Source organism: Pseudovibrio sp. JE062 (genome assembly GCF_000156235.1).
GTDB lineage: Bacteria > Pseudomonadota > Alphaproteobacteria > Rhizobiales > Stappiaceae > Pseudovibrio.
Genome location: NZ_DS996805.1, coordinates 497844 through 555514, shown reverse-complemented (window position 1 = coordinate 555514; position 57671 = coordinate 497844). Strand labels below are relative to the sequence as shown.

The 57671-nt window shown below is 52.5% G+C and carries 49 protein-coding genes, 1 tRNA gene and 1 pseudogene (1 of these 51 only partly in view); 15 read left to right on the top strand and 36 right to left on the bottom strand.

What is annotated here, in order from left to right:
- The first annotated feature begins 29 nt into the window (after window positions 1–29).
- On the top strand, window positions 30–473 hold the full coding sequence (gene aroQ / locus PJE062_RS02355) for a type II 3-dehydroquinate dehydratase (protein ID WP_008546956.1): 444 nt from the start codon (window positions 30–32) through the stop codon (window positions 471–473).
- 73 nt (window positions 474–546) lie between these two features.
- On the opposite strand, the gene PJE062_RS02350 is transcribed toward aroQ, so the two are convergent.
- Window positions 547–1401 (bottom strand): class I SAM-dependent methyltransferase, encoded by an 855-nt coding sequence (locus PJE062_RS02350; RefSeq protein ID WP_008547189.1) that lies wholly within the window; start codon window positions 1399–1401, stop codon window positions 547–549.
- A 134-nt stretch (window positions 1402–1535) separates the two neighbouring features.
- Window positions 1536–1970, bottom strand: coding sequence for an alternative ribosome rescue aminoacyl-tRNA hydrolase ArfB (gene arfB / locus PJE062_RS02345; protein ID WP_008546626.1), 435 nt, complete (start codon window positions 1968–1970; stop codon window positions 1536–1538).
- Between the two features lie 312 nt (window positions 1971–2282).
- Here arfB and PJE062_RS02340 point away from each other — a divergent pair, with 312 nt between their 5' ends.
- A complete protein-coding gene (locus PJE062_RS02340; RefSeq protein ID WP_008546338.1) occupies window positions 2283–3644 on the top strand; it encodes an aspartate aminotransferase family protein in 1362 nt (453 codons plus the stop codon).
- Window positions 3645–3774: 130 nt separating this feature from the next.
- Here the strand turns inward: PJE062_RS02340 and PJE062_RS02335 are convergent, their stop codons facing one another.
- The gene (locus PJE062_RS02335) at window positions 3775–4170 is read right to left on the bottom strand and encodes a hypothetical protein (RefSeq protein WP_008546987.1); all 396 of its coding nucleotides are present in this window, start codon (window positions 4168–4170) and stop codon (window positions 3775–3777) included.
- Between the two features lie 279 nt (window positions 4171–4449).
- On the opposite strand from PJE062_RS02335, the gene mazG reads away from it, so the two are divergent.
- Complete coding sequence (gene mazG / locus PJE062_RS02330) at window positions 4450–5283, top strand: nucleoside triphosphate pyrophosphohydrolase (protein ID WP_008546964.1); 834 nt, start codon at window positions 4450–4452, stop codon at window positions 5281–5283.
- A gap of 327 nt (window positions 5284–5610) precedes the next feature.
- On the opposite strand, the gene PJE062_RS02325 is transcribed toward mazG, so the two are convergent.
- From PJE062_RS02325 to PJE062_RS02290, 8 genes are all read right to left on the bottom strand, one after another.
- The gene (locus PJE062_RS02325) at window positions 5611–6228 is read right to left on the bottom strand and encodes a YdcF family protein (protein ID WP_008546698.1); all 618 of its coding nucleotides are present in this window, start codon (window positions 6226–6228) and stop codon (window positions 5611–5613) included.
- 44 nt (window positions 6229–6272) lie between these two features.
- Window positions 6273–6755: a hypothetical protein gene (locus tag PJE062_RS02320; RefSeq protein ID WP_208982108.1), complete on the bottom strand. Its 483-nt coding sequence runs from the start codon at window positions 6753–6755 to the stop codon at window positions 6273–6275.
- Window positions 6756–6938: 183 nt separating this feature from the next.
- Window positions 6939–8414 (bottom strand): GTPase HflX, encoded by a 1476-nt coding sequence (gene hflX / locus PJE062_RS02315; protein WP_008547302.1) that lies wholly within the window; start codon window positions 8412–8414, stop codon window positions 6939–6941.
- Window positions 8414–8671 (bottom strand): RNA chaperone Hfq, encoded by a 258-nt coding sequence (hfq, locus tag PJE062_RS02310; RefSeq protein WP_008546823.1) that lies wholly within the window; start codon window positions 8669–8671, stop codon window positions 8414–8416. Before hfq ends, hflX begins: the two co-directional genes overlap by 1 nt.
- Before the next feature lie 161 nt (window positions 8672–8832).
- Complete coding sequence (locus tag PJE062_RS02305) at window positions 8833–9711, bottom strand: D-amino-acid transaminase (protein WP_008547130.1); 879 nt, start codon at window positions 9709–9711, stop codon at window positions 8833–8835.
- Between the two features lie 328 nt (window positions 9712–10039).
- Entirely contained in the window at window positions 10040–11416 is a 1377-nt protein-coding gene (gene trkA, locus PJE062_RS02300) for a Trk system potassium transporter TrkA (protein WP_008546938.1), read from the bottom strand.
- A 38-nt stretch (window positions 11417–11454) separates the two neighbouring features.
- Window positions 11455–12822, bottom strand: a complete 1368-nt coding sequence (locus PJE062_RS02295) for a sigma-54 dependent transcriptional regulator (RefSeq protein WP_008546581.1) — start codon at window positions 12820–12822, stop codon at window positions 11455–11457.
- 18 nt (window positions 12823–12840) lie between these two features.
- Window positions 12841–15012, bottom strand: coding sequence for a PAS domain-containing sensor histidine kinase (locus PJE062_RS02290; RefSeq protein WP_086005217.1), 2172 nt, complete (start codon window positions 15010–15012; stop codon window positions 12841–12843).
- 338 nt (window positions 15013–15350) lie between these two features.
- Here PJE062_RS02290 and PJE062_RS25745 point away from each other — a divergent pair, with 338 nt between their 5' ends.
- Window positions 15351–16268 carry a hypothetical protein gene (locus PJE062_RS25745; RefSeq protein WP_157039021.1) on the top strand — a complete coding sequence of 306 codons (918 nt, stop codon included), beginning with the start codon at window positions 15351–15353 and terminating at the stop codon, window positions 16266–16268.
- 71 nt (window positions 16269–16339) lie between these two features.
- On the opposite strand, the gene ntrC is transcribed toward PJE062_RS25745, so the two are convergent.
- The 3 genes from ntrC to dusB are packed head-to-tail and all read right to left on the bottom strand — an operon-like array spanning window position 16340 to window position 19927.
- Window positions 16340–17779 (bottom strand): nitrogen regulation protein NR(I), encoded by a 1440-nt coding sequence (gene ntrC, locus PJE062_RS02280; RefSeq protein ID WP_008546739.1) that lies wholly within the window; start codon window positions 17777–17779, stop codon window positions 16340–16342.
- Window positions 17780–17783: 4 nt separating this feature from the next.
- Entirely contained in the window at window positions 17784–18932 is a 1149-nt protein-coding gene (locus tag PJE062_RS02275) for a nitrogen regulation protein NR(II) (RefSeq protein ID WP_050773816.1), read from the bottom strand.
- Window positions 18932–19927 carry a tRNA dihydrouridine synthase DusB gene (gene dusB, locus PJE062_RS02270; RefSeq protein WP_037035820.1) on the bottom strand — a complete coding sequence of 332 codons (996 nt, stop codon included), beginning with the start codon at window positions 19925–19927 and terminating at the stop codon, window positions 18932–18934. Before dusB ends, PJE062_RS02275 begins: the two co-directional genes overlap by 1 nt.
- 230 nt (window positions 19928–20157) lie before the next feature.
- Between dusB and PJE062_RS02265 the strand changes: the two genes are divergently transcribed.
- The 3 genes from PJE062_RS02265 to PJE062_RS02255 all read left to right on the top strand — a co-directional run bounded on the left by PJE062_RS02265 (window position 20158) and on the right by PJE062_RS02255 (window position 22533).
- Window positions 20158–21372: a bifunctional 2-C-methyl-D-erythritol 4-phosphate cytidylyltransferase/2-C-methyl-D-erythritol 2,4-cyclodiphosphate synthase gene (locus PJE062_RS02265; protein ID WP_086005216.1), complete on the top strand. Its 1215-nt coding sequence runs from the start codon at window positions 20158–20160 to the stop codon at window positions 21370–21372.
- Between the two features lie 32 nt (window positions 21373–21404).
- Window positions 21405–21905, top strand: a complete 501-nt coding sequence (locus tag PJE062_RS02260; protein ID WP_008546368.1) for a CinA family protein — start codon at window positions 21405–21407, stop codon at window positions 21903–21905.
- Window positions 21906–22056: 151 nt separating this feature from the next.
- Complete coding sequence (locus PJE062_RS02255) at window positions 22057–22533, top strand: hypothetical protein (RefSeq protein ID WP_008546650.1); 477 nt, start codon at window positions 22057–22059, stop codon at window positions 22531–22533.
- A 921-nt stretch (window positions 22534–23454) separates the two neighbouring features.
- Here the strand turns inward: PJE062_RS02255 and PJE062_RS02250 are convergent.
- Window positions 23455–23907 (bottom strand): type II toxin-antitoxin system RatA family toxin, encoded by a 453-nt coding sequence (locus tag PJE062_RS02250; protein WP_075698601.1) that lies wholly within the window; start codon window positions 23905–23907, stop codon window positions 23455–23457.
- Between the two features lie 258 nt (window positions 23908–24165).
- On the opposite strand from PJE062_RS02250, the gene PJE062_RS02245 reads away from it, so the two are divergent.
- Window positions 24166–25119, top strand: a complete 954-nt coding sequence (locus PJE062_RS02245; protein WP_008546720.1) for an alpha/beta hydrolase — start codon at window positions 24166–24168, stop codon at window positions 25117–25119.
- A 61-nt stretch (window positions 25120–25180) separates the two neighbouring features.
- Here the strand turns inward: PJE062_RS02245 and PJE062_RS02240 are convergent, their stop codons facing one another.
- Window positions 25181–25756, bottom strand: a complete 576-nt coding sequence (locus tag PJE062_RS02240; protein WP_037035818.1) for a TetR/AcrR family transcriptional regulator — start codon at window positions 25754–25756, stop codon at window positions 25181–25183.
- Window positions 25757–25835: 79 nt separating this feature from the next.
- Between PJE062_RS02240 and PJE062_RS02235 the strand changes: the two genes are divergently transcribed.
- Window positions 25836–26627, top strand: coding sequence for a crotonase/enoyl-CoA hydratase family protein (locus PJE062_RS02235; protein WP_208982107.1), 792 nt, complete (start codon window positions 25836–25838; stop codon window positions 26625–26627).
- Window positions 26628–26698: 71 nt separating this feature from the next.
- Here PJE062_RS02235 and lipA read toward each other — a convergent pair whose 3' ends face one another.
- The 11 genes from lipA to PJE062_RS02180 form a co-directional block, all read right to left on the bottom strand.
- Window positions 26699–27694, bottom strand: a complete 996-nt coding sequence (gene lipA / locus PJE062_RS02230) for a lipoyl synthase (RefSeq protein WP_008546199.1) — start codon at window positions 27692–27694, stop codon at window positions 26699–26701.
- A 152-nt stretch (window positions 27695–27846) separates the two neighbouring features.
- Window positions 27847–28116 carry a hypothetical protein gene (locus PJE062_RS02225; protein ID WP_235861670.1) on the bottom strand — a complete coding sequence of 90 codons (270 nt, stop codon included), beginning with the start codon at window positions 28114–28116 and terminating at the stop codon, window positions 27847–27849.
- Between the two features lie 94 nt (window positions 28117–28210).
- On the bottom strand, window positions 28211–29653 hold the full coding sequence (lpdA, locus tag PJE062_RS02220) for a dihydrolipoyl dehydrogenase (protein WP_008546277.1): 1443 nt from the start codon (window positions 29651–29653) through the stop codon (window positions 28211–28213).
- A gap of 24 nt (window positions 29654–29677) precedes the next feature.
- On the bottom strand, window positions 29678–30541 hold the full coding sequence (locus PJE062_RS02215) for an N-acetylglucosaminyltransferase (RefSeq protein ID WP_008546358.1): 864 nt from the start codon (window positions 30539–30541) through the stop codon (window positions 29678–29680).
- Between the two features lie 120 nt (window positions 30542–30661).
- The gene (locus PJE062_RS02210; protein WP_008546579.1) at window positions 30662–31999 is read right to left on the bottom strand and encodes a pyruvate dehydrogenase complex dihydrolipoamide acetyltransferase; all 1338 of its coding nucleotides are present in this window, start codon (window positions 31997–31999) and stop codon (window positions 30662–30664) included.
- A 15-nt stretch (window positions 32000–32014) separates the two neighbouring features.
- Window positions 32015–33400: a pyruvate dehydrogenase complex E1 component subunit beta gene (locus PJE062_RS02205; protein ID WP_008546254.1), complete on the bottom strand. Its 1386-nt coding sequence runs from the start codon at window positions 33398–33400 to the stop codon at window positions 32015–32017.
- Between the two features lie 17 nt (window positions 33401–33417).
- Window positions 33418–34467, bottom strand: coding sequence for a pyruvate dehydrogenase (acetyl-transferring) E1 component subunit alpha (gene pdhA, locus PJE062_RS02200; RefSeq protein ID WP_008546336.1), 1050 nt, complete (start codon window positions 34465–34467; stop codon window positions 33418–33420).
- Window positions 34468–34651: 184 nt separating this feature from the next.
- Complete coding sequence (locus PJE062_RS02195) at window positions 34652–34918, bottom strand: septum formation initiator family protein (protein WP_008546702.1); 267 nt, start codon at window positions 34916–34918, stop codon at window positions 34652–34654.
- Between the two features lie 289 nt (window positions 34919–35207).
- Window positions 35208–35939, bottom strand: coding sequence for a hypothetical protein (locus PJE062_RS02190; RefSeq protein ID WP_208982106.1), 732 nt, complete (start codon window positions 35937–35939; stop codon window positions 35208–35210).
- A 286-nt stretch (window positions 35940–36225) separates the two neighbouring features.
- Window positions 36226–39714: a transcription-repair coupling factor gene (gene mfd / locus PJE062_RS02185; protein WP_008546588.1), complete on the bottom strand. Its 3489-nt coding sequence runs from the start codon at window positions 39712–39714 to the stop codon at window positions 36226–36228.
- An 82-nt stretch (window positions 39715–39796) separates the two neighbouring features.
- On the bottom strand, window positions 39797–40102 hold the full coding sequence (locus PJE062_RS02180; RefSeq protein ID WP_037035972.1) for a succinate dehydrogenase assembly factor 2: 306 nt from the start codon (window positions 40100–40102) through the stop codon (window positions 39797–39799).
- Window positions 40103–40279: 177 nt separating this feature from the next.
- Here PJE062_RS02180 and recG point away from each other — a divergent pair, with 177 nt between their 5' ends.
- Window positions 40280–42382, top strand: coding sequence for an ATP-dependent DNA helicase RecG (gene recG, locus PJE062_RS02175; RefSeq protein ID WP_008547323.1), 2103 nt, complete (start codon window positions 40280–40282; stop codon window positions 42380–42382).
- A 1-nt stretch (window position 42383) separates the two neighbouring features.
- Here recG and PJE062_RS02170 read toward each other — a convergent pair whose 3' ends face one another.
- Window positions 42384–43133 (bottom strand): DUF502 domain-containing protein, encoded by a 750-nt coding sequence (locus tag PJE062_RS02170; protein ID WP_008546393.1) that lies wholly within the window; start codon window positions 43131–43133, stop codon window positions 42384–42386.
- Window positions 43134–43394: 261 nt separating this feature from the next.
- Between PJE062_RS02170 and PJE062_RS02165 the strand changes: the two genes are divergently transcribed.
- Window positions 43395–43766 carry a YbaN family protein gene (locus PJE062_RS02165; protein WP_342029907.1) on the top strand — a complete coding sequence of 124 codons (372 nt, stop codon included), beginning with the start codon at window positions 43395–43397 and terminating at the stop codon, window positions 43764–43766.
- Between the two features lie 101 nt (window positions 43767–43867).
- On the opposite strand, the gene glmS is transcribed toward PJE062_RS02165, so the two are convergent.
- Complete coding sequence (gene glmS, locus PJE062_RS02160; protein WP_008546692.1) at window positions 43868–45694, bottom strand: glutamine--fructose-6-phosphate transaminase (isomerizing); 1827 nt, start codon at window positions 45692–45694, stop codon at window positions 43868–43870.
- Window positions 45695–45865: 171 nt separating this feature from the next.
- Window positions 45866–47224, bottom strand: coding sequence for a bifunctional UDP-N-acetylglucosamine diphosphorylase/glucosamine-1-phosphate N-acetyltransferase GlmU (gene glmU / locus PJE062_RS02155; RefSeq protein ID WP_008546878.1), 1359 nt, complete (start codon window positions 47222–47224; stop codon window positions 45866–45868).
- 231 nt (window positions 47225–47455) lie between these two features.
- On the opposite strand from glmU, the gene PJE062_RS02150 reads away from it, so the two are divergent.
- Both PJE062_RS02150 and PJE062_RS02145 read left to right on the top strand, forming a co-directional pair.
- Window positions 47456–48436 carry a hypothetical protein gene (locus PJE062_RS02150; protein WP_208982105.1) on the top strand — a complete coding sequence of 327 codons (981 nt, stop codon included), beginning with the start codon at window positions 47456–47458 and terminating at the stop codon, window positions 48434–48436.
- A 95-nt stretch (window positions 48437–48531) separates the two neighbouring features.
- A complete protein-coding gene (locus PJE062_RS02145; protein WP_256377894.1) occupies window positions 48532–49464 on the top strand; it encodes a DMT family transporter in 933 nt (310 codons plus the stop codon).
- A gap of 78 nt (window positions 49465–49542) precedes the next feature.
- Here the strand turns inward: PJE062_RS02145 and PJE062_RS02140 are convergent, their stop codons facing one another.
- From PJE062_RS02140 to PJE062_RS02125, 4 genes are all read right to left on the bottom strand, one after another.
- The gene (locus PJE062_RS02140; RefSeq protein ID WP_008546769.1) at window positions 49543–50280 is read right to left on the bottom strand and encodes a cytochrome c biogenesis CcdA family protein; all 738 of its coding nucleotides are present in this window, start codon (window positions 50278–50280) and stop codon (window positions 49543–49545) included.
- A gap of 228 nt (window positions 50281–50508) precedes the next feature.
- Window positions 50509–50943, bottom strand: coding sequence for a universal stress protein (locus tag PJE062_RS02135; protein WP_008546255.1), 435 nt, complete (start codon window positions 50941–50943; stop codon window positions 50509–50511).
- A 42-nt stretch (window positions 50944–50985) separates the two neighbouring features.
- Complete coding sequence (locus PJE062_RS02130; protein ID WP_008546884.1) at window positions 50986–53601, bottom strand: TRAP transporter permease; 2616 nt, start codon at window positions 53599–53601, stop codon at window positions 50986–50988.
- A gap of 128 nt (window positions 53602–53729) precedes the next feature.
- Window positions 53730–54689 (bottom strand): TAXI family TRAP transporter solute-binding subunit, encoded by a 960-nt coding sequence (locus tag PJE062_RS02125; protein ID WP_008546441.1) that lies wholly within the window; start codon window positions 54687–54689, stop codon window positions 53730–53732.
- A gap of 775 nt (window positions 54690–55464) precedes the next feature.
- On the opposite strand from PJE062_RS02125, the gene PJE062_RS02120 reads away from it, so the two are divergent.
- Window positions 55465–55540 (top strand) — tRNA-Lys (locus PJE062_RS02120).
- A 383-nt stretch (window positions 55541–55923) separates the two neighbouring features.
- On the opposite strand, the gene PJE062_RS02115 is transcribed toward PJE062_RS02120, so the two are convergent.
- Window positions 55924–56187 carry a hypothetical protein gene (locus PJE062_RS02115; RefSeq protein WP_037035814.1) on the bottom strand — a complete coding sequence of 88 codons (264 nt, stop codon included), beginning with the start codon at window positions 56185–56187 and terminating at the stop codon, window positions 55924–55926.
- A gap of 696 nt (window positions 56188–56883) precedes the next feature.
- Between PJE062_RS02115 and PJE062_RS26825 the strand changes: the two are divergent.
- Window positions 56884–57185, top strand: a pseudogene (locus tag PJE062_RS26825) (IS3 family transposase); the annotation flags it as partial.
- A 481-nt stretch (window positions 57186–57666) separates the two neighbouring features.
- Here the strand turns inward: PJE062_RS26825 and PJE062_RS02110 are convergent.
- Window positions 57667–57671, bottom strand: the end of a protein-coding gene (locus PJE062_RS02110; protein WP_008546434.1) for a response regulator transcription factor. Its footprint extends 688 nt past the window's final position; 5 of the gene's 693 nt are visible here — the last part of the coding sequence; the start codon falls outside the window, past its right edge; the stop codon is at window positions 57667–57669.

Sequence of the window (57671 nt, the reverse complement as noted above, 5' to 3'; positions counted from 1 at the left end):
CGATCATCGCACAACTTCAGAGAGCTTTTATGAAGAAGATCCTCATCCTCAATGGACCGAACCTGAACCTGCTTGGAATGCGCCAGCCGGAAGTTTACGGCTCCATCACTTTGGCTGAGATTGAGGATCAGTGCCGCGCCCACGCAAAACAGCTCGGCGTGGAGGTAGAGTGCAAGCAATCCAACCATGAAGGTGAGCTGATCGACTGGATCCACGAAACCCGCCAGTCCCGCACTGCAATCGTCCTTAATGCAGGCGCCTACACGCACACTTCCATTGCAATCATGGATGCGATCGCCAGTGTTGAGCGCCCGGTCATCGAACTCCACCTCTCAAACATCCATCAGCGGGAAGAGTTCCGTCACACCTCTTACATCTCCAAGGTCGCAAAAGGCATGATCTGCGGCCTCGGCGCCCACGGTTACACGCTCGCCATGGACGCGGCCCTGCGCATTCTGGAAGAAGAAGACTAATCAGCCGGACTATCTGATACTTCGCCACTACAGCAGAGCAATTGAGCCTCTTAAGAAAACAAGAGGCTTAAACTCATGCGCCTTTATATTCAGCAACAACAACAAGTCCCTGAACCGGCTCTCCATTTTCAAAGCGCGGCGTCACTTCTTCAATCTCAATCAGCGTAAAGCCACTGGCCTCAAGCAACTCACGTAGATAGTGGGCAGAATGAGCAAACCGACCGCGGCTGCCCATCACATAAGGTTTTTCCGTAAAAGCCTCATCTGCTGCAGTCTCTGTTGTGAAGATGACTTTGCCGTTCGCTTCTATGTTTTTCGCAAGGCCGGCAACCGCATCCTCCAGAGCACCAAGATACGGAAAAGTGTCACCGGCGATGACCAGATCCCAACGAGGCTCCCAGTCATTCTCCAGGAACTCCGTGACATCTTTCAGATAGAGATCATCATAAAGCTGCTTCTCATCAGCCTGAATGAGCATACCTTCTGAAAGGTCCACACCGGTCTTGTGTAATGCGCGATCACCAATTGCTTCAGCACATAGGCCAGTACCACACCCCAAATCCAGAAGCCGCTTAAACTGTTCTTCTGTAAACTTGCTAATCTTGTCCTGGATAATCTCCGGCACTGCATAATGAAGCTTCTTAGTCAGGTGCTGATCAAAATTGTCTGCATACTTATCGAAAGTCGTGCTCACACACTGCTCAGGCACGGTGTCCGGCGTGAAATTCTCATCATTTGAACCGGATGCGAGCTGCTCTTGCTCAATAGCATTTAAGTCTAGATCTGCATGTTTTAGGGCAAGCTGCTCAGCTTCTTCGAACTTACCGGCCTCTTTGAGGTCTTGTATCTGACTGTCGATCAGGAATTTCTTGAGCGCGGCATGAATGGGATTGTCTTCATCGTCTGAATTGAAATTGATATTCATCATCGCGATGGGCCTCTGCCTTAAGCAAACAGTTTGATTTTCATAAAGTTTCTAGATCAAAAAGCATGCTGAAGACTTACGATACCTGATAAATATCTCTTTGTATTTTTGGTAGGTAATCTATGCAGATCCGCACCTTAGTCAAAGTTTTTGGAACTGCGCAGTTTCTTGATGCTGCCACGCTGCTTCTTACCCTCCACCCGCCGGCGCTTGGAAGCAAGTGTTGGCCGAGTGGCTTTGCGCGTCTTTGGCACATAGGCTGCTTTACGAATAAGCTCCAGCAGACGCTCCAGAGCATCCTCCCGGTTACGCTCCTGCGTACGGAAGCGATCAGCAGTCAGAACAATCTCCCCCTTCAGCGTCAAACGTGAGCCCGCAATCTTGCGCAAACGACTCTTCAGATCATCCGGAAGAGTCGCATTTCCATCCAGATTGAATCGCAATTGCACGGCAGAAGACACTTTATTCACGTTTTGACCGCCCGGCCCCGACGCCCGGATGAAATCTTCTTTGATGTCGCGCTCCTCGATCGAGAAGCGCTCGTTCACCTTTATTTTTTTGCGCTCACTCATCTTGCCCGCCCGTAGCACCACTCATGCATAGCATTGATTGAAATAGGAAATTTTACTCTTTGGTCAAAAAAACAACCTTTAAAGCAACACAGCACGCTATAATACTAGGCCCTCAGTTTTGCAAAGTTTTAGCCAACAAAACCGTACGCCACCACAGGTATAGGCGAACGTATAATGCACGTATATGTTTGATATCGCTTGATTTAGTCAGGTCTTCTACCTAGTCTCGACCCCATATCCTACCAGAGGGTAAAATAATTACGGCACTCAGCCGACCAAGCAATATTCGTCTCAAGCGTTATCGGAGGGGAAATGACAGAGGCTAACACACTGGCGCGGGACGAGATCGAACAGATCACCGGCCTGACCACAAACAACCTTGATGCCTACTGGATGCCTTTCACGGCAAACCGGCAGTTCAAGAAAGACCCACGCCTTCTCGTGAAGGCAAAGGATATGCACTACACCTCCGCCGATGGCCGCCAGATTCTGGACGGCACAGCAGGCTTGTGGTGCTGTAACGCTGGCCATGGTCGCCAGAAGATCGTTGAAGCCGTACAGCAGCAGGTTGCTGAGCTGGACTACGCACCAGCCTTCCAGATGGCACATCCAAAATCGTTCGAGCTCGCAGCCCGTCTCGCAGCGCTGATGCCAGACCCGCTGAACCACGTGTTCTACACCAACTCCGGCTCCGAGAGCGTTGAGACAGCCCTCAAGATGGCGCTTGCTTACCACAAAGCCAGAGGCGAAGGCTCCCGCACCCGTCTGATCGGTCGCGAGCGTGGCTATCACGGCGTGAATTTCGGCGGCATTTCCGTTGGCGGCATGGTTGCCAACCGCAAACAGTTCGGCGCAATGCTGGCTGGCGTGGACCACATGCGCCACACCCACGGCATCGCAGGCAATGAGTTCAGCAAAGGCGTTCCGAAAAACGGCATTGAGTACGCCGAGGACCTTATGCGCCTCATTCAGCTTCACGACCCATCCACCATCGCAGCGGTGATCGTGGAACCGGTTGCGGGGTCTGCAGGTGTGATCCTGCCGCCAGAAGGCTACCTGAAGCGTCTGCGCGATATCTGTGACGAACATGGCATCCTGCTGATCTTTGACGAAGTCATCACCGGCTTTGGCCGCCTCGGCACCCCATTCGGCGTGGACTACTTCGACGTCATTCCAGACCTCGTCACCACCGCTAAGGGCCTCACCAGCGGCGTTGTGCCAATGGGTGCAGTGTTTGCAAGCTCCAAAGTCTATGACGCGTTCATGACCGGCCCAGATCATCTCATCGAGCTGTTCCACGGTTACACATACTCAGCACATCCACTCGCGTGTGCAGCAGCACTGGCAACTCTGGACGTTTATGCTGAAGAGGAACTGCTGACACGTGGTGCCAAGATGGCAGAGTACTGGCAGGAGGCACTTCACTCCCTGCGCGATTGCCCACACGTGATCGACATCCGCAACATCGGCCTCATTGGCGCAGTCGAGCTGGAACCGATTGCAGGCGAGCCAACCAAGCGTGCGTTCACCGCCTTCCTCAAGGCCTACGAGAAGAACATTCTCATCCGCACCACCGGCGACACAATCGCAATGTCACCACCGCTCATCATCTCCGAAAGCGAGATCGACACACTGGTCGGCACCCTGCGGGACGTGCTCAAAAGCCTGGACTAGCAGTCCAGAGCACGAAACAGAAAGGGCGCTCTCAGCGCCCTTTTTATTGCAAAAACAAATTATTAAACGAGAAACATAAATCATTACATGATGCACTTCACTCACAGCTACACGCGAGTGAACATGAGCCTTAAGCAGATTTGCGCAGCAACTTAGAACTTCCCGCCAACAAGGCTGTCACCAGAAGCGCAATCGTCACTGGCAACCCGAGTTGGCGCTCCACCTCTGAAGATGTTGCAGCATTCCCAACCACGCTGAGCGTGCAGATAACAATCACAAGCCAATAACTCCACGCCGGCCATCTGAACGCAACCACTTCGCTCCGCTTCAAGACAGAACATGCCATGAAGACAGCAATAAAGGCCTGAAGCAGCGACAATGCCCTCATAGGCAACGGAAGGCTACCTTCAACGAAACCTCCCATGGTCAAAGCGCCCCAAGGCATTCCAATGACCAGAGCCATATGAAAGAACACCAAATAGACCGCGATGCAGGAAAACAACACGGCTGAAACCTTCGCAATCATCTCAGATCACCCACCCAAATATCGATTAAGTCCGCCATCCTTCGCAAACTCCTGAAACACAGTAATGCAACAAAGCCCCCAAACGCAACGCACACCTCAACACTAAAATTATAAAAATCAATATGTTACATACATTTATTAAAGTTAAGAGTTATTAACTTTAACCAGCACCTCAACCTGGGCAAATACAGGTGAGAACAGTCACGCAAAATCCCTCGCCATCGCCCCACCGCCCTGATAATGTGCCGCCAAATTCAGGCATTACTCATCAGGACACACATGCTTCCTTCCCAAGACATCGACCGCCTTATCGAGATTATGAAGGCCCTGCGGACACCAGAGACTGGCTGCCCATGGGACCTGGAGCAGAACTTCAAAACCATTTCGCCCTACACAATCGAAGAGGCCTATGAAGTCGCTGATGCCATCGAGCGCGAAGACCTGCACGACCTGAAAGAAGAGCTGGGAGACCTCCTCCTGCAAGTTGTCTATCACTCTCGTATGGCTGAAGAAGAAGACGCATTTGCCTTTGGCGACGTGGTGGAAGCGATCACCAAAAAGATGATCCGCCGCCACCCACACGTGTTTGGTGATGAGGAGCAAAAAGCTGCAGGCTTTCCAAAAGGCACCTGGGATCGCATCAAGGAAGAAGAAAAGCAGGAACGCAAACAGCAGCGCGCCCAAATGGGCCTGACGGAAAAGCTACCCCGCTTTTTGGACGAAGTTCCATCCGCATTCCCGGCATTAACAGAAGCCGAGAAACTCCAGCACCGCGCCTCAAAAGTCGGCTTTGACTGGGGAGCAGCCGAGCCTGTTCTGGACAAGATCAAAGAGGAAGTGGAAGAGCTCACTGACGAGGTAAAAGCAGACGCACCAGACCGCGCGAAGATTGAAGATGAACTCGGCGACGTTCTCTTCGCCATCGCCAACCTTGCCCGCCATCTGGAAATCCAACCGGAAGCCGCTCTCAAACGCACCAACGCCAAGTTCCGCCGCCGCTTCGCCCACATCGAAGACGCCGCCCAAGCCGAAAACCGCCCCTTGGCAGACCTGTCCCTAGATGAAATGGAAAACCACTGGCAAGCGGCGAAGAAGTTTGATCCGACCAGGTGAGCGGAGGCAACACAGCACCTCACGGGTTTCAGACACCCACTACAATTTCTAGCTGTATGAAACTGACCGACACGATATAGTTGGCGGGTCAGAAGGACTTCACCTTCGGCAAAAAAGAAAGGAAGGTGAGACGCATATGAAAATCCGGAAGGCGGGTTTTAAAATCAGGTTCTTCGGTGTCACGATCGAATTCACCCTGATTTTCAAAGCCTAAGCTAACGGGGTAAGGGCGAAAGCCCTTCCCCACCGGATCAAGAAAAGCGTCTTACCTTCCTTCTCTGATCTGAGAATACCACAGATAACCATAAATTTTCAACAAAGCACCACTCAGTCAATTATCGGGCAAGTCTCCGGATTGAGCTCACGCACATAGCCCACCTGAAGATAGGGCTGTATCTTGCCCCACTCATCCAACACTTCACACGCGAACTCTGGATGCAAAGGCCAATCTGCGACTGAGACCGGGTATTTATTGGCGGGCGCAAGCATCTTGATGACCTCAGGCCAATAACGCTCCAACGTCATGAGATAACGACGGGAGGCGCTAACACTGCCAACAGCGATTACTGACTGAACTGCTTTATAAATGCCGAGCTCTTTCAGAAGCTCCATAGAGAACACCACATTCTCACCGGTGTTAGCTGCTCGCGTTTCCAGAATAATGTGAGACTTGGGAACACCCTGCGCAACCAAAGCTTTACACATATCGTGGGCCTCACACTGACCGATCTCCGCATACTCCCCACCACTAACCAGAACTCGCTCAACAAGCCTGTCACGCCACAGCTGCGCAGCCACCTGAACCCGCGCGTCCGCACTCTTATGCGAGCCGAACAGCAAGCACAGATCCGCCTTGCGGATCTCGGTCCTGACAAGCAGATACCGATTAATCTCAGCGATCAGTTGAGGTGTAAGGTTTGGGGGCGAATTAGCGGCGCAGGTCATCACCCATTCAGTCTAGCGCCGCACCCTCATGAAGTCACGGAAGATCAATCGCAAACGCGCATAGACGTCTTCTCCGAGCTTTCTTCAGTCACAATCAGACCACGCATGGTTTTCGCAATCTCTGACGGACTGGAGGCTTCTGTATGCACGCAATCTTCTCCACGCTTTCGATAAGTATGGGAGACGCCGGACTTATTGTAGGAAACAACAGAACCCGACTTGCTCGATGCCTTAGCAGGTGCCTGTCTGGAGGTATCCGGCGGCAACACCGATGGCAGGATCAGCGGCTCAGAACCAGAAGAAGAGCTGGAAGCGACTCTTTTGCGCTCCGCCTGATGCTCACTATGTTCAATAGCCTCCGCAACAGCCAATGCCCCAGCCATCAAAGCAGCAACATCATTCACAGTTCCGTATGTAGAAGCAGGCTGCGCCATAGTACCGGAAGGAGAAGCCCCCGGGTCACCTGTCCCCTGACATCCGGCAATAAGAAAAAGCACGCCGCTACCGACAATTATATTTCGAAACATAATCAGTCCCAATAATCATATCAATTTTTACTAAAATTATATTTTTTGAAAACTTATTGAAACAAAGCACCATTAACAACTGACAGTGCGTAATATTTTCACATGATTTTGAATGGTCTACCCAACAAAAAGCCCCACTCACCAGAGCGGGGCTTTTGGGTAGTATCAATCGGTCAGACCGGATCAGATTGGCGAGTAACCGCTATCATCCGTATCATCATCTTCTTCCGACACCGGCTCTTCAGGCAGCTCAAGACCAGTCACGAAGTACTTGGCGAAGCGCTCGCGAACACGAGAGCGATGAGCATCTGGAACGCGCACAGCAAGGCGAATGCCGTCTTCCACGTCATCACGTGAGAGGATCTCGCAGTGCTGATAGAGCCACGCATGCCCCTGCCCATCACTGTGCGGCAGAACCATGGTCACCGTGTCCAGCTGCTCAGCCAAACGCGCTTCGATGCGAGCCAGCAAGTCAGGAATGCCATCACCGCTGATCGCAGAAACCGAAATCGGCCCCTCATCAACACTATTGCTTTCCAGCAGCTTTTCGCGGTGCGCCTCATCCAGCTTGTCGATCTTGTTATAGACCTCAATGACTCGATCACTCTCAGACACTTTAAGACCAAGCATCTCAAGAGTTTCGTTCACGTCCAGAGACTGCGCCTTGGTGTCTTCATGAGCAATATCGCGCACATGCAGCACGATGTCGGCCTGAATAACCTCTTCCAGTGTCGCGCGGAACGCAGCCACCAGATTATGCGGCAGCTCAGAAATGAAGCCCACGGTGTCAGACAGGATCACCTCACGGCCATGCGGCAGCTTCAGCCGACGAAGCGTCGGATCCAGCGTCGCAAACAGCAAGTCCTTGGCAAACACCTCCGCATTGGTCATGCGGTTAAACAACGTGGATTTGCCCGCGTTGGTATAGCCCACAAAGGCAATCACCGGATGCGGTACTTTCTTACGCTGCTTGCGGTGCAGCTTACGGGTCCGCTGAACTTGCTCCAGCTGCCCCTTCAGCAAGGTGATGCGATCCTGAATGATACGCCGGTCAGCCTCGATCTGCGTTTCACCCGGACCACCAACGAAACCCAGACCACCACGCTGACGCTCAAGGTGCGTCCACGAGCGAACCAGGCGGGATTTCTGCCAGGTCAGGTGAGCAAGCTCCACCTGCAGGCGCCCTTCCTTGGTCTGCGCACGCTCACCGAAGATCTCAAGAATAAGACCGGTCCGGTCGATGACCTTGGTGTTCCAGTCTCGTTCCAGATTTCGCTGCTGGATAGGAGTAAGTGGATGATCGACAACAACCAGCTCAATCTCTTCGATTTCAATCTGGCCGCGGATTTCCTCCACTTTACCAGAACCGAACAGACTACCCGGCTTCACATTTGCCAATCTCACCAGACTTGAGGAGACAATCTCCAACTCGATTGCAGCTGCAAGTCCGACAGCTTCTTCCAGTCTGGCTTGAGGGCTACGCTCAGCACCAAAGGGGCGCTCAGGAGCACCTTTACCTCTTGCCAGAGCTCTGCTTGAAATGATCGGTACGATGACGAGTGACCGGGTTCCCCGGGTCACCTCGTCTTCGCCGGCCTCAACATTCGCATCGCGTTGCTTGCGGTTCAGACCGGCCTCTTTCTTAGATTGGGGCTTCATCAGCCTCCTGCTTTTTCGCCTTCTTCTTCAGCTGGTTCAAACAGCTGTATAGGGCTATTTGGCATGATTGTTGAGATAGCGTGCTTGTAAACGAGCTGGGAGTGCCCGTCACGACGCAATAATACGCAGAAATTATCAAACCAAGTAACTACACCTTGCAGTTTTACACCATTGATCAAAAAGATTGTCAGTGGCGTCTTCTGCTTCCTGACATGATTTAAAAATGTATCTTGAAGATTTTGAGCGCGGTCAGCCATAACTATTTTTTTCCTGTTCTCAGTGGACACGGCCGCGGCATCCACCATTTACTGTTCCCATCCTCGAAACGGCCAAGTGACACTCACAAACACAAGAGAGATGCCCCAACACTAAGGTGCGCCGTCCTTCGTAAGTTCCCTTCAGCAAACACCGGAGGCACTTAACCCCCGGCAACCTCCAGTTTAATCAACTCTGACGCTTCATGGAATGATTTTCTTAAGTCTTGAACGATTGGACCTGGTCGCCCATCACCAAGAATTGTTTCGTTTATTTTCACGACAGGCATGACAAGCCCGGAAGCACTTGTTAAAAATGCCTCTTGCGCACTTTTTGCCTCTTCCAGAGAGAAACCGCGTTCTTCTACGGAAAATCCTTTCATTTCCGCCAATTTTAGAACGCCCGCTCTGGTAATTCCTTTTAGAATTCCGTGAGTAGCAGGTCGCGTAACCAAAGTGCCGTTCTTTAGAATTATCCAAGCATTGGTTGAACCGCCTTCAGTTATAAGGCCATTTTTATCCACAAACCATGCTTCGCGAGCCCCGGCCTCCTTAGCCTTTTGTTTAGCAAGAACATTAGGCAAAAGACCAACAGTCTTGATATCAACGCGGTCCCAACGATTCTCTTCAACCGTAATAACGCCAACACCCTGCGCCGCAACCTTGTCCATTTTGCCCGCCGGCACAGACTTTGCGGTCATAACCACAGAAGGCAATGTTCCCGCTGGTGGAAAATAGTGATCACGAGGCGCCACACCTCGCGAGACCTGCATGTAGATCAGGCCATTTTTGACGCGGTTCAGGGAGATCACTTCCTTCATCACCTGCACCAGAGCGGCACGAGACATGGGTGAAGCGATCTGAAGTTCACTCAAGGACCGGTCCAGCCGGTCAAGATGCGCAGTCATATCAACGATCTGCCCCCGCCAGACCTCGCAGACCTCATAAACACCGTCAGAGAACTGGTAGCCCCGATCCTCAACGTGCACGGCTGCATGTGAATGCGGCACATATTGTCCATTTACGTAGGCAACACGGCTCATCAGCCTCTCCATTCCCCGAAATATTCAACAAATTACATCTAAGGGCATTTACTGAATACTATCAAGTGCCTACCGCACCATAAAACTGGATATTTCCGGTTTGGATCACTGAGAAAACCTGAGCAACACGAAGACAGATCATCGCGACGTCCACCACTCAGGCGTTTATCATCATTTGCACCCACCATCTCAGGCTTCAGTGCTGTGTCGTACGGCACACCCAGCGCAAAATAAAAGAAAAGCCTGACACGATCCCGTATCAGGCTCCAAATCATTTCGGCTATGATGGCTCAAACCTCAAGAACCAAAATTATTTCAGTAATTCGCCCTAGAAAAACTCCAGAGACACGCGGAACATCTGCTCCACCTGACGAACTTTGTCCGCAACAGCGAAGATGACCACGCGGTCATGTGCCTGAATGCGCTCATCACCGCAAGGTGTGATCACTTTTCCATCACGCAAAATACCGCCGATACGGATACCTTCTGCAAGCTCAACCTCTCGCAAAGGACGCCCAACAAGTGGCGACGTATCCAGCGCTTCCGCTTCAATCACCTCAGCAGCACCATTTTGCAAGGCATGCACCGCACGGATACGGCCACGACGCACATGCTGGAGGATCTTGGAGATCGTTACCTGACGCGGGTTCACAAAGGCATCAATGCCCAAAGCATGCGCAAAGGCTGGATAACTGGTGTTGTTCAATAGCGACAGGTTACGCTCGCAACCCATCTTCTTGGCCATCACGCAGGACAGGATGTTCACCTCATCCTCGTTGGTCAACGCCACCATCATATCGGAGTCTTCAACGTCCGCTTCCTGCAGCATGACCTGATCCAAAGCACTGCCATGCAAAACCACAGTTCTGCGCAGTTCATCAGCAATACGAATAGCCCGGTCGCGGGAATGCTCGATAATCTTTACTTTGGTTCTGCTCTGCTTGCCCTCAAGACGGCGGGCAACATAAGCACCAATATTACCGCCACCAGCGATAAGAACGCGCTTCGCCTCTGGCTCTTCATGGCCAAAGATGCTCAGCGTACGACGCACCTGCCCGCGCTCACAGCACACATAAACCAGATCACCTTCGCGCATCATGTCAGAGCTGTGCGGAACAAAGACCTTGCCATCACGGGCAATGCCAACCACCACAGCAGACAGATCCGGGAACAGCTCCGTCAACTGACGCAGTGGCGTATCCAGAACCGGACAGTCACCACCACAATCAATGCCAACAATAATCATGTTGTCGTCGGCAAAACGCACAGTTTCCATAGCACCCGGCAGCGATAAGCGCCGCAGGATCATCTCACCCACCTCAATTTCGGGCGAAATGATCACGTCAATCGGCATGTTATCGCGGGAAAACAGGTTGCGATAATGAGATTGCAAATAGCTTTGCGCACGAACACGCGAAACCTTGATCGGCACGTTGAACAGCGAGTGCGCCACCTGACACGCGACCATGTTGATCTCGTCATACAAGGTCACGGCAATGATCATGTCAGCCTGGTCAGCACCTGCCTGCGCCAGCACATCCGGGTGCGCACCATGGCCAATAAAGCCGCGCACATCCAGCGTGTCTCGAATGGCATGAACCAGCTGCGGGCTGGTATCAATCACAGAAACATCGTTCTGTTCCGCAGCAAGCTTTTCGGCAATGCCGTACCCAACCTGTCCGGCGCCACAAATAACAACCTTCATAATTCCAGTCCTTTGCTCTGCCTCTTAACTGTCACCGATCAGGTGAGACCAAGAGACTTGAGCTTTCGGTGCAATGCTGACCGTTCCATACCAATATATTCGGAGGTACGCGAGATATTACCGCCAAAACGCTTAACCTGTGCTTGCAGATATTCACGTTCAAACTGCTCACGCGCTTCACGAAGCGGCAAGGACATCAGCTCTTCACCACCGGAAGAACCCGGCATGCTTGGCACGGTAGAAGCCACTTCCGCAGGCAGAAGATCAGCTGTAATCACAGCATCCGGATCTGCCCGGGTCAGGATCATCAAACGCTCAACATTGTTGCGCAGCTGGCGCAGGTTGCCCGGCCAGTCATGGGTCTGCAGCACCGCCATGGCATCTTCACCAATCCGGCGCATTGGCAGGCCGGTGGAGTTGGAAATCTGCTTCATGAAGAAGTGGATCAACTGAGGAATATCCTCGCGCCGCTCCTCAAGAGCCGGCACCCGCAACGGCACAACGGCCAGACGGTGATACAGGTCCTCACGGAACAGACCTTCCGCAATGCGGTTTTCCAGATTGTAAGCACTAGACGACAGAAGGCGCACATCCACCTTCACCTTGTTGTGGCCGCCCAGACGGGTAAAGGTCTGATCCACCAGAACACGCAGGATCTTGTTCTGCGTTTCCAGCGGCATGTCCGCAATCTCATCCAGATAGATCGTGCCACCATGCGCTTCTTCCAAAGCGCCAACCTTACGCGGTGTGGTTTCCGTCTCTTCAATGCCGAAGAGCTCTTCTTCCATACGCTCCGGCGTAATGTTTGCAGCAGAAAGCACAACAAACGGAGACTTGGACCGCGGCGATGCCTCGTGGATCGTGCGCGCAACGGTCTCCTTACCTGAACCGGACGGCCCCGTTATCATCACACGGCTGTTGGTCAGACAAATACGCTCAATGGTCAAACGCAGGTTATTGATGGACGAGGAACTGCCCACCAGATTGGAAACATCACCAGCACGCTGCTTCAGTTCCTTGATCTCACGCTTCATGGAAGAGGCTTCCAGAGCACGCTCGGTGATCAGAACCAGTTTGTCAGCCTTAAACGGCTTCTCAATGTAATCGTAAGCACCCTTCTTGATCGCAGAAACCGCTGTCTCCACGTTGCCGTGACCGGAAATGATCACGACTGGCAGGTCTGGATTTTCTTTCTTGATCACTTCAAGAACTTCCAGCCCGTCAAGCTTGCTGCCCATCAGCCAGATATCGAGGATGATCAGAGACGGCCTGCGGTCAGCAATAGCAGCCAGCGCCGCATCGCTATCACCAGCGGTCCGCGTATTGTAGCCGTCATCCTCCAAAATACCGGCGATCAGCTCACGAATATCTGCTTCATCATCAACAATCAGAATGTCACTTGCCACGGCTTATCACCACCATTCTTAAGTTTCATCTTTGGGAGAGGAAGGATCATCGAAACTGCGCAATGTCAGTCGAACCATGGCGCCATGCCCGCCCTCGGCAACAGATGGCGCATCCAGCAGTTCAATACCGCCTCCATGATCTTCCATAATTTTCCGCACAATCGCGAGCCCCAGACCCGTACCCTTTTCGCGGGTGGTCATATAAGGCTCCAAAAGCCGTGTGCGGTGTTCAGTTGGAAGGCCAATTCCGTTGTCGATCACATCAATCGTGTGAACCGGCCCTTCCGAGTAAAGTTTCACCAGAACAGAGCCCTGCTCCGGGTTTTCTTCTTTCGCCAGATAAGCCTCAACAGCCTCCGACGCATTTTTGATCACATTGCCGACAGCCTGCCCCACAAGGCGACTGTCAAATGTCGCCCGAACGGCCTCGCCCGGCACATCCGTCTCAAAGTGGATCTGCGAATTGGCAACGGAAACCATGAAGGTGGACTCACGCACCACAGAACGCAGATCAGCAGATTCCATCTTCGGTTTTGGCATACGCGCAAACGAGGAGAACTCATCCACCATGCGCCCGATATCACCCACCTGACGAATGATCGTATCCACGCACTGGTCAAACACCTTGCGGTCATCATCCTCAATGCGCTTGCCATACCGGCGGCGAATACGCTCTGCAGAAAGCTGGATCGGTGTCAGCGGGTTCTTGATCTCATGCGCAATCCGGCGCGCCACATCAGCCCAGGCTGAGTTACGCTGCGCAGCAACAAGATCCGTAATATCGTCCAGCGTCACCACAAACCCATGCTCAGAGCGTGTTGCTTCCTCGGTCGTCACACGTACATTCACAGTGCGCTCACGCCCCTTTCGCATGATAGCAACCTGCGCCACCTGAGCACTATCCCTGCTTTCCTCAAGCGCCTTGGAAACAACCTCCTGAACCTCAGGGATTGTCTCGTAAATTGGTTTTTCAAGAAGCTCTTCTTCTTCCTGACTGAGAAGGCGCTTGGCGGACCGGTTGACCATGGTCACATCGCCTTCATCATCAATCCCGATCACGCCGGAAGACACACCTGCCAGCACAGCCTCACTGAACCGGCGGCGGCGATCAATCTGATCATTCGCAGCCAAGAGCGCATCACGCTGCCCACGCAGCTGACCAGTCATGTTGTTGAAGGTCCGACCAAGGTTCTCAAGGTCACCACTGGCTTTTGCAGCTTCAACCTCAACATAATAGTTGCCTTTGGAAACCTGATCCGCAGCGCCAATCAGATTGCGGATTGGCAGCACCAGCTGGTTTGCAAATCCAAAGCCGACCCAGATGGACGACAGCAGCAAAACAAGCGCCACGCCCACATAAACAAGAGCAAACGCCAGCTGCACTCCAAAGCGCCGCTGTTCCAGCTCCGCATACTCATTGACGCCAGCCTCAGCCAAACGCTGGTACTCAACCACGCGCGGATCAAGTGCACGGGTCACATATAGATAAAGATCTTCATAGGCAGACAGCTTCATCACGCCGCCCACAAGGTTGGAAACACCCGGCGCAATCAGAACCGGAGCCCCGTCTTCCGCCTGGTTCATCGCCACCTGAGGCGGCAACAACGGCTCCACCTTCGGATCGCGCAGCACGCGCATCACGACGGTGCCATCGTTCTTCAGGATGTAAGCGCCCAGCAATCCACGCACCCAGGTCTGGGTTTCAAAAAAGCGATCAAAACGGGTCGGGTCATAGAAGTAAGAGTTACGGTTCAGGTCCACATCACTGGCCATGCCAATCAGGGTGGAACGCAGGGAGTTCCCGTGCTCCTGAACATAAGCAGCCGCCACAGACTGCGCATTGGTGATGATGTTGCGCGTTCGCGTCTCAAACCAGCGATCGAGGCCCTGATCCAGCGTAATCGTCGCCACCACAGCAACAATAAACGCAGGCAGCGCGGCTACCAGCGAGAACATGGTCACAATGCGCACATGAAGCCGGGCCGCAGCACGCCCACGGCGCCGCGCCTGCAACAGCTTCACCAGCTCAAAGATAATCAACCCGATGAGCAGCAGCACCAGCGCGCCATTGATGCCAAGCGCGATATAGACAACCTTTTCAGATGGAACGATAGGCGTTACACCCATCAGCACCAGAAAAGAAACCCCGATAGAACACAGTGCCAACAGCACCACTGTCAGGCCAAACATCCGGGATTTCCGCCCCTTAGCATCAAGCTTTCGGGTATGTTCTTCTGTTTTTGATCTGAAAATCATGAAACGCGAACCTGCGCACCTGCGATAACTTTATTAATTTTGGAAACAGACTATTAGCACGAATTGTTGCCAAAATGCGACAATGGGTTTTATTAGTCACACTCTTGATGGGGAAAACCAGAGAGCTTCACTGTAAATGCGTTTTAGCTGAACTCACTTCACCCAAACTTTTCATCATATAATTTACCACAATCTAAACTTGTAATTTCATAAAATTCGACCAATAGTCGCGCCACGTTTCAACGCAATTTCAATGATATAGGTAGGTTTCTATGTTTTTAGCACTTGCGCTTCTTGGCCTCTTATTGCTTGTAGCTGGCATAATCTCGATCATAGTTCCGCTCAAATTTATCGGAATTTCATCTCGTAAAAAGGCTTTGATGCCATTACTGGCGGGTTTCGTTGTCTTGGGAGTGGCCTCATCCCAACTTGATACTGAGCATAATCAGGCAGCCCAAGAAGCTGGCTTTGATAGCGTGAAAGACTACAGGCACGCAAAAGAGCTTGGAATTACTTCCCCTGAAGAGTATGCCCCAATCAAAGCAAAAGCACTTGCTGCAGAAGCGGAAAAAGAAAAAGAAGAACAAGCAAAGCAGTTAGCACTAGACACACAAAAGGCCCAAAATGCAGGCTTTGCAACTATCGAAGAGTTCGAAGCCGCAAAGAAAGCTGGCTTTGATACTGCTGATGCTTACGCCGAACACATGAAGAAAGAAGCATTTTTTGCGATACCTGCAGAGCAAACACAGTTTGTAGCAGCAGTACAAAAGGCGACTGAGAGTTACCGTGCAGCAAAAAATGAGCTGGCTCAGGGTGGAACAAGATCAAAACGAAAAGAGAATGTTTGCGCAGTACTTTCCAGTCTCGAAGTTCAAAATTGGGTAGGACAGCTTGAGCAACTTACCTCCAACTCAGATGGACTGGGTGTTATCAGCGTGCGATTGGCAGACGGCGTTACCGTTAAGACTTGGAACAACGCATTCTCAGATATTGGCGACAACACACTTATCGAACCTTCATCTGCATTGTTCTCTAAAGTTGCAGAGTTGGACAAAAACCAACGCATCAGATTCTCTGGTCGCTTCTTTAGCTCAGATCTCGACTGCATCAAAGAACCAAGCATTTCTTTGCGTGGCTCCATGACAGATCCAGAGTACATCATGCGTTTCTACAATGTCGAAACACCATAAGTTTTGATCACAAAAAGCAAAATGGCGCCTTTAACAGCGCCATTTTGGAAATCTCATTCGATTAAAATCGATTATCTTGAACTACGGATCACTTGCACATCCAAATCGCGGATTTTCTTGCGCAGGGTGTTTCGGTTTACACCCAGAAGTTCTGCAGCCTTGATCTGGTTGCCCCGGGTCGCAGCAAGCACAGCGCTGATCAGCGGATACTCCACCTCACGCAAGATGCGGTGGTAGAGGCCCGGAGGTGGCAGTTCTTCACCAAATCCGCTGAAGTAATCCCCCAGATATCGCTCTACAGAACCACTCAGATCCTGAGCAGAAGGCGCGTCAGCTTCACTGATCGCAGCACTTGGCTGTGACAGTTCCAGATCAATCAGGCTCGCCGTGATGTCATCCTGCGGATAAAGCGCAGCCAGGCGGCGAACAAGGTTCTCCAGCTCACGCACGTTACCCGGCCAGCGATAGCGGCGCAGCTTATCAAGCGCGGCCACTTCAATCTGCTTGGCTGGCAGCCCTTCGCTCTCCGCCATGGCAAAGAAGTGCCGGACAAGATCCGGAATATCCTCAGTGCGCTCGCGCAAAGGTGGGAGACGGATGGGAACCACATTCAAGCGGAAGTACAGATCTTCACGGAACAGCCCCTGATTGATCAGCTGACGCAGATCCTTGTTGGTCGCCGCAATGATGCGTACATCGGTTTGGATCGGCGTACGCCCACCCACAGAGGTATACTCCCCCTGCTGTAACACACGCAGCAAACGGGTCTGTGCCTCCATCGGCATATCGCCGATTTCATCCAGCAGCAGCGTACCGCCATCAGCCTGCTCAAACCGGCCAGAAGACCGCGCCTGCGCGCCCGTAAACGAGCCCTTCTCGTGACCAAACAGCTCAGATTCAATCAGATCTTTCGGGATCGCAGCCATGTTAACCGCAACAAACGGGCCGTTCCGGCGCTTGCCATAATCATGCAGCGCCCGTGCGACCACCTCTTTACCAGTGCCACTCTCACCGTTGATCATCACGGTCAGATCAGTCTGCATCAAACGCGCAAGCACGCGATAGATTTCCTGCATGGCAGGAGAACGACCCACGAGCGGAATATTGTCATTGCCCTCACCGCCCATATCAAACTGACGACCTTTTGGCTCTGCGAGCGCACGGCCAACAATGCCGGTCAGTTCTTTCAGATCAAACGGCTTGGGCAGATACTCGTAAGCCCCCTGCTCAGAAGCCTTGATAGCGGTCATGAAGGTGTTTTGCGCACTCATGATGATCACTGGCAGTTCCGGACGCAGCTTGCGGATGCGCGGCAGCACATCAAACGCATTCTCATCCGGCATCACCACATCAGAAATCACCAGATCCCCTTCGCCCGAGCTCACCCAGCGCCACAAAGTCGTTGCGTTGGAGGTCAGTCGAACAGTGTATCCCGCACGGGAAAGCGCCTGATTGAGAACGGTACGGATCGCAGAATCGTCGTCAGCAACAAGAATGGTTCCACTCGGCATACTCTTAGTCCTCAATTCCAGAATTTACATCAGGCCCGGTAAAGGCAGGCATCAGAATGCGGAAAGTCGTGCCCCGAGTGCCGCTTTCACATTCCACCACACCGCCATGATCGCCCACAATCTTGGCAACCAGCGCCAGCCCAAGGCCGGAGCCATTCGTCTTTGTCGTGATAAACGGGTCAAACAGATGTGGCCGCAGATCTTCCGGCACCCCATAGCCGTTATCGCGCACACAAAACTCAAGCGGCAGGCTTACACGCTCCTGCACGCCGGGCACAGAAAGGCGCACGCCGGGGCGGAAAGCCGTGGAGACGACAATCTCCGGCTCATTCGCACCGCTCAACGCTTCACTTGCATTCTTGATCAGGTTGATAAACACCTGCACCAGCTGATCCCGATTGGCATAAACCGGCGGCAGTGACGGGTCATAATCCTCAACAATGCGCACCTTGGACGCAAAGCCGTTCTCCGCAACCCGTTTCACATGATCCAGCACCACGTGGATATTCACTGGCTCGCGATCAATCGGACGCTCATCAGAGAACACTTCCATCCGGTCCACCAGCTTCACGATCCGGTCCGTCTCCTCCATAATGAGACGGGTCAGTGAACGATCATCCTCACTGGCTGATTGCTCCAGAAGCTGAGCCGCACCGCGAATACCGGAGAGTGGGTTCTTGATCTCATGGGCCAGCATGGCCGCAAGACCGGTCACTGTGCGTGCAGCACCGCGGCTGGTCAGCTGCTTATCCAGCTTTTCTGCCATGGTGCGCTCCTGAAACAGCAGCACCACACTGCCGGGAGCATCGCTTAAGGGGGAGGCATGAATATCAACCAGCTTCTCCTGCCCGATGCGCGGAGAGCCGATATCCACCTTGTACTCGTTGACCGGTCCACCACGATCACGAACCTGCGCGATCAGTCCCAGCAACGGGCTGCCAAACGGCACAAACCACGAAACTTCACGGCGCTTCATCACCGACAGGCTGGCGTGGAAGAATCCTTCCGCCGCACTGTTCGCGCCAACAATCTTGTCATCGCCGCCCACCACAACAACAGGGTGTGGCAGTGAATCCAGAACGGCCTGCCCCGGCACACCACTACTCAGTGAGGCCTTGGCGTGTGTTAGAGTGTCTCCTCCCGTCTCCAACATCAGGCAGCGCTCCTCAAAGGTGTTTGAACAAACCAGTCATAAAGGGTTGCGCGCACCTGATCCGCGTCCAGACTGGTCATCAGTCCGCGCATAAACCCTTGCGGCGCATCATCCAGCCGTCCGGCGGCCTCCAGATACCAACCCATGTGTTTACGGAAGGCCCGCACGCCAATCTCAAAGCCGTAATGCTCCAGCATGGCGTCGTAGTGCCCCACAACAAGTGTAGCCAACTCTTCCCCATGCGGGTCAGCAAGCCGTTCGCCTGTTTCCAGATAATGCGCAATGCGGCCCGGCACCCAAGGCCGACCATAAGCACCACGCCCCACCATCACCAGATCAGCACCGGATTGCGCCAGCATCTCATCTGCATCATCAAAAGAGCAGCAATCCCCATTGGCAACCAGCGGCACATCAGGAATGACATCCCGCACCTGCCGGATCGCACGCCAGTCCGCTTGGCCCTTGTAAAACTGAGAACGCGTACGCCCATGCACGGTGATCATCTTCACACCCGCATCCACCGCACGTTTGGCAAGTTCCGGCGCATTGATGGAGGCCTCATCCCAGCCAAGACGCATCTTCAGCGTCACCGGAACGGAGACCGCCTCAAGCGTTGCCTCAACCAGCGTCATGGCATGGTCCAGATCCTTCATAAGAGCAGAACCGGAGTAGCCGGAGGTTACCTTTTTCGCAGGACAGCCCATGTTGATGTCGATGACATCTGCGCCAGCTTTTTCAGCCATGCGCGCGCCTTCCCCCATCCAGTGAGGGTCCTTGCCCGCCAGCTGAACGATGTGAGGATCAATCCCCTCACCTTCAGCACGCATCAACGATTCTGGATGTCCGGTACACAGCGCTTCACTGGCAACCATTTCACTCACCACCAGCCCCACACCGTAGCTCAAGGCAATACGGCGGAACGGCAAATCCGACACTCCGGACATTGGCGCAAGAATAACTTTGTTTTTGAGAGGGATATTACCTATCGTCAGCATTACGCATATTTCTTGAAAGAGCCTAGTTGCACATCAAATGAGCAGCACATGAAGTTGCACATATTCTAACCAAACTAAAAATTTAGGCAAGGGAATATTAAAGAGAAGCTATTGAAGTGTTGAGCTTCGGCGCCAAATCCTCCAAAACCCTCACCAACACAGTTCCATAGAGCTGCTCTCCGCCACACTGGCCATGCGCAGCAGCTCCTACTCAATCAGGTGATCCAGTTTTGCAGCCCACTGAAAAAATTGCATGCATCATAGTTGCGGCAGGACGCGGTTCCCGCATGTCCACGCAAAATGACAGCAGTCCGAAGCAGTATCGCGACCTTGGCGGAAAGACTGTTCTGCAAAGAACACTGGAAGCAATTTTGTCCTCTCCGCAGGTCGATCTGGTTTTGCCCGTCATTCACGCAGAAGACGGTGACGCCTACCAGAATGCCGCCAGCATGATCACCGATCCGCGACTGATCGCACCAGTCACCGGCGGCGCAACCCGGCAGGCCTCTGTCGCATGCGGCCTGAAAGCACTGGAAGAACAGGCCCCGCGCTACGTCCTCATCCATGATGCAGCACGCCCATTCATCACCCCAGCCGTGATAGAAGACGCTGTCTCCGCCCTGCAAAACGGCGCAGAAGCAGCCCTTCCTGCAGTACCCGTCGCCGACACGCTGAAACGCGCAGACGCAAACCAGCAAGTTAAGGAAACCGTGGACCGCACCCATCTGTGGGCCGCGCAGACACCACAAGCCTTTCCTTATTCCCTCATCTGGGAAGCCCATCAGGAAGCCATCAGACAGGAAATCGACAGCTTCACGGATGATACGGCCTTGATCGAATGGCAAGGCAAGTCTGTCACCATCACCGCTGGCGACCCGCAAAATATCAAGCTCACAACACTTAAAGACATGACAAACGCACAGGAACAGATCGCCATGAAAAACCTCGCAGACCTTGGCGACATTCGCGTAGGCACCGGCTACGACGTGCACGCATTTGAAGACGGCGATGCCGTCATCCTTGGCGGCATTTCCATTCCGCACACTCAGAAACTCAAAGGCCATTCAGATGCTGATGTAGGCCTGCACGCTCTGACTGACGCCATCTTCGGCGCACTGGCAGATGGCGACATCGGCTCTCACTTCCCACCATCCGACATGCAGTGGAAAGGCGCAGCGTCTGACCAGTTCCTGAAATACGCAGTTGACCGGGTTCACAAGCGCGGTGGCATGATCGCACACTTGGATTTAACGCTGATCTGTGAAGTTCCGAAAATCGGCCCACACCGGGAAGAAATGCGCAAACAGATCGCGCAGATCTGCGACCTGCCCATTGGCCGTGTAGCGGTCAAAGCCACCACCTCTGAAAAGCTGGGCTTTACCGGTCGCAAAGAAGGTATTGCCGCGCAAGCCTGCGCAACCATCCGGCTTCCGTTCGAAGACTGAACATCGCCGAGACTGTAAAGGGAGACAGAACCATGACCGATATCCTGAGCCTTAAGGAAAGAGCCCGCGTTCTTGTCTCCAGGTACGCAGAAAAAGAAATCAAGATCGCCACAGCAGAAAGCTGCACCGGCGGCCTGCTCGCAGGCTTGCTGACAGAAGTGCCCGGCTCCTCTGCTGTGCTCGACCGCGGCTTCGTCACCTACTCCAACGAGGCCAAACACGAGATGATCGGCGTCCCGGTGGACCTGCTTGTCAGTTACGGCGCCGTCAGCAGCGAAGTAGCCAAAGCCATGGCCAGCGGTGCCCATTTCTGCTCCAACGCCAACGTCGCCGTCTCCATCACCGGCATTGCCGGACCTGACGGCGGCACCAAGGATAAACCAGTAGGATTGGTCCATTTTGGCCTTGCAGCTGACGAAGAGGAAACCCAGCACGTACAGTGCCTCTTCGAGAACACAGGACGCGACGGAATACGCTTTCAGGCACTTGAACAAGCATTAAAACTTTTAGAAAATTTTATTGAAAGTAATTAATCGAAATTTACCTTCTCGCTAAAAGGGTACCAACTAAGGAATACACCTTAAGACATTCTAAGAAAACTTAGATAAAATCTGTTTTAAATTTAGAACGGAATGTCACGGAATACCCATGAGATATATTGCTAGTTTGTTTTTGGGTCTAAGCTTGAGCACTTCTGCGTTCGCAGCTTCAGATGTATTCCTTATTTCAAGAGGCCTTGATGACGAGTTCATCGGGTCTCATGAAGTCCAGAAGATGCCGCGCGCCGGCTATAAGGAACTGCGCCTGTGCGGCCAGTCCTACTGGGTGCGCCCCTATTCCGTCGCCTGGACCAAATGGGAAGAGCAACTCGGCCATAAGATCCGTCTTGAGGTCAATCAGGGCTACGGCTGGGTGGTGCTGTGCACCAAACCAACCAACGCACTCAACCTCAAAGACGTTGGCATTTACGCTTCTCTTGAAAAGACCATGGAGCTGGGAGATCCGGATAAGGAGCTCACCAACCGCTTCCAGGCCATCCGCCGCACCTTCGTCATGCGTAACGGCCTGACAGCGGAACAGGCAGAAGCGGAAATCACCAGCAACTACGAGCCTAAAGGCTCCCGTTTGAGCCAGTTCCTGAACAATCGCGACAAGAATTAAGCGGTATTTCAGGGAAACTTCGCTATCACATAACGCCGAGTGGGCTTAAATCATTACCAAAAGCCCGCTCCAGAGACCTTCAGAGCCCGCTTTTCATACATGAAAGTTTTGCATCAAGGGCGAGCTCAAATGCACACATGGCGACCTGCACAGACCATAAAAGTGAAGTCCCTTGGGCTCCACTGGCGCGGCAGCGGCTTAAATATCCAGCACTACCTGCAATTATAAAGGATTGTATTAGAAGCTCCATCATAATCAACTTCTCCCTTTAAAGTTAAATTCAGCCTTTGTGTGACCTCGCTTGATTATAGAATTTCAAAAGCAGTTACCCAGAGTCCTACCTCTCTGGGGATTATCGTTTCGTGCGTTGATCGCCTGTCTATTTGCTATATTGATCAGTGGATGCAGCTCCGATCCCAAAAAGCTTGCAGGATCATGTGATTATGAAAAGTTACTCGAAAATGCCGTCAACCAATCAGGCTATAGCTTTTCCAGCAAAAACAAAGATCAGCTTAAAGTGATATTTGACCTATTTTTCCATGAAGTAGAAAAAAACAAATGCAAGAAGAGTAGCTCTTTTAATTATTGGGATGATCACGGGCTAACATTTTGGCAAAAATATAATGGCCTTAGAATTGGATACTTGCTTCGCTTAAAGTTACTTTCAAACAACGACATTTGCTTATCAGGCTTTAGGTTAACGAAAAGAACCGCCGCAACGTACCGAGGGTATTGCCAATACAAAGGGTGGGTTTGGTATAATAGAGAGTACAACAAATGAATGTGCCCAACCGGACTGGCTGAGCAGTTAAAGCGACACCGCACCAAAGAGGCAAGCTGAGCAAGCCGCAGCCCATTTATCAAGGCGCTGCTCAAGTGCTGTCAGTTGTTTAGGAAGCAAAGCCTGCTGGCTGTAGCCGGTCAGGTACCGTAGATTTTGTCCGCACGGTCTTCAAAGGCTGCGGAAAATTTACGGAATGCACGGTCAAACATGGCGCCCATCATGGAGCCCAGTGTCCGACTTTTGAATTCGTAATTGATATAGAAGCTCACATCACATTCCTTTTCGGAAACCTGATCGAAGCTCCAGACATTTTCCAGATGGCGAAACGGGCCATCCAGATACTCAACCGTAATTTTGCTCGCCTCGCGATCAAGCGTCACGCGGCTGGCAAATGTTTCTTTGAAGACTTTGTAGGCCACGGTCATATCCGCCACCATCATTTCACGGTGGTCATCAATCTTCCGGCGGCCACGCACACGCAAGCCCTGACACAGCGGCACAAACTGGGGGTACTGTTCCACATCTGCAACCAGGTCAAACATATCATCAGCACTGTGCTGAACTCGATGTGTGCTTTCGAAAGAAGGCATATGCTCGCGTTCTTTTTCTTCTAGTTTTTCAAAAATTCTTCAGGATGCTCTAAGCGACCTTTTTCGATTTGCCAAGAAAAATCTTAGTGTTCTCATTCTTCAGCGGGCAACAGTGAGCCAAAAGCATCAGAATTTTTCACCTCGCAAATATACCGCGACGATCTAACGCAACCGTTTCAATCTCAAAACTCTGGTCAGTACTCAAAACTCAATTCTACACTATGCGCTAATACTTAGCTCTTTTTGAAAGCAAACCCAATGCTTAGTCCTTTTAAAATATCCCGCCTCGCCAAAGAAGGCGGAGAACAAGATTACTTAAGAACCACCAATGCACTCGCTGATACCCCTGTGCAAGTTATCAGCCGTGAAGAAACCGCCAGGTTCCAGCAGCTCACCGTTGTCGAAGATGGCATCGAGCGCATCAGATACATTCCCCACCAACCCAAACATAAAACCCCGCTCATCTTCGTTCACGGCATGTGGCACGGCGCCTGGTGCTGGAAGAACTATCAGGAAAAACTCGCCGAAACCGGTTGGGAAAGCGTCGCCATCAGCCTGCCCGGCCATGGCCACTCACCAGAGCAGCGCCCCATCGCCGAAGCCACACTAGGCTACTACCTGCGCTTCATCGCTGACGAGGTTCAGCGCCATGAGCGACCTCCCGTCCTGATCGGTCACAGCATGGGTGGAGCACTGGTGCAATGGTATCTAAAATACGTGGGCGGGCTGAAAGCCGCCGTCTTTGTCGCCTCATGGACCGCAATCGATGTGCTGCAGGATTGCCTGAAAAACGCAATGACGATCGACCTGCTTGGAACAGCCCTGTCACCCTTCCTCGGCTACAAGTTCCAGTTTCGCTCACCCAAAATCGCCGCCAAATGGTTTCTGGCAGAGCAATCCAATCCAGTCGCCCAATACATTCAAAGCCAGCTGGGGCCAGAATCCGAAGTGGTGCTCATGCAGCACCGCCCGCCTCAATGGCTCCCACCTCTGGATGATGAAACACCAAAACTGTGGCTGACCGCCAGCGAAGACGCCATCGTCCCCTTCAACCGCTCCCTACACTCCGCAGCTCTGTATGAGGCCACCCATAAGATCGTGCCGCACGCCGGTCACGACCTCATGCTGGAAGACAACTGGGAGGAAAGCCTCTCCTACATCACCACCTGGCTACAAAACATGAGCACCACCAAAGCACTGGCAACAGGTTGATCAGAGGCCTAAAACAAGGAGCGCCCTATCAAGCAAAGCGGCGCTCTTTAGATCCTTAAGTTCACATCTGCAGGCGCACAACGCATCGGGCAGCCTCGGCTGCCTCTTCAGCATAGCTCGGATCCCGATGGATAAGCATGGTGGAAAAGGCACCCTCCATCAACAAAACCACACGGCGTGCCAACATCTCTGGCTCTTTCAATCCAGCCTGCTGATAACAATCTCCCAACCACACCTCAAACTTTTTCTTGTGCTTTGCTCCCACCACCACAGCCGGATGTCCCGGCATGTTGGCAAGCTCAGCAGCCGTGCGGATGAACCCGCAGCCTTTCCATTTGGGATGGCGCGCATTCTCTGAAAGCCTCAGGAAGATCACAGCGGTCTTATCCGCCACATCGCCTTCAGCCTCCTCAAACCACGTGGCAAACGCTGTCAGGTTCGGCTGATCCCGGGAAATGAGATACTCAGCCACCAGATCATCCTTGCTCTTAAAATGGTAGTAGAGCGTTTTCTTCGTGATGCCGGCTTTTTCAGCAATCGCATCCACGCTGACAGCGCGAATACCCTCGCCGTAAAACAGCCTGTTGGCGGCATCCAATATGCGATCTCGGGTTGAACTAGGAGGTGTCTGAGCCATGTATACTAACCAGTGAGTTTACTGAAGCATGCGCTGTTCCTACCCTGAAGTCAATCCAGGTCACCATGAGGAACACACCATGAAAAAGCTCGTTCTGTTTGAAGTCAGAGACCAGATCGCCCTGCTCACTCTAAACCGCCCCCAAAAGCTCAATGCCCTGAACTACCAGACCAACGACCGCCTCCTGGCACTGCTGGACCGCATCGAAGACGACACCGCTATCCACTCCGTGATCATTACTGGTGCAGGAGATCGCGCCTTTTCCGCAGGCGGTGACATTCACGAGTTCTCGCAGAGCATAGAAGCTGGAACCGACATTGCATTGAAAGAGTTCGTAAGACGCGGTCAGGCTATGACCAGCCGCATCGAAAACTTTACCAAACCAATCATCATAGCCGTCAACGGCATCGCCTTTGGCGGAGGATGCGAAATCACTGAAGCCGCCCATCTGGCCATCGCCTCAGATCGTGCCGTCTTCGCAAAGCCAGAAATCAACATCGGCATCCCGCCCACCTTCGGCGGCACACAGCGCCTGCCCCGTCTCGCTGGCCGCAAACGTGCATTGGAGCTACTGTTAACCGGAGACCCTTTCGGCCCAGAGCGCGCATATGAGCTCGGTCTCATCAACAAAATCGTCCCGCATGACGACCTCCTCCCCGAAGCCTTCGCCCTTGCCGAGCGCATCCTGCGTCACTCCCCGCTCGCTGCAGCCCGCATCCTCACCGCCGTCACCCGCGGCCTCAACACCACCATCTCAGAGGGCCTCCAGATAGAAGCCAACCAATTCGCCCGCATGGCCCCCACCAACGACACCAAAGAAGCCCTCTCCGCCTGGATCACCCGCCGAACCCCAATCTACGAAGGCACATAAGCCCAACAAAAAAAGAGCGCCCCACCTTCCAGCGGGACGCTCTTTTAAATCTCACAGTATCAAACCAGTGCTTAGTTGCCCTGCTTCGCCTTACGGGCGGCTTTCAGTTCGGCGAAGTCTTCGCCGGCGTGGTGGGAAGAGCGCGTCAGTGGGTTTGCGGATACTTTCAGGAAGCCTTTCGCGTACGCGATTTTCTCGTAAGCCTTGAAGTCTTCCGGTGTCGGGAAGTTCATCACCGGATGGTGCTTCTTGGTTGGCTGCAGGTACTGACCAACGGTCAGGAAGTCCACATCAGCCACACGCAGGTCATCCATCAACTGAAGCACTTCGTTGCGCTCCTCACCCAGACCAACCATGATGCCGGACTTGGTGAACATCTCAGGATCAATCTCCTTCACGCGCTGCAGCAGGCGGATGGAGTGGAAATAACGGGCACCCGGACGAACCTTCAGGTAGTTGGAAGGCACAGTTTCAAGGTTGTGGTTGAACACGTCAGGCTTAGCCGCAACAACAATCTCAAGCGCACCATCCTTACGCAGGAAGTCAGGTGTCAGCACTTCAATGGTTGTTTTTGGAGAAGCCTTGCGGATTGCCGCAATCACGTTGGCAAAGTGGGTCGCACCACCATCATCCAGATCATCACGGTCCACAGAGGTAATCACCACGTGCTCAAGACCCATGGAAGACACAGCCTTGCCGATGCTTTCCGGCTCGCTCTGGTCAACAGCACCCGGCATACCGGTCCGCACGTTACAGAACGCACAGGCACGGGTACAGGTGTCGCCCAGGATCATGAAGCTTGCATGCTTCTTGGACCAGCACTCACCAATGTTCGGGCAACCTGCTTCCTCACAAACCGTCACAAGGTTGTTCTTGCGAACCAGTTCGTGGGTTTCTTTGTAAACAGGAGAAGTCGGAGCCTTAACACGGATCCATTTTGGCTTACGCTGTACAGGATTGTCCGGGCGATGCGCTTTTTCCGGATGGCGCGGACGCTCTTTTTCCTGCACTGCAGACGCCGTTTGGCTTTTATGATTAGGATCGAGTGTATTTACCAGTGTAACCATATCAGTTCCGTCAGGTCCGAGACTTTGCTGCACACTTGCCTTAAGGGTCAGTGTCCCTGTCTCTTATAAATTTAGTGGTCCATAACAGGAAATGAAGCATCTCTCAATGCTACACACTGGTATTCAATCAGTTCTGCGCCTCAGGACCACGCCTATTCAAAGCCAATAGCATCCCCGCCAATCAGTGCTGCAATGAAGGCAAACGCAATTGCGCCAACCAGTGCAACAACGGCTTGATCGAGATACTCATTCCCCAGGGAAACTTCCACGTCCGCAAACTCGAACAGGTAAACCCCTGAAATACCACCGAGAAATCCGGCAATAATGATAATGGCGAATTCACCGCCAACAGTGAACATCACCAGCAAGGTCGCAATCACGGCACAAACTGCTGACGTTACCAGCCAGATGATAGAGTTCATAAAGTCCACGGGTCTTCTCCTTTTTTAAAAAGAAGAGTACCCGCGAAAAATTAAGTCCCTCTCACTGGTAAAATTCCAGTGAGAGGGATTTGATTTACATATTCAGAGCACGGCCGTAGGCGTCCAGAACACTTTCCTTCATCATTTCGGAAAGGGTTGGATGCGGGAAGCAGGTGTGCATCAGCTCTTCTTCGGTGGTCTCAAGACCCATCGCAACAACGAAGCCCTGAATGAGCTCGGTCACTTCAGCGCCAACCATGTGCGCACCCAGCAGCTGACCAGTCTTGTTGTCAAACACAGTCTTCACAAGACCTTCCGGCTCGCCAAGAGCGATCGCCTTACCGTTACCCATAAATGGGAAGCGGCCAACGCGAACCTCATAACCAGCGTCTTTTGCTTTCTGCTCGGTCAGACCAACAGAAGCAACCTGCGGGTTACAGTAGGTACAACCAGGAATCTGGTCACGCTTCATTGGATGAGCGTCAAGGCCGGAGATCTTCTCGATGCAGATCACGCCTTCATGCTCAGCCTTGTGCGCCAGCATTGGAGGACCAGCAACGTCACCGATTGCATAGATGCCAGGAACATTGGTGCGGCTGAACTCGTCAGTCACGATGCAACCACGGTCAGTCTTGATGCCAAGAGCTTCAAGGCCGAGGTTCTCAATGTTACCAACAACGCCAACAGCAGAAATCAGCTTCTCAGCGGTGATTTCCTGCGCCTTGCCGTCTTTGGTCTCAATGGTAGCAGTCACCTGCCCTTTGCCTTTAACGACCTTGGAAACCTTTGCTTCCATGACGAACTTGATACCCTGCTTCTCCATCTGCTTTTTCGCAATCGCGGAGATTTCAGGATCTTCAACCGGCATGATGGTTGGCATCATCTCAACAACGGTCACATCAGCGCCCATTGTTTTGTAGAAGGATGCAAACTCGATACCGATCGCGCCGGAACCCATCACGATGAGGGACTTCGGCATCTTTTCCGGAACCATCGCCTCAAAGTAGGTCCAGATGTTTTCCTTGTCAGGCTCAAGACCTGGGATCACACGTGGCTTCGCACCTGTTGCAACAATGATGTGCTTGGCGGAGTAAGAACCGTGACCTTTCACACCCTTTGGAGTTGGGTGCTGAGGCTGCATAGCGTCTTTGGAAGAAGGACCAACAGCGATCTCACCCGGCTTGGTGAGTTTTGCTTCACCCCAGATGATGTCCACTTTGTTCTTCTTCATCAGGAAGCCGATACCGCCATTGAGCTGACCGGAAACACCACGGGAGCGCTTCACAACAGCAGCAGCATCAAAGCTCACGCCTTCAGCGGAAAGACCGTAGTCCTTGCCATGCTGCATGTAGTGGTAGATCTCAGCAGAACGCAGCAGCGCCTTGGTTGGGATACAGCCCCAGTTCAGGCAGATACCGCCCATATGTTCACGCTCAACAATCGCGGTCTTGAAACCAAGCTGCGCGGAGCGGATTGCGGTTACATAGCCACCAGGACCAGAACCAATGATAATCACGTCGTAGGCGTTGCCACTCATCTATTTAACCTCGCCAAATCGGCCTCAAGGAGCTTGAGGCTCCACATAAAGGTGGGAGAACTTCGCAAAATTCTCCAAAACGTAGTCGGGCAGTTCTCCGCTGTCCTTGGTGACCAGCTTTCCTCTGCCATCGCCCGCATCCAGACGGTCCAGCGTTCGTTGCGCACGGCCCAGATAGGCATCATTCATGTGTTCGGTGTGCGAGTAAGCCTCGAGTTTTGTAACCACCTTCTCCATGTCCCCCAGAAAGCTGAAATGCCAGCTGGAAGAACGAAGCAGTTGACGTCGCATAGGTCGGCTGTGCCGTGTGAGAGCTTTCCAGTGCCACAAAGCAGTCTCGAGAACAGGATGGAGACTTTTGCTTTGATAAGCCCGCTCACGCCGCAAAGCCTGAGCTCCCTTGAAAAACATCGCACCGATCATTCTTGGGCAGGAGGTAAAATCCGAGACATCATCTTTAAAGTTCAGTCTGTAGCGGAAAATATCAGCGCCAAAGAATGTCAGGCTCTTCGAACTCTTGGGGTCATTTTTAACTCTGAGCAAAACATCCGGCTTTGGAATTTCATCCACGTCGGACACAAGGATCAGATCATTGACCGCAAGGTCTTTAAGGCCGCGCTCTATGCTGTCGCGTTGGTGGTACTCCCTCGACCAGGCGCTCTGCGGGTTCTGCGGCATATCCTCCACGATCACGTGTCGGATCTTGCTTAAGAACGGTGCAAACCGCGACTTGTTATCAGCAAAGTAGAGAGGTTTTTCGGCTCCCGTAAAGGTCTTGGTTGCCTCTACAAGAATGAACTCATCTACCACATCAAACAGTTCGCCAAGGCGAATTTCTAGGGTATCGAGTTCGTTGAAAAACGTGAAACCATCGACAACTTTGACCATTGATCAGGTCTCCTTGCTCAAACGGTCTTCAGCTTACTCCACTCTATTTGCTCACACCTACCACTTGGATTTACCGGCGAAAAAAGCAGGGGTTTCCTGCTTTCCGCCGGTACACCCTGATTAAACCAGCATGGACATCGGGTTTTCGATGTAGCCTTTGAAGGCCTGCAGAAGTTCTGCACCCAGCGCACCGTCCACCGCGCGGTGGTCAGTGGAAAGGGTCACAGACATCACAGTCGCAGGAACGATCTCATCGCCCTTCACAACCGGACGCTTCTGACCAGCGCCAACAGCAAGGATGGTTGCGTGTGGTGGGTTGATCACCGCCGCAAATTCCTTCACGCCGAACATGCCAAGGTTGGAAACGGAAGTCGTACCGCCCTGGAATTCGGTTGGAGCCAGCTTGCGCTCACGAGCACGCTTCGCCAGATCTTTCATCTCGATGGAGATGGTGGAGAGCGTTTTCTCTTCAGCGCGGCGGATGATCGGAGTGATCAGGCCACCATCGATGGAAACAGCAACACCAACGTCAGCATGCTTATGCATAACCATGCCGCTCTCAAGGTAGGATGCGTTTGCAGCTGGAATTGCTTTCAGTGCCAGCGCATGCGCCTTGATGATCATGTCGTTGACGGACAGCTTGTAAGCAGGCTTGCCATCAGCGTCAGTTGGAGCGGAAGAGTTCAGCTGAGCACGCAGAGCCAGCAGAGCATCCAGCTCACACTCTACAGTCAGGTAGAAGTGTGGAACGGTCTGCTTGGATTCTGTCAGGCGCTTCGCAATAACCTTGCGCATGCCATCGTGAGGAACCAGATCGTAAGAGCCTTCCTCAAACAGCTTGAGGGTCTGCTCATCAGATGCACCAGCAGGTGCAGCCTTTGGAGCCTCTGCCGCTTTTGGAGCTTCCGCAGCCTTGGGCGCAGCTTCCGCTTTACCGGTGCCAGCAGCAATCGCAGCTTCAACGTCACGCTTCACAACGCGGCCATGTGGGCCGGTGCCGTTGATCAGCGCGATGTCCAGACCATTCTGTTTCGCCAGACGGCGCGCCAGAGGAGAAGAGAACACGCGCTCACCAGAAGCAGCAACCGGAGCCGCTGGAGCTGGTGCAGGAGCCGCCGCAGCCGCAGGCGCAGCTGGTGTTGCAGGAGCCTGAGGAGCCGCCGCTGCTGGTGCAGGTGCCGCAGCTGGTGCTGCGTCCATTGCAGAAGCGTCTTCGCCCTCTTCCAAAAGGATCGCGATCGGTGCATTCACCTTCACGCCTTCGGTTCCTTCAGCAACCATGATCTTACCGATGGTGCCTTCATCGACAGCTTCCACTTCCATGGTCGCTTTGTCGGTCTCAATCTCTGCAATCACGTCGCCTGCAGAAATCGCGTCACCTTCTTTAACCAGCCACTTGGCCAGATTGCCTTCTTCCATGGTTGGAGAAAGCGCAGGCATCAAAATGTTGATTGGCATACCACTTGTCTCCAATTAGGCGGTGTAGGTCACAGCCTTAACAGCGTCGATAACTTCCTTGGCGTTTGGCAGAGCCAGCTTCTCAAGGTTTGCTGCGTAAGGCATTGGAACGTCTTTACCGGTTACGCGCAGAACTGGCGCATCCAGCCAATCGAAGGCTTCGCTCTGAACCTGATAAGCAATTTCAGAGGAAACGGAACAGATTGGGAAGGCTTCTTCCACAGTCACCAGACGGCCTGTCTTGCGAACAGAAGCCAGAACAGTGTCCATATCCAGCGGACGAATGGTGCGCAGGTCGATCAGCTCAACGGAAACGCCCTGTTTCGCCAGCTCATCAACAGCCTGCAGTGCGTAGGTCATGCCAATGCCCCAGGAAACCATGGTCGCATCAGTACCTTCGCGAACGATCTTCGCTTTACCGATTGGCAGAACCAGATCATCAACTTCCGGCACATCAAAATGGTGACCGTAAAGGATCTCGTTCTCAAGGAACACAACTGGGTTTGGATCGCGGATAGCAGCTTTCAGCAGGCCCTTTGCATCAGCAGCAGAGTAAGGCTGGATAACCTTGAGGCCCGGAATGGAAGCATACCATGCAGCGTAGTCCTGAGAGTGCTGTGCTGCCACGCGTGCTGCCGCACCGTTTGCACCACGGAACACCATAGGAGCACCCATCTGACCGCCAGACATGTAAAGAGTCTTGGCCGCAGAGTTGATGATGTGGTCAATCGCCTGCATTGCGAAGTTGAAGGTCATGAACTCAACGATTGGGTTCAGACCAGCCATCGCAGCACCAACAGCAAGACCGGTGAAGCCATGCTCGGTGATTGGAGTGTCGATCACGCGCTTTTCGCCGAACTCATCCAGGAGACCCTGAGAGATCTTGTAGGCGCCCTGATACTGAGCAACTTCTTCGCCCATCAGGAACACGTTCTCGTTGCGGCGCATTTCTTCCGCCATCGCGTCGCGCAGAGCTTCACGAACGGTCATGCTCACCATTTTGGTGCCCGCAGGAATTTCTGGGTCAGCCGGTGCAACGCTGGCAACTGGAGCTGCAGGAGCTGCTGGTGCAGCCGGCGCTTCAGGAGTTGCCGGCGCAGCTGGCGCTTCAGCAACAGCTGGTGCGGAACCAACCTTGTCAGCAGCAGAAGCGTCTTCGCCTTCTTCCAGCAGAACTGCGATAGGAGCGTTGACCTTAACTTCTTCAGTGCCTTCAGCAACGAGGATCTTGCCGATCACGCCCTCGTCCACTGCTTCCACTTCCATGGTTGCTTTATCGGTTTCGATTTCAGCAATCACATCACCAGCAGAAACGGTGTCGCCTTCTTTTTTAAGCCACTTGGCCAGCTTGCCTTCTTCCATGGTCGGAGAAAGCGCAGGCATCAAAATTTCAATAGCCATAATTTATTATCCCGACCTTAGAGAACGATGTCCGTGTACAGCTCAGATGGATCCGGCTCAGGATCGTTCTGCGCAAACTCAGCAGAAGCAGCCACAACGCCGCGAACTTCTTTATCGATCGCTTTCAGTTCGTCTTCGCTAGCCCATTCTTTTTCAAGAAGGCGAGCGCGAACCTGTTCAATCGGGTCATGCTCAGAGCGCATCTTCTGGACTTCGTCTTTACTGCGGTATTTTGCAGGGTCAGACATGGAGTGACCGCGGTAACGGTAGGTGATCATCTCAAGGATGTAAGGACCATTGCCTTCACGGCACCATTCCATCGCATAGTCGGTCGCAGCTTTCACCGCGCGCACGTCCATGCCGTCAACCTGAACACCTGGGATACCGAAGGAGGCACCGCGCTGGGAAAGGTCAGTTGTGGAAGATGCACGTTCAATGGAGGTACCCATGCCGTACTTGTTGTTTTCGATCACGTAGATCACAGGCAGGTTCCACAGCTTCGCCATGTTGAAGCTCTCGTAAACCTGACCCTGGTTTGCAGCACCATCGCCGAAGAACGCCATGGAAACTTTGCCGTTCTCTTTATAGCGGTTCGCAAACGCCAGACCGGTACCAAGTGCGACCTGCGCGCCAACGATGCCGTGTCCACCATAGAACTCCTGTTCTTTGGAGAACATGTGCATGGAACCGCCCTTACCTTTAGACAGACCACCGCGGCGACCAGTCAGTTCGGCCATCACGCCGTTCGGGTCCATGCCACAAGCGAGCATGTGAGCGTGGTCGCGGTAAGAAGTGATCATCTGATCACCTTTTTCCTTGGCCATCTCCATTCCAACAACAACAGCTTCCTGGCCGATGTAAAGGTGACAGAAGCCACCGATCAGACCCATACCGTAAAGCTGACCCGCCTTTTCTTCAAAACGACGGATAAAAAGCATTTCGCGGTAAGCGTTTAGCTCTTCTTCTTTGGAAAATTCTACAAGGGCGGGCACGTTTTTCATCGCACCGCGGGCTTTGGTAGCGCCTTTAGCGCGACCGCCTGAAGACTTGGATTGAGTTCCAGCCATGAGCCTCGTCTCTTTTGACGTGAATTGGTGAAAGCACACTAGCCCCCACAGCGCTGAATGCCAATATGAGCAAAAACACTTGGGGATTTATGTAAGGCGTTGATTTTATTGAAATATTCAAGTTAACTTAAATTGGGTTAATTCATGTAAATCAACCTACTTCAAGTTAATACACGCTGATGTTTCAGTTACGCATGATCGCAACTTCATTCACGTGCGCCAAATTCAGGGAAGCGCGAGCCCTCTCATCCACCATATCAGGATCAAGGCTCTCCGGGTCAAGCAGCATGACACGGCGTTGTAATTGCAGGCGTTCTGCCCGCAACTCTTCAAGCTCAACTTCCAGAGCAAGGATTTCATGCTCGATCTGTGGTCGACCCACAAGACCCAGCTTACCGTTGAGCGCATGAAATGCAAAGTAGCAAAGCGCACCAATGGCAATTCCCGGCACCAGGAGGTTCTTTAGATAGGAGTGTTTTCGCTGACGTGTGGTAGCTAGCACTGATTGACCTACTCATTACAAAAATGGTCACATGCCCGCACTATTTCACAACGCCCTTAACCAAGAGTTTCCGATAAAACTGAAATTTGGCCATATCTGTTATTTTTTGGAAATTTAAACAATCACGCCCGGCAAGGTCGTTGCGATAATGAGTAGTCCGAATAGCACGCTATTGAAGCTCTATTCTTCGAGAACCTGTGCATGCCTCCCAAACAATCTCTTTAATCGTTTGCAACTCCTATTGAGCACATCTCTTTTTGAGCACGAATATATCCTCAAACAACTCCCGAGAAACCGTCAAAGGAAAGAGGACAGCATATGTTGTGTCAAACAATGGAGCCCCGTATGTCGTGCGACCAGAGCAGCTGGATGTGAAAGACCTCGTTGACAGCTTTTTCTTATCAATAAATTCCACTGCAACGAGGCTTATTTCATCAATCGTTTGCTCATACACAATCTCAGTCGGACCAACGTCCACTTTTCCCTCTCGAATTCGCTTTTCATGCTTTTCTTTATATAGCCTACTCAGCTTTTGTCCCGCCTCCTTCGCAATCTTTGCTGAACTGGGATTTAGCCGGAATGATGCAAGCACTTTGTCTCTAACCTGACTAGCTTTGATAGACTCAATCTCTGCTAAGTTGATGACAAAGTTCGTACCCAAGTTCTGTGCAGGGAGCTCACATAGACTACGATACTCATTATAAATTTTAAGAGTGCATTGATCAGCTTCTAGAGAGAAGAATCTGTCCGATTTTGAGAAGTCGTCTTTGGCCTTTGCATTAATTTTCTGAGTAAGCTTGTCCTCACCTACCAAGCTGTCCTCGGCATACGCCTGCCCCGATGAGATCAGCACGCCCATAAGCAAGAAGCTAGCAATTGACAGCCAGGACAATCCGACCGACTTGAGAGACAGAAAACTAGGCTTAACCGGCATATTAAATCCTTCTTGCGCATTTGCCGCCAAAGCCATCAGCAATGAACACGACAACATACATTTGATATGCTGCGCACATACAATGAAAGTGTTCTGAATGCTATTCAGCGCTCCGCAACAACACAGATAAGTACCCCAAATCTGCAGCGCATTCACTTTTCGTTCTCAAACATGTTCAACTTGCTGGAAACAGATAACAACTCCAGCTTCCCTAAACTAAAAAACGCAGAAATAACACAATCAACGCAAACGAACGCACATAACAACGCAAAACTGGGATTTCACCGAAACCCCAGTCCACTTAAGCGCTCAAGACAGTATTTTAGGCGTTTTCCGCCAGCCGCGAGAGTTTAATCAACACAGCAGCGGTGCCCTTCAACCGATCATCCGCAGTCGGCCAGTCACGGGTCAGCACCACCTTCTGGTCCGGGCGGATCTTAGCGAGGATAGTTTGTTCCGCGATGTAGGATACCAGCCCCGCCGGATTGTTGAACTCACCATTGCGGAAGCCAATCACGATGCCCTTCGGCCCAGCGTCAATCTTTTCAACGTTCGCTTTTCGACACAATCCCTTGATATAAACAATCTTCAGAAGGTGTTGAACTTCCTCAGGAAGTGGCCCGAAGCGGTCAATCATCTCGGCCCCAAAGCCATCAATCTCGTCAAGCTCAGTCAGGTCGGCCAGACGGCGATAAAGCTCAAGGCGCAGCTGCAGATCCGGCACATAGGTATCGGGGATAAGAACCGGCGTACCGATAGCAATCTGCGGCGACCACTTATCTTCCTGGAAGTCCTCACCACCAGATTTGAGCTGCGCAACTGCCTCCTCCAGCATCTGCTGGTAAAGCTCGAAACCCACCTCTTTAATATGCCCGGACTGCTCTTCCCCCAGCAAGTTACCCGCCCCGCGAATATCCAGATCGTGCGATGCAAGCTGGAAGCCCGCACCCAAATTCTCAAGACTTTGCAACACCTTAAGACGTCGCTCAGCCGTAGCCGTCAGCGTCTTGTTGGCAGGAACTGTAAACAAGGCATATGCTCTTGTCTTGGAACGACCCACACGCCCACGGATCTGATAGAGCTGCGCCAGACCAAACATGTCCGAGCGGTGCACAATCAAAGTGTTAGCGTTTGGTATGTCCAAACCAGATTCCACAATCGTGGTCGCCAGAAGCACATCAAACTTGCCCTCATAAAAGGCATTCATGATGTCATCCAGCTCTCCCGGAGGCATCTGACCATGAGCGGAAACCACTTTAACTTCAGGCACATTCTCTTCCAGGAACGCCCTCACCTCCGCCAGATCGGACACGCGCGGACACACATAGAAGCTCTGCCCTCCGCGATAATGCTCACGCAGCAAGCTTTCGCGGATAACCATCGGGTCGAATGGGGATATAAACGAGCGTACAGCCAGACGATCCACCGGCGGCGTCGCAATAAGGGAAAGCTCCCGAACACCCGTCAGTGCCAATTGTAGAGTACGAGGAATCGGGGTCGCAGAAAGGGTCAAAACGTGAACATCACTTTTCAGCTCTTTCAACCGTTCTTTATGCTTCACCCCAAAGTGTTGCTCCTCATCGATAATAAGAAGCCCCAGATCTCTGAAACCAATAGCTTTTCCTAAAAGCGCATGGGTACCAACCACAACATCAACAGAACCGTCTTTCAGGCCCTTCTTGGTCTCAGAGAGCTCCTTACCGGGGACAAGTCGTGAAGCCTGGCGCACAACAATAGGCAGCCCATTAAAGCGATCCGCAAACGTCCGATAATGCTGACGTGCCAACAACGTGGTCGGAACCACAATCGCCACCTGCCGCCCAGACATCGCAGCCAAAAACGCAGCTCTTAGAGCAACTTCCGTCTTACCAAAGCCCACATCACCACAAACCAACCGGTCCATAGGACGCCCAGACGCCATATCATCAAAGACAGACTCAATCGCCGTCATCTGGTCATCAGTCTCGTCATAAACAAACCGCGCCGCAAACTCGTCATACGCCCCTTCAGGTGCTGTAATCGCCGGAGCTGTCCGCAAAGCGCGTTCCGCAGCAATCTTGATCAGGCCATCGGCAATCTCAAGAATGCGCTTTTTCATCTTGGCTTTACGGGCCTGCCATGCCCCGCCGCCAAGCTTATCTAACTGAACTTCCTGATCTTCTGAACCATAGCGCGTCAGCAGCTCAATGTTCTCGACTGGAAGGTAAAGCTTGTCCGACCCCGCATACTGCAGCTCCAGACAGTCATGCGGCGCCCCAACAGCCTCGATGGTCTTCAGCCCAATAAAGCGACCAATACCATGCTCCACATGCACAACCAGATCACCCGGAGAGAGTGCAGAGGCTTCTGTAAGAACGTTGGCGCCTTTGGACTTACGTCGTCTCTGACGCACCAAGCGATCACCAAGGATATCTTGCTCCCCGATGAAAGCCAGATCATCAATCTCAAAGCCGTGCTCAAGTCCAAGGATGATCAGTGCAGTCAGCCCAGCGGGAACCTTGCCGAGTTCTCCAGAGTTCCCCGCATATCCTGTACGGTCCAATCCATGATCGCTAAGAACCTGCGTCAGACGTTCTCTAGAGCCTTCACTCCAACAGGAAAGAACAGCCCTCTTCCCATCCTTGGCAAGCGCAGACACATGCGTGGAAAGCGCGTCAAAGATATTCACGTCACCAGCAGCACGTTCCGCCGCAAAGTTGCGGCCCTGACGCCCTCCCATATCAATGGCGGTCTTCCCAGTTCCCGGAGGCATAGCAAACGGGGACAACTGCGCGGAGGCTCTGTCAGCCACACATGTGTTTAACTCAGTTTCCTGAAGATAGATCGCTACCGGTGGAATGGGCTTATACGGCACACCTGAAGAGAGAGCTTTGTTGTTCAGGCCATCCTGGCGCGCGCCAAAGTGCTCTTCAATCTGTTCCAGCCGCTCTTTGATCATATCCTCGGCATTGGCATCCAGAACAACTGGAGTTTCGCCGATGTAATCAAACAGGGTCGCAAGGTTTTCATGAAACAGCGGCAGCCAGTGTTCCATCCCCGCATAGCGACGCCCTTCACTGATGGACTGGTACAAAACATCATCCGGCCCGGAGGCCCCGAATGCAGTCACATAGTTTCGGCGGAAGCGCGAGATCGTCTCCGGCTCAAGAATGATCTCGCTCATAGGAACGAGAGTAAGTCCCTTCTTCTGCGCAAGTGTCCGCTGACTATCCGTATCAAAAGAACGGATGGATTCCAGCGTGTCTCCAAAGAAGTCCAGACGAACCGGCTCTTTGGTGGCAGGCGAGAACAGATCAATAATCCCCCCGCGCACGGCATATTCACCAGTCTCTCGAACAGTAGGCGTACGGGCGAAGCCATTGACTTCCAGCCACTTGATAATCTTGTCCGGATTGATCCGATTGCCCGGAGTGAAAGACAGAATATGGTTGGAGGTCCAGTCCCGCACCGGCATCCGCTGCAAAGCCGCGTTGACCGTGGTGATCAGCACAAACTTCTTTTTCTTCGGCAGCCCCTTCGCCAGTCGCAGCAGTGTCAGCAACCGGCGCGCAACAATCGCCCCATGTGGGGATACGCGGTCATACGGCAAGCAATCCCACGCTGGCAGCTGCAGCACTTCCACATCCGGCGCAAAGAAGCCCAGAGCCTCCGTCAGCGCCGCCATCCGCGTTGCATCCCGCGCCACATAGGTCAGCGCAAGACCGCCCTCCTCAATCTCAGAGAGGATCTTTGAAAGCACATAGGCCTCAGCTCCATCCGGGACAGAAGCGAGCGTTATGTTTTCACTTTTCTTGAGCAAACTTTCAAACACGGGCGGGGCAACCTTATTATTTCAAATCTTTCTCGGACAAATATGGCACCTGAACAGCACGTATCCAGATGCCCAAGAGCACTTAGCTGTCGCTCTTATCCTTGTAGTAATCTAGGATCTTACGGAACAGTTCTGTATTGGCCTCATCCGGTACAGGCTTGGTGCCAATGAACCAGGAGAACAGATCCTGATCATGATGCTGCAGGAACACTTCCAGCTCATTCAGCTCTTCATCATTCATCTGCGCAATATGCTTCTCAACATAGCCACCAAGCATGATATCCATTTCCTTCATGCCACGATGGTGACAACGGAAAACGATACGCTTTCTCCGGTTATCCAGCTCAATGTTCTCGTTTTGATCTTCGTTCTGCGCACTATGATCCATCGTCATTCCCCTAGAAGGTCTCTGATCCCTGTCACTATCTGCAAATAGATAGGGCCAAATCGTTTCGCCTGTATACAACCCTTATTTTCATCTGTCAGTGTTTTCTTAAGGGCGTTGCACAAATCACGGGAACATGGCACAGATCAGGCTAGCTGTTCACGTTATGGTCTATATGGTATGCGCCCTACTCGCCTTGATCCTCTTTTCGCTTCTGTCACCAAGCTCCCGGGCATTGGCCCCAAGATCGCGAAGACCATAACCAACCTGCTTGTCGGCAGCCCGGATCGCGAAGCCCGCATTTCAGACCTTCTCTTCCACGTACCGGTCAACGTTATCGACCGACGCTTGCGTCCAGGTGTCGCCGCTTCTCCGGAAGGCGAAATCGTAACGCTGGTCCTTCAGATAGATCAGCACCGCGCACCGCCACGCGGCAGCCGTGCTCCCTACAAGGTTCTGGCGCACGATGAGACCGGAGCAATTGAGCTGGTCTTCTTCCACGCACGCGGAGATTATCTACAACGCGTTCTGCCGGTTGGCGAAAAGCGTATCATCTCCGGCAAAGTTGAGTGGTTCAACGAACGCGCACAGATGGTGCACCCGGACCATATGGTCTCTGAGGAAGAAGCCGAGAATCTGCCGCTTGTTGAGCCGGTTTACCCAATGACAGCCGGTCTTGCCTCCAAAACGCTCCAACGCGCCATGGGCACCGCGCTGCAGTTCCTGCCTCAAATGCCAGAGTGGCAGAACAAAGAGTTTGTAGAGCAGCGCAACTTCCCGCCATTTGACGTCGCCCTACGCTCCATTCATAAGCCGGAAGACGCAAGAGATCTAGCGCCAGAAGGATTGGCTCGCGCCCGTCTGGCTTATGACGAGTTCCTCGCCAATCAGTTGGCTCTTGCACTGGTTCGCAACTCATTGCGCCACATGGGCGGCAAAGCCCGCAAAGGCGATGGCTCCCTGCGCCGGAAAATTCTTGCTGCGCTACCGTTTGAGCTGACTGACGGTCAGGAAGACGCGCTGAAAGAGATCTTCGCTGATCTGGAAGAACCAACCCGCATGCTGCGCCTCCTGCAAGGCGATGTGGGCTCCGGTAAAACCGTCGTCGGCCTCATGGCAATGGCAGCCGTTATCGAAACCGGCGGTCAGGCCGCCATGATGGCGCCAACCGACATTCTCGCCCGTCAGCACTTCGCCTCCATGAAACCGCTCTGCGATGCCGCAGGCATTCGTGCAGCCGTCCTCTCTGGCAAAGACACCGCCAAAACCAAACGGGAAATCGGTGAAGCATTGGAAGCCGGTGAAATCGATCTGATTGTCGGCACCCACGCCCTGTTCCAGTCCACCGTCAACTTCAAAGACCTTGGCATCACTATCGTCGACGAACAGCACCGCTTTGGTGTTCACCAACGTCTGGCGCTCTCCTCCAAGGGCGCTCATGTGGATGTGCTCGTCATGACAGCAACTCCAATCCCACGCACCCTCGTCCTCTCTTACTTCGGCGACATGGACGTCTCCCGCCTGACCGACAAACCCAAAGGCCGCCAGGAGATCAAAACAGTCTCCATCTCATTGGATCGCATAGGCGAAGTGGTAGAACGCCTGCGCGCCATGATCGCTCAAGGCCAGAAGATCTACTGGGTCTGCCCGCTGGTGGAGGAATCTGAAAAGATCGACCTTGCTGCAGCGGAAGAACGCTTCAACGATCTGCAAAATGCACTCGGCCCAGTGGTCGCCCTTGTTCATGGCCGCCAGAAGGCCGATGAAAAGCAAGCGGCCATGGATGCCTTCAAAAATGGTGACGCCCGTGTGCTTGTCGCCACCACAGTGATCGAGGTTGGTGTTGACGTTCCTGACGCAACCATCATCGTCATTGAACACGCAGAACGCTTTGGCCTTGCCCAGCTTCACCAGCTTCGTGGCCGCGTAGGCCGTGGCAGCCTAGCCTCTTCCTGCCTACTGCTCTTCAAAGCCCCGCTGAATGAGACCGCAGCTTCCCGCCTCAACATCCTGCGCCAAACCAACGATGGCTTCCTGATTGCGGAAGAAGACCTGCGTCTGCGCGGTGAAGGTGAGCTTCTCGGCACTCGCCAATCCGGTTCTCCGGGCTTCAGGCTGGCTTCCATTGAAGATCACGCTGATCTTATGGAAATCGCAAGAGATGACGCCAAGCTCATTATGGCAACAGACCCTGAGCTGGAAACAGAAAGAGGCGACGCCTTGCGCCACCTCCTGTATCTCTTCGCCAGAGACGAAGCTATCAAACTGCTCAGAGCGGGCTGAGTTACTCGGCCGCGACGGTCTCTGAACCGTCGCTGTCTTTCTTCGCCTTCTTACGCTGATGCGCTTCAACAGCCTTCTTGTCTTCACCTTCCAGAAGCTTTGGATACTCCGGGCTGACAAGACCAGCAGAAATCACAAGCTTTGCAGCATCTTCAACGCTCATTGAAAGCTCGATAATGTCATCGCGCGGCACAAACAGCAAAAAGCCTGAGGTTGGGTTTGGCGTCGTTGGCAGGAAAACAGAAACCGTATCAGCGTCATCTTTCAGACGCGCTGCCACTTCCCCCTTGGTATCAGTGGCAAGAAACACAATCGCCCACAAACCTTTGCGCGGATATTCAACCAGGCCGGCTTTGGTGAAGTTGCGCCCGCTATCATTCAAAACGGTCTCAAAGATCTGCTTGAGCGCAGAATAAAGGTTACGCACTAGCGGCATACGGCCCAGAATGGACTCGCCAAAGCTGATGAGCGACCGGCCAGCAATGTTAGCGGTCAGAAAGCCGATGACGGTAATCGCAAGCAGTGCAGCAAAAAGCCCAAAACCAGGCACTTCAACCGGCAAATAATTATCTGGATTGTAAATAGATGGCAGAAACGGCTTAACCCAGCCATCAATCAACTGGATAAGCGACCAACTCAGGTACAAGGTGATACCCACCGGACCCGTAATAACAAGGCCAGTAAAAAAGTAGTTCCTGAGCCGCGTCATGAACCCAACGCGCTTCGGCTTTTTATCCCCGTCAGATCCCATCGGCCATACTTTCTTATTTCGGGAACCATCCGCATTATGTCTGCGGCAAGCTGCAGATATATCCGTGCTTCTTTACGAACTAGTGTATTTTGTAGGTTTTGCAAGTTCCCCTTGAAAAAGAATTCACGCTTCTCATGTAATGGGGTGGATATGTTAGCCACGGTCGCCTTTTGTCGCGGCAATAGCCAGATTCCAACTATTGTCAGCACTCGCAAACAAGGCGTATAAGGCAGAAACTGCTTGCCAGAAGTGGAGCACCCTGTGAAAAAGCTATTCTACATGACGCTTGGATTAGCCCTAGTGGCCACAGGGATCATTGGCATCTTTCTCCCGCTGCTGCCAACAACGATTTTCTTCATCCTCGCAGCAGGTTGCTTTGCAAAATCAAACCCGCGCTTGGAAAACTGGATCCTGACACACCCGAAAATCGGCCCCAGCGTCATCCAGTGGCAGGAGCATAAGGTCATCCCGAAAAAAGCAAAGATCTTCGCCTTCACCGGCCTGACCTTCGGCTACCTGATGTTCCTGAAAATGTCCCACCCGACAATCCTGCTGGCCGTCACCGTCGCCCTCATCATGTGCGCCATAGCCGCCTACATCGCCAGCCGCCCCTCAAAACCAATGCCCACCTGAAAGTCAGCTGGCAAGCCCGACAACTCAACACCCACATCTCCAAAACAAAAAAACGCGGAGCAATAAGCCCCGCGCTTTAAAAACTTCAGCATTCCACCCGCTTATTCAACGGTAACGGACTTTGCCAGGTTGCGTGGTTGGTCTACGTCGGTGCCCATGAACACGGCGGTGTGGTAGGAGAGCATCTGCAGTGGCAGGGCGTAGATGAGTGGAGCGACGATTTCCGGAAGCTCTGGCAGGATGATCATCTGGTTAGCAGCAACACCGGCCGCCTCTGCGCCCTTTTCATCCGTGAACAGAGCAATCTCACCGCCACGGGCAGCAACTTCCTGCATGTTGGAGACGGTCTTCTCGTAAACACCATCAAATGGCGCAACAACCAGAACCGGCATGTTCTCATCAATCAACGCGATCGGACCATGCTTCAGCTCGCCCGCTGCATAGCCTTCTGCGTGAATGTAGGAGAGCTCCTTCAGCTTCAACGCACCTTCCAGAGCAAGTGGGAAGCTTGTGCCACGACCGAGGAACAGAGCATGATGCTTCTTGGACATCCATGGCGCCAGCTTTTCAATCTGAGGCTCCAGCTTCAGTGCCTGCATAGCATGTGCTGGCAGCTCGGAAAGCGCACCAACCAGCTCTTTTTCCTGAGCTTCACTCAGATGTCCACGTTGACGACCAGCAAGTACAGCAAGGCTTGCAAGAACAGCCAGCTGACACGTGAAGGCCTTCGTCGACGCAACACCGATTTCCGGCCCTGCAAAGATCGGGAAGATCAGATCAGATTCACGCGCAATTGTGCTTTCAGAAACGTTCACAACCGCACCAATGGTCATGCCCTGCTCTTTACAGTAGCGCAGCGATGCCAGCGTATCTGCTGTTTCACCGGACTGGGAAATGAACAGCGCCAGATCACCTTCACCCAATGGCATTTCGCGGTAGCGGAACTCAGAAGCAATATCGATATCAACCGGCAGGCGAGCGTACTTCTCAAACCAGTACTTAGCGGTCAGCCCCGCATAGTAAGCCGTACCACACGCGGAAATGACGAGGCGATTGATCTTGGAGAAGTCAAAATCATTGCCCTCCGGCAGAGCAACCTTGCCCTCATTGAACTTCAGATACTGAGAGATCGCATGACCCAGCACTTCTGGCTGCTCATGGATTTCTTTAGCCATGAAGTGGCGGTAGTTGCCCTTGTCCATCATGGTGGAGCTGACGCTGGACGTTTGAACCACTCGCTCTACAGCAGAGTTGTTCTCATCAAAGATCTGCGCGCCGGCACGGGTCAAAACAACCCAGTCACCTTCTTCAAGGTAGCTGATGCGGTCTGTAAACGGGGACAGAGCAATTGCATCAGAACCAAGGAACATCTCACCTTCGCCATACCCAACAGCAAGCGGGGAACCGCGGCGAGCGCCGATCATCAGATCGTCCTGATCAGCAAACAGAATTGCCAGTGAGAACGCACCTTTCAGGCGACCAAGAACAGCTGCGACAGCATCCTGTGGGGATTTTCCAGTTTTCACTTCAAGTGAAATCAGGTGCGCAACAACTTCTGAGTCTGTCTCGGTAGAAAGCTTCACACCGGCGCTGCCTACATCTTCGCGCAGCTCCAGGAAGTTTTCGATAATACCGTTATGCACGACCATCACGCCATCAGCAGCATGCGGGTGCGCATTTTCTACCGTCGGAGCACCATGAGTTGCCCAACGGGTGTGGCCAATGCCACTTGTGCCGGAAAGAGGTTTATCTTCCAGCAACGCTTCCAGATTGCGAAGTTTACCCTTCGCACGCCGGCGATTAAGGTCGCCGCCAACAACAGTTGCAATACCTGCAGAGTCATATCCGCGATACTCAAGCCGTTTCAGCGCATCTACCAGCAATGGTGCAACAGGTGTCTGCCCCAAAATACCGACAATACCGCACATAAGTGTTCTCCTTGAAATCCCACCTCGCAACTGATGCGAGCATCAACTTTTGGCCAAGTCTTTAGCCCGATGCACTGCTGCGAGGGAAATCAATCCGTGTTTCGTTTCGTTACAGCTTGAGGATAATTGAGCAAGCACGCTGCTAACCTCAGCAGCGTGCAACATTATTGCTCAGCCCTTTCTTGAAGCTTTAGCCGCAGCGAGCATTTCACGCATCACTTTGGCGCGGCCTTCCTTGTTCACCTGCTGACCACGCCCAATCGCCAATGCGTTTTCAGGCACATCAGAAGTCACCACCGAGCCCGCAGCGACAAACGCACCATCACCAAGGGTCAGAGGCGCAACCAGCACGCTGTCAGAACCAACAAAGCTGCCAGCTCCAATGTCTGTGTGATGCTTCAGGTAGCCGTCGTAGTTACAGGTGATCGTGCCGGCCCCGATGTTGGACTTTGCACCAACACGCGCATCACCGATGTAGGAAAGGTGGTTGACCTTGGCACCGCTCTCAACCTTGGCATTCTTGATCTCAACAAAGTTGCCGATATGGGCGCCTTCTCCGATATCCGCACCCGGACGCAGTCGTGCATAAGGACCAACCGTGGCATCCGCACTCACATGTGCCTTTTCAAGATGAGAAAACGCACGAATGCGAGCACCGCTGTCAACATGAACTCCCGGACCAAACACGACGTTCGGCTCCACCACAACATCTGGGTCGATCTCAGTGTCCCAGGAGAAGTAGACAGTTTCCGGCGCCTGCAAGGTCACACCGTTCTCCATGAAGGTCTCACGCTGAACCTGCTGGAACACAGCTTCACAAGAGGCCAGCTGAGAGCGATTGTTGATACCTTGCACTTCCTTCTCATCAGCCAGTTCAGAAACAACACGCATGCCTTTGCTGCGCGCCACTTCCACAGCGTCAGTCAGGTAATACTCCCCCTTGGCGTTGTCGTTTTTGATCTCGGCGATCAGGTCTGGCAATGCTGAGCCTTTGAACGCCATGATGCCAGCGTTGCACAGTGTGACTCTGCGTTCTTCATCAGTTGCTTCTTTTTCTTCACGGATCGCAACAAGTTCGCCATCGCTTTCCAGAAGACGGCCATATCCAAACGGGTCATCTGCCTCAAAGCCCAGAACCACAACATCAGCACCACCAGAAAGTCGCTCACGCAGACGATGCAGTGTGTCTGCCTTCACCAGTGGCGTATCTCCAAAAAGAACCAGAACATGATCTGAAGCAGACTTGTAGGCATCCTCAGCCGCCTTTACGGCATGTGCCGTTCCAAGGCGATCAACCTGAACATGGCAGGTCGCGTGAGGCACACGGATGGCGACATGCTCTTCCAGCTTTGGCATCTCTGGGCCAACCACAACAGCAACCTTGTCAGCACCTGCGTGGACGACGGAGTTCAGCACGTGGCCAACAAGCGGCAACCCACCAATCTCGTGCATCACCTTTGGCAGGGCCGAACGCATACGCGTTCCCAATCCAGCAGCCAGAACAATTGCCAAACAAGAACTATTGGACATGCAAACCCCTTGGGTAACTTGAAATCAAAACTGACAGGCAACCTGCACCAGAGCTTTGGCATTTCAAAGGACATCCCTTTGCTTTCACCAAGAAAATCAGCGCACCCATTAGAAGTAGCAGATAGTGTTTAATACATCTTTTTCAGGTTGCGTTTGCACTTTGTTAACCATAAAAAATCAAGTTAATACATATAGTTAGGATTAGATTCGAATACGAGGCGACTGGAAGCGTTGCGACTTCCTCATAAAATCAACGAGTTACGGCAAGATCCGAAAGTACTGCGAGAACGTGTGACCGTTCTGGCATGGGGTATTGCTGCGCTCTCGTTCGTCGCCCTCGCCGCCTCCGCAGTGCAGATGCCAGGCAAGTTTGCAGCCCAAACACCCCATTTTGCCCAGGCAATAATTCCACTTCCGGCACCCGGCCCTGTGACCACAACGGCCTCGATCAGTGGACAAACAGCACAAAATGCCTTCCAGATTTATGGTGGAGCTAGCGAAAAAGCCGAATCACAACAGGAACTGCAGAACACAAAAGAGCTCCGGGCCGTGCGTGAGGAGATCGTTTCTCTCCGCCGCTCCATGCTGCGCCTGACCGAGCAGAACCGCAGATTGTCGAGCAAGCTGAAAGCGCTGGATGAAGCTGAAAGCCAAGCCCAGACTGAAGCCAAAGCTGCTCCAAAACCGGCAGTCACCGTAGTAAAGCCAAAGCAAAAGCCGATAACACCAATCGAAACGCTACCAGCGCCAGAGCTTTCTGCCGCAAAGCCGCAACCACAGGCTCCCGGCCCACTACCGGAGATGAAACTTTCAGAACTGACGGAAATCACTGAAACCACTTTGCCGAACGCATCTGTGCCTGAAACTGTCGCATCAATCCCGGCAAAGGCGGAACTGCCTGAGTTTCACAAAACCCCGGCCGCAGGCAAACTCAGCCAGTCGGGCCGTCGCAAGATCGTGCGCACCTCCTTCGCGGTTGACCTGGGCAGCTTTGACGATACCAATGCGCTTAACAGCCAGTGGCAAAAACTCAAAGACAACAATCCTCTCCTGCTGGGTGATCTGAAGAAACGGGTCTCAACTGCTGAGGTTGATGGAACAACGCAGTTCACATTGACAGCGGGCCCATTCTTCAACGCAGCAGACACCGCTGTGGTCTGCGCAAGACTGGTGCGAGAAAAAGTCAATTGCTCGCCAACCATTTTCCAATAAGTTAGCTTCATCTTTCTGCACCTGAGATTGGGACCAGCCGCGCCGACAATGACGTGAACAGCCCCAGCCTTACAGGTCATTTCGGAATACCACGCGTGTCTCATTCTCCTTCGAGCTCAAATTGGGCCTCAACATATGCCCTGTTGTTTCTCATGCCCGTTTTCATGAGCTCCAATATCATTATTGCCAAGCCTGCCATTGCCCATACAGAGCCGTGGACCCTCGCCTTTTTCAGATGGGGTCTGGCCTCTCTCATCCTGTTGCCGTTTACATATCGTGAGCTGAAAAGAAGCCTGCCGATCATCCGCAAGAACCTGAAGCTCCTCGGCTTCATGGCTTTCCTCGCCATGTGGATCTGTGGTGCCATCGTTTATCTGGCCCTGAAAGAAACATCAGCCACCAACGGAACGCTGATCTACTCCGCTGCCCCTGCTCTGATCCTCGCCCTTGAATGGCTCTTCAGAGGCCGTGCAGTGGCCATGCGCGAACTTGTCGGCATCTCACTGGCCATCGTCGGTGTCTTCGTGATCGTCACCAAGGGCTCGCTGGGGAACCTACTCAGCTTGCAACTGAACAGCGGCGACTTGCTCTTTGCGCTGTGCACACTCAGCTGGGCGATCTATTCCGTACTCATCAAGAAGAGCCAGCTGCAAAGCATCTCAACAGCACCACTGTTTACGATCCTCGCCATCCTCGGCACACTCATCCTTGCGCCATTCGCAATCGCTGAGATGGCGATCACGTCTTCCGTGCCAAACACGGGCGAAGTCTGGATGTCGATTGCAGGCGTGGCACTGGTTGCTTCTGTTGCTTCATTCCTCACCTACCAGTTCAGCATCCGCCTGGTCGGCCCATCCATCGCGGGCATGTTCATGTATCTCATGACACCCTACGGCGTTGGCATGGCAGTTCTGTTTCTGGGTGAGAAGCTGCAGACATTCCACTACCTCGGCTTCGCACCGATCATGGCAGGCCTCCTGCTGGCAACTCTTCCAGCCGGCATCTTCCGGAAAAAGGCCAGCGCATAGGACGTGAAAACAATAAGCTCTAAACGCAAAAAAGCAGGCCCCGGGCCTGCTTTTTCATTTCATCATTTATAGAGCGATTTAGCCGATCTGGGAGAAAACCGGGAAAGTTTCCAGCAGCCAGAAAGAGAACGCCTGAATGTAACCGGTCAGGAAGCCCACACCGGTAAGCACCAGAAACGCGCCCATGACTTTCTCAACAGTGCCCATATGCTTGCGGAAGCGCGCCATGAAGCCCATGAACGGACCAGCAAACATCGCAGCAATCATGAACGGCACACCGATACCCAGCGCATAAGCTGCCAGCAGGATGACGCCCTGATTAACAGAAGCCTGCGTACCAGCTATCAGAAGAATACTTGCCAAAACCGGACCGATGCACGGGGTCCAGCCAAAGCCGAACGCAAGGCCCATCAGATAAGCCCCACCAAAGCCACCTGGCTGGCGATCAATCTGCACACGCGCTTCGCGGTAAAGAAAACCGATCTTGAACGCACCGAGGAAATGCAGACCCATAATGATGATCATCGCACCTGCCACGTAAGCAAGGTACTGAGAGTACTGCAGCACGAACTGACCAAGGAACGATGCACTCGCCCCAAGCAGCACAAACACGGTTGAGAACCCGGCCACAAAACACATGGCCGCAATCATAACCCTGTTGCTCTGCGCTGCGCTTTTATCTTTGCTTGTCACCTCTTCAATGGACAGACCAGCGATGTATCCAAGATAAGGCGGCACCAGCGGTAAGACGCAGGGAGAAACAAACGACAAAATGCCCGCGAAAAATGCGCCCCATAGGGTGATGTCTTGCAACATGTAGCTTTCCTAATTCCGTTTGGAATGCATCCTGAAGGACCTGACGCTGACACGCATGATGGCGTGACAAGGTTCTGGTCCGGCAACAGATGACCAACGCTTATATATACAATTTTGCTGAAAGTTGGATGTGTTTCGTCAAACAGGCAAGAAAATCTGCGACACATTTTGGTGAACGGCGGGTAGAAACACGTAACCACCGTCCACCAGAAACACTAGAAGTGACTTTTACTTGTCACGAACAACCAGAACAGACTGGTTGGCATGGCGCACAACGCGCGCAGCATTCGGCCCCAGAAGGAAGTCCTTCAGCTCAGGGCGATGCGAGGAAAGAACAATCAGATCCGTGCCCAGCTTGTCAGCCGCGCTGGTGATCTCTTCATAGATCGTTCCGTGGGCAATGTGCCCTTTCACATCCAGCTCCTCATCAGGAAGCTGCGTATCCAGAAACTCTTCAAGAGCCTCACGGGTACGCTCCAGAGCTTCGGTTTCAAATTCGCGAGCAAAATAGCCGCCAACAATAGATTTGCCAAAATCTGGCAGCACCGTCACCACATGCAGCTGAGCCTTGTAATGACGAGCCAGATCAACAGCCACGGGAAGCGCAGTTTTCCAGCTGCTTTCTTCGTTCAGATCCAAAGGCAGCAAGATATTGGAGTACATTTCCCAACTCCTCAAAAATTATAGTTTTATGGCACAGCCCGCTTAAAAAGCGGGCTGAGTTTGGCGTCGGCGTTGAAGCATAACAACCAGCAAGAGCAAGAGTATCGCAGGAATATAGAACAATTCCTTCGGCATACGCTCTGCTTCCACCTGAGAACTTAGGATTGAAACCGGAACATCTCCGTAAAAATCAAAGCCCTGCAGTTTTTCAGCAAACGTTGTGCCTGGGAATGGCTCATCGAGGATCAGCTTGCCATCATCTTCCATGGTAACAAGACCAGCAGCCTCGAGCCGTGCATCAGCACCCTGCTCTTCTCCAATAGTTAGCGGCAATGTCAGTGTCAGGATTTTATCCATGTCATCAAAATCCGGACCTGCGAGGTTAAGACGCACTATTTCACCCGGCTGCGCATCGCTGACCATCTCAAGAATGGCTGGACCTGTGACAGTTACGTACTCATCCTGCACCTGATTGAGCCAGAAGCCCGGACGGAACAGAGAAAATGCCACGAGCAGCAGAACCAGCGATTCCCAAAGACGGGAACGGGCAAAGAAGTAGCCCTGCGTCGCCGCTGCAAACAGCATCATCGCCACCACAGAGACAATGAAGACAAAGACCGCCTGAAGAGGTTCAACATCGATCAACAAAAGATCGGTGTTGAAGATGAACAGGAACGGCAGCGCTGCTGTACGCAAGGAGTAGATAAAGCCCTGAACACCCGTCTTGATCGGATCACCACGGCTGATCGCAGCAGCAGCAAAGGCCGCAAGCCCCACAGGTGGCGTCACATCCGCCATGATGCCGAAGTAGAAGACGAAGAAGTGAACAGCAATCAGTGGCACGATAAAGCCAGTCTGCTCACCAAGCTGCACCACAACAAGTGCCATCAATGAGGACACCACGAGATAGTTAGCAGTGGTAGGCAAACCCATACCAAGGATCAAACTCATCACAGCGACGAGGAACAGCATTGCAAGTAGATTGCCACCTGAAAGGAATTCTACCAGTTCAGCAATCATCTGGTGCATACCGGTCAGGGACACAGTACCCACGATGATACCAGCAGCTGCTGTTGCAACAGCAATACCGATCATGTTGCGTGCGCCGCCAATCATGCCTTCAGCAAAATCAACGATACCCTGCCATACGCGGCCAGTCTGAGACTCCCCACGGAAGAAAGCTTTGATTGGGTGTTGGGTTACAACGATAAAGATCATCGCCATTGTCGCATAAAACGCTGACAGAGACGGTGAGAAGCGCTCAACCAGAATACACCAGATCAGAACAACAATCGGCAGAATGTAGTAGTAGCCAGTACGACCAACATCACCAGCAGCCGGCAGCTCCTTGATAGGCGCATTCGGATCATCCACCTCAAGGTCAGGAACCTGAGCTGCGATGTAAGCTAGGAAGAGATAGCCAGCAGCAAACAGCGCCAGAACCACTGGGAATGTCAGAGACGGGAATGCCGTCTTAGTCCAACCCAGACCGTAGTAAACTGCAGCACCAACAATAGTGATACCGATAAAGCCGGTCAGAACGCCGATCAAACGCTGCATCACAGTGACATGCACAGGTGGCTTAGGCAGGCCTTTCAGGTTCATCTTCAGCGCTTCAAGGTGAACGATATACACCAGAGCGATGTAAGAGATTACCGCTGGAATGAAGGCGTGAATAACGACCTGATGGTAACTGGTACCGGTGAACTCCGCGATCAGGAATGCTGCAGCACCCATCACAGGTGGCATCAACTGACCATTCACGGAAGACGCAACCTCAACAGCACCCGCCTTTTCAGCCGGGAAGCCGGTGCGCTTCATCAGCGGAATAGTAAAGGTACCTGTGGTCACAACGTTCGCGATGGAAGAACCGGAATAAAGACCGCTCATCGCAGAAGCAAGAACCGCCGCTTTCGCCGGACCACCACGCAGGTGACCGAGAAGCGCGAACGCTGCCTTGATGAAATAGTTACCTGCACCCGCCTTCTCCAGCAGAGAGCCAAAGAGAACGAACAGGAAGATCATGGAAGCCGAGACGCCGACAGCAACACCAAAGACGCCCTCCTCCTGGATCCAGTAGTGCCACATGGCCTTACCATAGGAAGCACCACGCCACTGAATGACTTCAGGCAGGAAGGAAGAGTTGCCGAACATGGCATAGCCGACAAAGATCGCCGCAACGATCACAAGCGGCAGACCAAGGCTGCGGTAAACCGCGATCGCAAGCACAGTCAGGCCAGTGGTGGCCACAATCAGATCCATCTGAGTTGGAAGACCGGCGCGATTAGCGATTTCAGACCGCATGATCACAAGGTAGAGACAAGCCGCAGCACCTAAAAATGCAAGGACCCAGTCATACCACGGTATGGTGTGACGCGGGCTGCGGGAAAACAGAGGGTATGCAAAAGCTGCAAGCACCAGACCAAAGGCCAGGTGAATGTTTCTGACTGCAGAGTTGTTGAAGATGAGATTGATGCCAAAGGTATCATTCAGCCAAAACGGAACATTCGACGCCACGTAGAGCTGAAAAACAGACCAGAAAAAGGCAATGGCCGCAATCATTGTGCCTAAGCCGCCAGAAAGGCTTCGTGCACCGGTATCTGCCTGAGCGACCAGTTCCTGCGCATCAACTTGCGCCTTGTGTCGTTCTGGACTCATTCGCACCCCCAAATACAGTTCCCCCTTTGCCTTAGCTGTAAAGGCAGAGCAAGAAACCTACTAAATCTCATAGAAAACCAAAAAATGCGGGGCTAGAGCCGCCCCGCATTATAGAAAAACCGGATAGATTACATCCAGCCGCGTTCTTTGTAGTACTTAACCGCACCGTCATGCAGAGGAGCTGTCAGGGAATCCTTAATCATCTCTTCTTCTTTCAGGTTTTTGAATGCTGGGTGCAGCTTTTTGAAGTCATCGAAGTTTTCGAATACGGACTTCACGATGGTGTAAACAACATCGTTAGGCACAGCAGCGGAAGACACGAAAGTTGCGCCAACACCAAAGGTGTTGATGTCTTCTGCGTTGTTGTACATGCCTGCAGGGATAGTTGCTTTACGGTAGAAGGAGTATTTGTCGACCAGATCGTCGATTGCTTTACCTTCAACGTTCACCAGCTGCGCATCACAGGTGCTTACAGTTTCCTGAGTAGATGCGGATGGGTGACCCACCAGCCAGTAGTAAGCGTCGATCTTGCCGTCACAAAGTGCAGCACCAGCTTCAGCGGACTTCAGCTCGGTTGCCAGAGCCAGATCGCCCTTGTTCACAATGCCTTCTTTTTCAAGAAGCTGCCAAGTCGCATACTGACCGGAACCTGGGTTACCGATGTTGACTTTTTTGCCCTTCAGGTCGGTGTAGTTGTTTACGCCGGAACCTTTAGCAGCAAGCATTGTTACTGGCTCAGGGTGTACGGAGAATACGGAGCGCAGCTCGCCGAATGGCTTGCCGTCCCACTGGGAGCGACCTTCGTATGCGTTCGCCTGAACGTCAGACTGAGCAACACCAAACTCAAGCTCACCATTCTGAATGGTGTTGATGTTGTAAACAGAACCACCAGTGGATTCTACAGAACAACGGATGCCGTGCTCTTTACGGGTCTTGTTTACAAGACGACAGATCGCACCACCGGTTGGGTAGTAAACACCGGTAACACCGCCGGTGCCGATGGATACGAAACGATTTTCTGCCGAAGCTCCAGTTGCAACGCTAACCGCAATCAGCGCAGCTCCAACTGCAACATTGCTAAGTTTCATACGAACCTCCACTTAAGTTGTAATTGCGCGATCCCGTAACTCACGGTATCGCGAATAGGAAATCTTGGCATTTTAACCATCAGACACGCCTATTTCCCACTGGCACAGAATGAATGATGCCAAAAGCGGTGAAATACGTACACATCTATTGCTTGGATTACCAGTAAACTCTCAAAACTGCCGGTGACGTCCAAGCCGCACGCCATTTCACCTAACAAACTGATTCAAAAATACTTTTTCAGATACATGAGCATTTCGCACACGCGAAAGCCCCACAGATATTTCACGAAAAACTGCCAAAATTCAGGTGATACACCAGCAAACTGCCGATTGCTTCCACAAAATAGTATACTAAGGTATTACAGATTTTGTGAAGTATCACGCCTCATTTTAAGCAGCAATCCTACGTTATTTCACCTAGAGAACTAATAATACCCCCAAAACCAATGGATGACTGAAATGATTGCAGCAGTCACCTCCTCAAGAGCAGATCATAGCCCAACGCGCAATTTGTGCACCGCACCCTACACTCTGCCGACATGAGAACAGAGGTCGCCCATATGTCGTTCATATAGAGAGCGCTCAACCAAACATCATTTCACTCTCCGCCTTCTCAGTTTAATGCACTTCAGCAATCACATCGCTCTCTCAACATAAGAACGGTCAAAAAGCCTAAAAAACGCACTGTGTGGAAAATGAAAAAAAGCTCTTGCGCTAAGCCCCTGCAATCCTTAGAAGACCCCTCACAGGCAGCGACCCAGCGGTCACCGCCCAAGAGCCCGTAGCTCAGCTGGTAGAGCAACTGACTTTTAATCAGTAGGTCCACGGTTCGAACCCGTGCGGGCTCACCATTTAACCTCATGGTATATAAAGAGGTTTAGCAAAGCTCCCTACTGGGAGCTTTTTGCTTTTGTGCCTTGTGTCAGCACTATGTAAGCAAATGAGAGCGTTTGAAAGCACGATTTCACCTCTCTCAGCTCCTGCAAGTACCCTTTCAAATTAATTCTGGAAAAGCTGTTAATGTCGTCACTGGTCGTCAATACGCAGGCTTCCCATAAAGTTGGAGCGCTGAAAAGCCGTCAGAGAACTGTTACTTATCGTCAGAGCGCAATTTTAGTGCTTTTGATAAAGGGCAGATCTGCTTGAAGCGAACATCTAAAAAGGCCTGAGAAGCCTCACGCTTCCCAAGCCAGAATATTCCGTGAGAGGCAATGCCTCTCTTCATTCCGTATTATTAGTCTTTGGAGACTTCCAGCGCGCAAGGTTCGAGCAGCTCGGAGATTTTCTCGCTACTTCCCTGCACATCTTCAATGTGATTGCGCACAGTATCAAACAGCGTCAGCAACGCTTCATATTCCTGTGTGTGCTCCATACGTTCGCTCAGAACCACACTCATAGAATAAACTAGATTTTTGAGGTGGTTGGCTGTGAGGCTAAGCTGATCCACTTCATTGCGAAGGGACGTATGGGCACATTTCTCTTTACCAGTATCAGTCATCATAAAACCTCCGTTACAGGTTTGTTGAACAAACCACTCAACAGAAGGCTTCTGATGGCCCACTGGTGAGCGGGAGGTTCAGAACCTGGTAACGCAGGCGGGCTTATTCCCCCGTGAAGGGTATTGTATTCACCGCCCTCCCGCCCATAAGCGAGAGTTGCGTTTGGAGAGCTAACTCCAGACACAAAAAGACCGCAGAAAACGGCTGCGGTGCCGTGTTACCGAGGTTCTGACGCCTCAAGCTGACCATGCGATGTATGAGACAAGGTGTCAATGCAGGGAAACTGAATTCCTCCACAAACCCATGGGATTAACTGGGCCAAACTAGACGATGTAAAGTGAGAACAACAACATGAACATAAACATCAAGCCCTCGCGAAAACCACATAGCCGCTCGCGCCGTGGTTCCGAACTACCCGTAGGCAGGTAAAGACCTGGGAAGGACCCGCGATGTCTTGAAAGGAAAAAGACTAAATCAAATCCAGACAAATCAGTCGCTTTAACCTCATCGCCTTCTTCAGTACTTGGATCCGCTTTGGTCTCAACAGCGGAGAGGCTCGCTCTACCGCATTGCCAAAAGCATTCACCTTTGCTGGTAAGAAACGTGAGTGTTTGATCTGGTCACTTAGGATCTTGTTGCGAGCCTCCCCCACAGATGTGGTCCAAGTTTATGATTAGGAAAGTGACGGATCAGATATGGGAAGCAAGAGACCAAAGCCAGAGGAGATTGTCATTAAGCCGCGACAGATAAAAGTCTTTACAGGACAAGCGATGCCGCGTTGTCGATGATTTGACACTGAACAAACTGATCCTCACTGAGGCTGCCAAGGGAAACTTCTAAGCCCGTCCCATCGCCGGGCCTGCATCAACCCTGTTCTCACCAAACTAAAATTTTCGAGCGACGTGTTTGCCGCGTCCTTGGTCAACTCCGACCCACGCAGCGTTGTTCACTGAGTGGGCAAGCGGATGAGGATCGTCTGATCGTAGATATGTTGAAAGACTGTTAGCTGAGATTGAGGTAGTCACAGCTGAAGGTTTCGCAGTAGCCTTTATGAGCGATTTAAGCTTACCCAACTGACCAATAGCCGCTATTCGCTTAATCACGGGGCAGCCTATACAAAGCGTGATGTCAACTTGGAGTTGGCTTTAATCCGCTTGGCGCTGAGGGCCAGGAGCTGCCATTCGACCACTTCCATCATGGATTGCGACCGGCTCGAATTGATGGTGCTCTGAGTTCTGTAAACTATGGCCCTCACCAAGCTTTAATGAGTTTTAAAACGCCTTATTTGATATGTAATTTCTATCGAGAGGCTTTCTGTCTGAAATTGAGTGTGACTTCCTCTAAGCAGGGTCACAACTTCTGGAAAGCTCTCTAACTGCCAAAAAGCAGTTCTTGAGACAACAGATCAGGATCATTGGAAGAGAAGTTGTGGCGAACTCCTGATTGGGGATTATGCAGATCTTATTTTTTGCATCTGGTCAAT

What these genes read in the sequence shown, in the direction of transcription:
- ntrC (WP_008546739.1), bottom strand. Translation starts at nt 17,779, where the DNA reads ATGCCGAGTGGAACCATTCTTGTTGCTGACGACGATTCTGCGATCCGT.
- lipA (WP_008546199.1), bottom strand. Translation starts at nt 27,694, where the DNA reads ATGGTTACACTGGTAAATACACTCGATCCTAATCATAAAAGCCAAACG.
- PJE062_RS02305 (WP_008547130.1), bottom strand. Translation starts at nt 9,711, where the DNA reads ATGAGCCGTGTTGCCTACGTAAATGGACAATATGTGCCGCATTCACAT.
- recG (WP_008547323.1), top strand. Translation starts at nt 40,280, where the DNA reads ATGCGCCCTACTCGCCTTGATCCTCTTTTCGCTTCTGTCACCAAGCTC.
- PJE062_RS25745 (WP_157039021.1), top strand. Translation starts at nt 15,351, where the DNA reads ATGTTTTTAGCACTTGCGCTTCTTGGCCTCTTATTGCTTGTAGCTGGC.
- pdhA (WP_008546336.1), bottom strand. Translation starts at nt 34,467, where the DNA reads ATGGCTGGAACTCAATCCAAGTCTTCAGGCGGTCGCGCTAAAGGCGCT.
- PJE062_RS02250 (WP_075698601.1), bottom strand. Translation starts at nt 23,907, where the DNA reads ATGCCTTCTTTCGAAAGCACACATCGAGTTCAGCACAGTGCTGATGAT.
- PJE062_RS02225 (WP_235861670.1), bottom strand. Translation starts at nt 28,116, where the DNA reads ATGAACTCTATCATCTGGCTGGTAACGTCAGCAGTTTGTGCCGTGATT.
- trkA (WP_008546938.1), bottom strand. Translation starts at nt 11,416, where the DNA reads ATGAAGGTTGTTATTTGTGGCGCCGGACAGGTTGGGTACGGCATTGCC.
- PJE062_RS02170 (WP_008546393.1), bottom strand. Translation starts at nt 43,133, where the DNA reads ATGGGATCTGACGGGGATAAAAAGCCGAAGCGCGTTGGGTTCATGACG.
- PJE062_RS02130 (WP_008546884.1), bottom strand. Translation starts at nt 53,601, where the DNA reads ATGAGTCCAGAACGACACAAGGCGCAAGTTGATGCGCAGGAACTGGTC.
- PJE062_RS02115 (WP_037035814.1), bottom strand. Translation starts at nt 56,187, where the DNA reads ATGACTGATACTGGTAAAGAGAAATGTGCCCATACGTCCCTTCGCAAT.
- PJE062_RS02340 (WP_008546338.1), top strand. Translation starts at nt 2,283, where the DNA reads ATGACAGAGGCTAACACACTGGCGCGGGACGAGATCGAACAGATCACC.
- glmU (WP_008546878.1), bottom strand. Translation starts at nt 47,224, where the DNA reads ATGTCCAATAGTTCTTGTTTGGCAATTGTTCTGGCTGCTGGATTGGGA.
- PJE062_RS02245 (WP_008546720.1), top strand. Translation starts at nt 24,166, where the DNA reads ATGCTTAGTCCTTTTAAAATATCCCGCCTCGCCAAAGAAGGCGGAGAA.
- PJE062_RS02205 (WP_008546254.1), bottom strand. Translation starts at nt 33,400, where the DNA reads ATGGCTATTGAAATTTTGATGCCTGCGCTTTCTCCGACCATGGAAGAA.
- glmS (WP_008546692.1), bottom strand. Translation starts at nt 45,694, where the DNA reads ATGTGCGGTATTGTCGGTATTTTGGGGCAGACACCTGTTGCACCATTG.
- PJE062_RS02325 (WP_008546698.1), bottom strand. Translation starts at nt 6,228, where the DNA reads ATGACCTGCGCCGCTAATTCGCCCCCAAACCTTACACCTCAACTGATC.
- PJE062_RS02260 (WP_008546368.1), top strand. Translation starts at nt 21,405, where the DNA reads ATGACCGATATCCTGAGCCTTAAGGAAAGAGCCCGCGTTCTTGTCTCC.
- PJE062_RS02180 (WP_037035972.1), bottom strand. Translation starts at nt 40,102, where the DNA reads ATGGATCATAGTGCGCAGAACGAAGATCAAAACGAGAACATTGAGCTG.
- dusB (WP_037035820.1), bottom strand. Translation starts at nt 19,927, where the DNA reads ATGCTGACGATAGGTAATATCCCTCTCAAAAACAAAGTTATTCTTGCG.
- mazG (WP_008546964.1), top strand. Translation starts at nt 4,450, where the DNA reads ATGCTTCCTTCCCAAGACATCGACCGCCTTATCGAGATTATGAAGGCC.
- PJE062_RS02215 (WP_008546358.1), bottom strand. Translation starts at nt 30,541, where the DNA reads ATGGTCAAAGTTGTCGATGGTTTCACGTTTTTCAACGAACTCGATACC.
- PJE062_RS02190 (WP_208982106.1), bottom strand. Translation starts at nt 35,939, where the DNA reads ATGGCTTTGGCGGCAAATGCGCAAGAAGGATTTAATATGCCGGTTAAG.
- PJE062_RS02135 (WP_008546255.1), bottom strand. Translation starts at nt 50,943, where the DNA reads ATGTACTCCAATATCTTGCTGCCTTTGGATCTGAACGAAGAAAGCAGC.
- PJE062_RS02240 (WP_037035818.1), bottom strand. Translation starts at nt 25,756, where the DNA reads ATGGCTCAGACACCTCCTAGTTCAACCCGAGATCGCATATTGGATGCC.
- PJE062_RS02125 (WP_008546441.1), bottom strand. Translation starts at nt 54,689, where the DNA reads ATGAAACTTAGCAATGTTGCAGTTGGAGCTGCGCTGATTGCGGTTAGC.
- lpdA (WP_008546277.1), bottom strand. Translation starts at nt 29,653, where the DNA reads ATGAGTGGCAACGCCTACGACGTGATTATCATTGGTTCTGGTCCTGGT.
- aroQ (WP_008546956.1), top strand. Translation starts at nt 30, where the DNA reads ATGAAGAAGATCCTCATCCTCAATGGACCGAACCTGAACCTGCTTGGA.
- hfq (WP_008546823.1), bottom strand. Translation starts at nt 8,671, where the DNA reads ATGGCTGACCGCGCTCAAAATCTTCAAGATACATTTTTAAATCATGTC.
- PJE062_RS02350 (WP_008547189.1), bottom strand. Translation starts at nt 1,401, where the DNA reads ATGATGAATATCAATTTCAATTCAGACGATGAAGACAATCCCATTCAT.
- PJE062_RS02210 (WP_008546579.1), bottom strand. Translation starts at nt 31,999, where the DNA reads ATGCCAATCAACATTTTGATGCCTGCGCTTTCTCCAACCATGGAAGAA.
- arfB (WP_008546626.1), bottom strand. Translation starts at nt 1,970, where the DNA reads ATGAGTGAGCGCAAAAAAATAAAGGTGAACGAGCGCTTCTCGATCGAG.
- PJE062_RS02335 (WP_008546987.1), bottom strand. Translation starts at nt 4,170, where the DNA reads ATGATTGCGAAGGTTTCAGCCGTGTTGTTTTCCTGCATCGCGGTCTAT.
- PJE062_RS02235 (WP_208982107.1), top strand. Translation starts at nt 25,836, where the DNA reads ATGAAAAAGCTCGTTCTGTTTGAAGTCAGAGACCAGATCGCCCTGCTC.
- PJE062_RS02275 (WP_050773816.1), bottom strand. Translation starts at nt 18,932, where the DNA reads ATGTTGGAGACGGGAGGAGACACTCTAACACACGCCAAGGCCTCACTG.
- PJE062_RS02140 (WP_008546769.1), bottom strand. Translation starts at nt 50,280, where the DNA reads ATGTTGCAAGACATCACCCTATGGGGCGCATTTTTCGCGGGCATTTTG.
- hflX (WP_008547302.1), bottom strand. Translation starts at nt 8,414, where the DNA reads ATGAAGCCCCAATCTAAGAAAGAGGCCGGTCTGAACCGCAAGCAACGC.
- PJE062_RS02290 (WP_086005217.1), bottom strand. Translation starts at nt 15,012, where the DNA reads ATGTTTGGCCTGACAGTGGTGCTGTTGGCACTGTGTTCTATCGGGGTT.
- PJE062_RS02320 (WP_208982108.1), bottom strand. Translation starts at nt 6,755, where the DNA reads ATGTTTCGAAATATAATTGTCGGTAGCGGCGTGCTTTTTCTTATTGCC.